Source organism: Brevundimonas abyssalis TAR-001 (assembly GCF_000466985.1).
Lineage (GTDB): Bacteria > Pseudomonadota > Alphaproteobacteria > Caulobacterales > Caulobacteraceae > Brevundimonas > Brevundimonas abyssalis.
Window position 1 is genome coordinate 1 of the sequence record NZ_BATC01000018.1, and the last position, 43188, is coordinate 43188.

Here is a 43188-nt window from a genome sequence, read left to right on the forward strand (position 1 = left end):
CACTGATCACTCGCCACTCCTCATCCAGGGCTACGCCTCGTTGTGGGGCGTGGCGGACCTGAACGGGGATGTGGTGGCGCGCGGGGCGTTCGCCGAGAGCCTCGCGCGTAGCGGGGCGGCGGGGGTGAAGATGCTGCACCAGCACGAGGCGCGGGCGCTGGTGGGGGTGTGGGACGAACTGCTTGAAGACGCGCGCGGGCTGTTCGTGGCCGGGCGCATCCTGGACTGGTCGCCCGAGGCGCGCTTCGCCGGGGCCCTGGCCCGGGCCGGGGCGCTGGATGGGCTGTCCATCGGGTTTCGGGCGGTGCGGGCTAGGAAGGACGGGCGGCTGCGGGTGCTCAGCGAAGTGGACCTGTGGGAGGTGTCGCTGGTGACGTTCCCGATGCTGCCGGGGGCGCGGTTTGGCTGTAGAACCGGCTGGGACCCCGAGGCATTGGAGAGACCATGACCATGACCAGGATCACGAGAAGCGGCGACTGCCGGAATTCGCCCAAGAACGCCTTCATGCAGGAGGTGGCGATCGGGCTTCTGACGGGTGCGGAAACGCTCGAAGCGAGCCTGGCCGAGACGGTGGTTCTGCGCCGCAACGGCCACGCGGACGTTACGGGTGCGGAGGCCGTCCGGACCTTGGCGGCGGACATGTTCCGCGATCACCATGACGTCCTGATCGTCCATCACGCCATCAGCCACGGCAAGGTGGGCGCGGCCAATTGCGTGGCTGTGAAGGGTGACGCGCGCACCGCCTTCGCGGTGGTGGTCGAGTTCGCCACGGCCAAGGCGGACCGTGTCGCCGTCATCGATCTTTACGGGGTCTAGACGCCGCCGGGGTGACCGCGCGTCTCAGGTTCCCTGATCTTCCTCGGGCGGCAGGGTGGTGGGCTCGGCCACGCCGGTTTCGCCGGCGTCGGGCGCCACGCCGTCCGCGTCGGCGACCGGGGCGCTGGTGTCCGGCATCATCTCGGCGACGTCCCGGCCGGCCGGGACAGGCTCTTCATTGCAGGCGGCGATCGCAAGGGCCGCGCCGGCGGCCAGGGCGATGGAAGCGAAACGAACGCGATTGGTCATGCTGATCCTCCGGTTACGGGAATTGAACCGGTGGGCGGGGGATGGGTTCCGGCTCAGGCCGCTCTATCTGTCTGAGCGTCCGGGCGGCCCACTGGCGCAGTTGGAGGGCCGCGAAGACCCCGCCGAGGACGGGAATGGCCGACCAGAGGGTCACGCCGGTGACGGCGAAGGCGGCGTTCCATGTGGTCTCGGCGAAGGCCGGCGCGAAGGTCGCGGTCGCCAGGATCGCGAACGCCAGAAGCACGAAGGGGAGGAAGGCATCGCTGATCCGGTCTTCGCCGCGTGCTCCGAGCGGGCGCCGATCAGGCGCATGAGCCGGTCGACGACGGTTCCGCGCCAGAGGGGGTAGTCCTCAACACCGGGCGGCTCGAGGAAATCCACTTCGTCGACGGATTCGACCCAGCCGTGGAGACGGTGAAGGGGGCTGTCGGACAGCCGACGCCGGGCGCGGATGCGCCGCAGGACGAACCGGAGCAGCCACAGGCCGACCAGGGCCGCGACAAGGACGATGACGGCCACCGGGACCCAGGAATCCAGGTCGGCCCGGGGGTGAATGGCGGGCAGGAAGAAGAACGGCCAGACGCGATGGCTATTGTGATCAACAGGCGGGTCAGGGCGAAGGCGTGGGGGTAGGATCGGGCGTCAGCCATCGGCGTGGGCCTTCGTGAGGCGAAGCAGCAGCCAGCGCAGCACGGTGAGGCCGATTACGGCGGGCACGAAGATGGCGAAGGCGGTATCGACGCCGAGGCCCGCCAGGCCCGGAATTCGCTCATTCAGGCCGAGGAAAAAGACGACGATGAAACCGACCACGGCGAAATCGAGGGCCATGAACAGGATGTTCAGCGGGAAGGGCAGGCGGGCGCTCTGAAGGCCTCCGGCCCGCTCAGGCGAATGGCGCTGTCCCCCCTTGAGGGCGAAGAGATCCTGCAGGTTGACCGGCGGCGGATCGGAGGTCGGCAAGGGGCCGGCGGGCTGCTGGATGGGATGCAGCGGGTTCGGCGTCGGCACGACGGGCGCAGGGGACGTGACCGCGACGGACTCCCCCTCCGGCGTGATGCGGAACAGGCCGCCGAAGGGGGCGGTGGCGAAGTCGATGGCGGAGGCGTCCTGACCGTAGGTCTCGGTTTCGAGCGCGGTCAGACGGCCATGCTCGATGACGGCGCGGAAGCGACGGGATCGGCGAGGCCGGCGATGTCGGCGTGGATGGTGCCGAGCCGGGCGTGGCCGGAGTCTATGGGCGCGGTGCGGGCGGGATCGACCTGGATGTGGGTGATGAAGCCCGCGCGGGTCTGGATGCGGTCCACCACGCGGGCGTCGGCGATCTGGCCCAGCAGCTCGGGCGCCTGCTCGACCGTCTCGTCGGCGATGGCGTCGAGGACGGCCAGTTCGAGGTCGGTGAAGTTAGGCATGGGCAGCTTGTGAGGTTGCAGGAAAGGCGCGAAGCGCTCACTCCGGACTCGTTTCCGTAGCAGCTTGTCGGCGGTTTCGGGTGCGCTCGTAGCCGAGCCGAACGATGGCGTTGACGAGCGCCAGGACCAAGGTCGCCAACAGCAGCCTTTCGGCGCCGACGGCGGCTCCCCAGGAGCCGATGACCGGAACGCTGGCCGCGAAACCGAACCATGTGCTCAGCCAGAGCAATCCGACCACAACCGTGACGAAGGCCATTGTGCGCAGGACCCAAAGGAAAGGGCCTGGCAGAGGCGGAGGCTCCGGGTCGCCGGGCTTTTGCTTTCCGAAAAGCAGATCGAGAAAGCGATCCCAAGGGGCGTCGGCTTTCATCTGAAGGCGCCTTCACGCGCGGCGCCGGAGCGGCGGAAGACTGAGTTTCGAAAATCCGACACGGGCGCCCCCAAAGCGTCTGAACGGACCGGCGGCGAGCCGGGTGACGAGGGTGCGGCTTGTCCCGCCCGTTTTCAACTGGAGACATGATGAAAGAGACCAAACAGGCCGCCGCCTCGCCCGAGGCGCGGGCGGCGATGCATGAGCTGATGGCGGCGTTCGAGGCGTTCAAGGCGGGTGCTTAACCCTTCTCAGTCCATCCCGCCCCTTTGCGCTTGCGCCCGCATGGCTTAACTGACGGCTTTGGCTTTATGGAGCAGGGTCGGACGTGGCGGGTGATCCCTACAAGGAACTGGGCGTGGCGCGGGGCGCCAGTCAGGACGATATCCGCAAGGCGTTCCGGAAGCTGGCCAAGGAATTCCATCCGGACAAGAACCCCGGCGACACGGCGGCCGAGGATCGGTTCAAGCGCATCACCGCCGCCTTCGACATTCTGGGCGACGAGGAGAAGCGCAAGAAATTTGACCGGGGCGAGATCGACGCGGACGGGCGCGAGCAGTTTCGCGGCTTCGGCGGCGGCGGCGGCGCGCGTCCGGGCGGCGGCTTCGGGCAGGGGGGCTTTGGTCAGGGGCCGGGCGCGGGCGGCGCCAGGGCCGGGTTCGAGGGCATCGATCTGGACGAACTGTTCGGCATGTTCGGCGGCGGCGCGGGCGCACGGCCGGGCGGCGGCCGCGGCGCGGCGCGCGGGCAGGACCTGAAGGCGACGCTGGACATCAGTCTTGAAGACGCGATCACCGGGGCGACCCGGCGCATCCAGTTCTCGGACGGGCGCACCCTGGACGTGACCATTCCCAAGGGCGCCGGCGACGGCCAGACCATCCGCCTGCGCGGACAGGGCATGCCGGGGCGTGGCGGCGAGGCCGGCGACGCCCTGATCGAGCTGAAGGTCCAGCCACACCCCCTTTATCGCCGCGAAGGCGCGGACCTGCACATGGACCTGCCGGTGTCGGTGCCCGACGCCGTGCTGGGCGGCAAGGTGACGGTGAAGACGCCGGACGGGGCGGTCAGCATGACCATTCCCAAGGCGTCCAACTCGGGCCAGGTGCTGCGGCTGAAGGGCAAGGGCGCGTTCGCGGGCGGCAAGCGCGGCGACCTGCTGGCGAAGCTGATGGTGACCTTGCCGGAGTATCAGGACCACAATCTGGTGAAATTCGCCGAGAAATGGCGGGCGGACCGGCCCTATGCGCCGGGCAAGGCATGATGACGGCGGGATCGAAGCCTTCCGTGAAGCCGGCGCGGCCGTGGTTCTCCGCCGGGCCGACCGCCAAGCGGCCGGGCTGGTCGCTGGCGGGCCTGCCCACCGATCTGCTGGGCCGGGGCATCCGGGCGCCCGAGGTGGTGGAGCGGTTCGCCTATGCCCTGCGGTTGACGCGCGAGGTGCTGCAGGTCCCGGATGACTATGTGGCCTGTTACCTGCCGGCGTCGGATACGGGGGCGGTGGAGGCGGCGCTGTGGGCCATGCTAGGGCAGCGGCCGGTGCAGGTGGTGGCCTTTGAGAATTTCGGCCTGACGTGGGCCGCGGACGTGCGCGACCACCTGAAGCTGGACCCGGAGGTCATCGAGGCGCCGTGGGGCGAGCTGCCGGACCTGTCGCGGGTCGATCCGGCGAAGGATGTGGTGTTTCCGTGGAACGGGACCACCTCGGGCGTGCGGGTTCCCAATGCCGACTTCATCAGCAATGAGCGCGAGGGGCTGAGCATCTGCGACGCCACCTCGGCGGCGTTCGCCATGCCGCTGGACTGGCCGAAGCTGGATGTGACGACCTTCTCGTTCCAGAAGGCGCTGGGCGGCGAGGCCGGGATCGGGGTGGCGGTGCTGTCGCCGCGGGCCGTGGCGCGGCTGGACACTTACCGGGCGCCCTGGCCCATCCCCAAGGTGCTGAGGCTGCAGGACGGCAAGGGGTTCGACCGGGCGCTGGCGACCGGGACCATGATCAACACCTTCTCGGTGATGACCATCGAGGACTGGATCGACGCCCTGGAGTGGGCGCAGGGCATCGGCGGGCTGGAGACGCTGATCGCACGGACGGACGCGAATTTCGCGGCGCTGAGCGACTGGGTGGAGCGGACCGACTGGATCGACTTCCTGGCCGTGCGGCCGGAAATCCGGTCGACGACGTCTGTGTGTCTGAAGTTCACGGACCCGCGGGTGACGGGCCTGCCGGCGGAGGACCAGCGCGCCTTCGTGAAGCGGTTCAAGGACCTGCTGGAAGACGAGGGCGCGGTGTTCGACATGGAGCCGCACCGCAATGCGCCGCCGGGGCTGAGGCTGTGGTGCGGGTGCACGGTGGAGAGGGCTGACGTGGAAGCCGCGACGCCGTGGCTGGATTGGGCGTTCGGGGAAGCGCTGCGCTGAGCCTGCGTCGAGGGTTCGGCTGCCTGCCACGAAATGGGCAGGAGAGGGGGACACGGAGCGATTCCCCCGGTATAGCGTGCTCCCGCAATTCCAGCGGAGTGTAATGTCTTGGCGAACGTCGCGGTGGTCGGCGCCCAGTGGGGTGACGAGGGCAAGGGCAAGATCGTCGACTGGCTGTCGAACCGGGCCGATGTGGTGGTGCGGTTCCAGGGCGGTCACAACGCCGGCCATACGCTGGTGGTGGGCGACAAGGTCTACAAGCTGAGCCTGCTGCCCTCGGGCGTGGTGCAGCAGAAGCCGTCGGTGATCGGCAACGGCGTGGTGGTGGACCCCTGGGCCCTGCTGGACGAGATCGGCCGCATCGAGGCGCAGGGGGTGTCGATCACCCCGGAGATCCTGAGCCTGGCGGACAACGCCTGCCTGATCCTGCCGCTGCACAAGGACCTGGACCAGGCGCGCGAGGCGCAGGCGGGCAAGACCAAGATCGGCACCACCGGGCGGGGCATCGGCCCGGCCTATGAGGACAAGGCCGGGCGGCGCGCGATCCGCGTGGGGGACCTGTCGGACCCCGAGGCGCTGGACGCCAAGATCGAGCGTTTGCTGGCCCACCATAACGCCCTGAGGAAAGGGCTGGACCTGCCGGAAGTGGACGTGGCCGGGCTGAAGGCCGCCCTGCTGGAGGTGGCGCCCAAGGTGCTGATCTATGCGGGGCAGCCGGTGTGGCGGACGCTGGATCGGTTCTACCGCGAGGGCAAACGCATCCTGTTCGAGGGCGCCCAGGGCACCCTGCTGGACGTGGATCACGGCACCTATCCCTATGTGACCTCGTCGAACACGGTGGCGGGACAGGCGGCGGCGGGCTCGGGCCTGGGGCCGCGTTCGGTGGGCTATGTGCTGGGCATCGTGAAGGCCTACACCACCCGGGTGGGCGAGGGGCCGTTCCCGACCGAGCTGTTCGACCCGGTGGGCGAGCGCATCGCCGACCGGGGCCGTGAGTTCGGCACGGTGACGGGCCGGGCGCGGCGCTGCGGCTGGTTCGACGCGGTGCTGGTGCGGCAGTCCATCGCCGTGAACGGCATCCACGGCATCGCCCTCACCAAATTGGATGTTCTGGACGGATTTGATGAGCTGAAGATCTGCACCGGCTACCGGATCGGCGACCGGGAGCTGGATTACCTGCGGCCGGCATGAAGGATCAGGCGGGCGTGCAGCCGGTCTACGAGACGCTGGAAGGCTGGAGCGAGAGCACCCAGGCGCCCGGTCGTGGAAGGACCTGCCCGCCGCGGCGATCAAATATGTGCGCCGGATCGAAGAGCTGATCGAGGCGCCGGTGGCCCTGCTGTCCACCAGCCCCGAGCGGGACGACACGATTTTGATGCGGGACCCGTTCGAGGGTTAGGTTCCAGGCGCCAGGCGCCAGGTGCTAGGCGCTAGGTTTTAGGGGCGAGCTTGCTGCGGAGGGCGGTGAGCATTCGGCCAACTTCCTCAGCGCTGTTCAGCACGGCTTCGCACTTGTCACGAGGCGCGAGGTCCAGGTTGCGGGCCAGGAGCAAGAAGGTCTCCAACTCGGCCAGCGAGCCTTTCGCGATACTGATGAAGTGAGCGTAGTCCTTACGCGTGCCGCGTCCGTGACCTTCGGCGATGTTGGCCGGGACGGATGTCGCAGCGCGGATCAATTGGGCGGTGATCCGATACTCTTCCTGTTTCGGCAGCAGACGTGTCAGACGATAGACGTCGGCCGCCAACTCCATGCCCTTTTGCCAGACGATGAGGTCGCGATAGGATCGCACCTGCATGATGCCGTCCTCCCTAAGCCCTGGCCCCTGGAACCTAACACCTCGCTTCAGCGTCAAGGCGATCTTTACCCAAAGTGGGTAACCAAGATCGTTCGCCGGAGTCGCCCGTGTTCACCACTGACGCAAAAAGCCTGGCCAGGATGGCCCCCACGCTGAAACGTGTGCTGATCGTCGATCCCAATGCGACGGCGGCGAAGCTGCTGGTCGAGAGTCTGAAGGGGCTGGGCGTGGGCGTGGTGGTGCACCGGGGCGAGGGCCGGGCGGCCCTGGATGTGTGCCGCGAATTCGAGCCCACCCTGATCTTCACCGAGTACAAGGGCCCGAATCTGGACGGGGAGGCCTTCGCCAAGGCGGTGCGGCGCTCCAATCTGGTCTGCCGCAAGGTTCCGATCATCATGATCACGGCCGAGGCCACGGCCGCCAGCATTCTGGGCGCGCGGGACTCCGGCGTGCACGAGTTCCTGAGAAAGCCCTTCACCTCCGGCGACCTGACCAAGCGGGTCGAGGTGGTGTCCCTGAAGCCGCGCAACTGGATCGAGGCGGTGGGCTATGTGGGCCCCGACCGTCGGCGCTTCAACTCGGGCGAATATTCCGGGCCGAGAAAGCGCAAGGCGGACGCGCCGAAGGGCGCCGGAGCCGAGGCGGCGGCCAAGGACCAGGCCATGCGGATTCTGGCGTCGGCCCACAAACAGTTCGACAGCGACCCCATGCAGGCCCTGCGCGCCATCCGCGAACAGGCCTCGATCCTGAAGGCCATCGCCATGAAGGCGTCGGATACGCCGCTGGTGATCGCGACATCGGGCCTGGAGCGGGCGCTGGCGGCGAGCCAGCCGACCCGGGAGCTCCTGGCCGAGCCGGTTCAGGCGGTGGTCGCCCTGGCGGCGCCCGAGACGCGCGCCGAACTGGCCGCCTGACCTGGACGCCGTGACGCGCCCGCAGGCGCTGTCCGTGCGGCCGTAGCGGCCTTTCGCTCCAGCATCATCCCGGAAATGGAAAACCCCCCGCCGGGTTTCGGCGAGGGGTTTATGGTGGAGCTAAGCGGAGTCGAACCGCTGACCTCTTGAATGCCATTCAAGCGCTCTACCAACTGAGCTATAGCCCCGAAACTTTCGGGTCGGTCCTCGCCGCCGCCATCGGGATGGGGTCGGTGAAGGCGGCGGAACCTATGTCAGGCCGATAGGGCGATCAAGCCCTTCAGCCGCCTATTTTTTCATCCCGATTCAGTCGTCGTCCTTCTTGGCGCTTTTCGTGATTTCCTCGTCGATGGAATCGTCGTCCTCGTCCTCGATGAAGGGCACGGAATCATCGTCGTCGTCGGAGATGTCGTCATCGTCGTCGCCGTCACTGACCTTGAGGCCGGCGTCGTCGCTGGTGTCGTCGTCATCGTCGTCCGGCGTCAGGATGGGCTCGTCGCCGCCCTGGTCGATCTCGGGGGCGGTGACTTCCTCCTCCTCGTCCTCATCGGCGTCGGCGGGCTTGGCCTTGACCTGATCCTCTTCGGTCTCGTCGGCGAAGGGCGCACGGCCCTTGCCGCGTCGAGCCTTGACGGCTTCCTCCGGGTCGAACTCGGTGTCGCATTTGGGACAGTGGGCCGGGCGGCGGTTCAGGTCGTAGAACTTCGCCTGGCAGTTCGGGCAGAGTTGCTTCGCGCCCAGTTCGGGATTGGCCAAGGTTCGAGCCTTACGGTTGGTCGATTTGAATTCGGGCGGCTCCCTTGCCACCACCGGAGGCCGCTGTCAAAAGCGGATTCCGCGCCAGGCGCATCTGATTGCAATTCGACCCACGGAATCGCGGGTGACATTCTCTGAAATTCTGACCGCGCGCCGCTCGCGCGCGCTGACCGGCGCCGTGCGTGCGCCGGGCGACAAGTCCATGTCCCACAGGGCCCTGATGCTGGGCGGCCTGGCGATGGGCGACACCACCATCGAGGGCCTGCTGGAAGGCGACGACATCCTGGCCACTGCCCGGGCGGTCGAAGCGTTCGGCGCACTTGTGCAGCGAACCGGCGACGGCGCCTGGCGGGTCGAAGGGCGGGGCGGCTACCAGACGCCGTCCGGCGTCATCGACTGCGGCAACGCCGGAACCGGGGTGCGCCTGTTGATGGGCGTGGCGGCCGGGTTCGATCTGTCCGTCACCTTCGATGGCGACGCCTCGCTGAGAAAGCGGCCCATGAAGCGGGTCACCGGCCCGCTGTCGGACATGGGCGCTCGTTTTGACTGGGGCGGGGCGGAGGACCGGCTGCCCCTGACGCTGCACGGCGGCGGTCTGAAGGGCATGGTCTATCGCCAGACCGTGGCCTCGGCCCAGGTGAAGTCGGCCATCCTGCTGGCGGGGCTGAATGCGGCGGGTGAGACGGCGGTGATCGAGCCGGAGCCCAGCCGCGACCACACCGAGCGCATGCTGCGGGCCTTTGGAGCGGTGGTTTACGTGTCCGAGACCGGGGAGGGGCGCGTGGCGCGACTGCAGGGTGGGCAGCGACTGACGGGGACCCATGTGGCGGTGCCGGGCGATCCGTCCTCGGCCGCCTTTCCGCTGGCGGCGGGGCTGATCGTTCCGGGCTCGGTGGTGACGGTCGAGGGGGTGATGCTGAATCCCCTGCGCACCGGCCTGTTCCAGACCTGGATCGAGATGGGCGCGGATCTGACCATCGCCAACCGGCGCATGGCGGGCGGCGAGGAGGTCGGCGACGTCACCGCGCGGCATTCGGCTTTGAAGGGGATCACGGTCCCGACCGAGCGGGCGGCCTCCATGATCGACGAATATCCGATCCTGTCGGCCACGGCGGCCTATGCGGAAGGCGCGACCGTGATGCGTGGCATCGGCGAGATGCGGGTCAAGGAAAGCGACCGGATTTCGCTCATGGCCGCCGGATTGGCCGCGTGCGGGGTCAAGGTTGAGGAAGAGCCGGAGGGCTTCATCGTCACCGGCAGTCCGTGCGTGCAGGGCGGCGCCACCGTGCGCACGGCCCACGACCACCGCATCGCCATGAGCCATCTGGTGCTGGGGCTGAACAGCGAAGAGCCGGTCGCGGTGGATGATCCCGGCATGATCGCCACCAGCTTTCCGGGGTTCGTGGAGTTGATGCAGGGACTGGGGGCCTCTATCGAGCCCCGATGACCCCCTCCCTCATCATCGCCGTCGACGGCCCGGCCGCCTCGGGCAAGGGCTCCATCGCCTCGCGCCTGGCGGCCCATTACGGCCTGCCGCACCTGGATACAGGGCTGCTATACCGCGCCACCGGGCTGAAGGTCCTGGCGGCGGGGGATGATCTGGCGACGCCGAGGCCGCGACGCGGGCGGCCGGGAGCGTCACGCCGGGCGACCTGATCGACGAAGCGGCCCTGACCAGCCGGGGGGCGGGCGAGGCGGCCAGCCGCGTGGCGTCCCACCCCGGGGTGCGTGCGGCGCTGCTGAAGCTGCAGCAGGATTTCGCCAGGCAGGCGGGCGGGGCGGTTCTGGACGGACGCGACATTGGCACGGTGATCGCGCCGGACGCGCCGGTGAAGCTGTTCGTGACGGCCAGACCCGAGACGCGGGCGCACCGCCGCTGGCTGCAGCTGACGGGGCGGGGCGAGGCCATCGCCTTCGACGACATGCTGGCCGACATCATCCGGCGGGACGAGCGCGACGCCGGACGCGGCGCGGCCCCCATGGTCATGGCCGACGACGCGGTCTTGCTGGACACCACCGAAATGGATATAGAGGCCGCCTTCGATGCGGCCCGCCGCGTCGTCGAGGCGGCGCGCGTCCGGCACGGGTTCTAGAACCCCGCGGACAAATCCAACGCACCGGTCCCTCGACGAGCCGCGGGCGTTCAGGCCGGTTTTTCATGCCGCCCGCATCGCCACTGCCTGACATCTCCTTTCAACCGCCGCGCGGATTCCGTTCGCGCGCCAAACTCTTTTTCAGAAACAACACCAACCTCATGACCGACACACTCACCCCCACCCGCGACGATTTCGCCGCCCTTCTGGACGAACAGCTTTCCGGCCGTGATCTCGGCGAAGGCCAGGTCGTCCATGGCCGCGTCGTCGGCATCGAAAAGGACATCGTCATCGTCGATGTCGGCCTGAAGACCGAAGGCCGCATCGCCATGCGCGAGTTCGGCCAGGGCGACGGCGCCGACCTGCCCAAGGTGGGCGACAACGTCGAGGTCTATCTGGAGCGCGTCGAGAACGCGCTGGGCGAAGCGGTCATCAGCCGCGACAAGGCCCGCCGCGAGGAAGCCTGGACCCGTCTGGAAGGCGTGTTCGCCGATGAGCAGCCGGTCATGGGCGCCATCGTCGGCCGCGTGAAGGGCGGCTTCACCGTCGATCTGGGCGGCGCCTCGGCGTTCCTGCCCGGTTCGCAGGTGGACATCCGTCCCGTGCGCGACGTCGGCCCGCTGATGGGCAAGGAGCAGCCCTTCGCGATCCTGAAGATGGACCGTCCGCGCGGCAACATCGTCGTCTCGCGTCGCGCCATCCTGGAAGAAGCCCGCGCCGAGCAGCGCACCGAGCTGGTCGGCCAGCTGGCCGAGGGCGAAGTCCGCGACGGCGTGGTCAAGAACATCACCGACTACGGCGCGTTCGTGGATCTGGGCGGCATCGACGGCCTGCTGCACGTCACCGACATGAGCTGGAAGCGCGTGTCCCACCCGTCGCAGGTCCTGGCCGTGGGCGACACGGTCAAGGTGCAGATCATCAAGATCAACCCGGACACCCAGCGCATCAGCCTCGGCATGAAGCAGCTGCAGGCCGACCCGTGGGAAGGCGTCGAGGCCAAGTACCCGGCCGGCGCCAAGATGACGGGCCGCATCACCAACATCACCGACTACGGAGCCTTCGTGGAGCTGGAGGCCGGCGTCGAGGGCCTGGTGCACGTCTCGGAAATGTCCTGGACCAAGAAGAACGTCCATCCGGGCAAGATCGTCTCCACCTCGCAGGAAGTGGATGTGGTCGTCCTGGACGTGGACAGCGCCAAGCGCCGCATCTCGCTGGGCCTGAAGCAGGCCCAGAACAACCCGTGGGAAGCCTTCGTCGAAGCCCACCCGATCGGCTCGACCGTCGAGGGCGAAGTCAAGAACGCCACCGAGTTCGGCCTGTTCGTGGGCCTGGACAACGACATCGACGGCATGGTGCACCTGTCCGATCTGGACTGGAACGTCTCCGGCGAGGAAGCCATCCAGCGCTACCACAAGGGCGAGACCATCAAGGCCAAGGTGCTGGACGTGGACATCGAGAAGGAGCGCGTCTCCCTGGGCGTCAAGCAACTGGGCGGCGACCCCATGGAAGGCGACACCTACCGCAAGGGTCAGCAGATCACCGTCACCGTGACGGCGATCGAGAGCGGCGGCATCGAGGTCAAGTTCGGCGAGGATGACACCCCGGTTTCGGCCTTCATCCGGAAGTCCGACCTGTCGCGCGACCGCGCCGAGCAGCGCCCCGAGCGCTACGCCGTGGGTGACCGCGCCGACGCCATGATCACCTCCGTGGACAAGGCCACCCGCCGCGTCTCGGTGTCGATCAAGGCGCTGGAGATGAAGGACGAGAAGGAAGCCATCGATCAGTTCGGGTCCTCGGACTCCGGCGCGTCGCTGGGTGACATCCTGGGCGCGGCCCTGCGCGAGAAGGCCGGCTCCAAGGAGTAGGCCTTCGCCCCATCGAAGACGGATCAGGCGGCCGGGGCGACCCGGCCGCCTTTTTCACATCCATTGAAGATTAAGGACGAATTCGCGTCTGAATCGCGTGTGGGGCTTTATTCGCAGGGCCAAGGATGGCTAAGGTCGGGGCTTAGATGTCGCCCGGACGCGCGCCGGGGGCCGGGAACATCACATGGCGGGGGCCGATCACCGATGATCAAGTCGCAGCTCATCGAAAAGCTGGCCGCGGAAAACACCCACCTCACCCAGGCGGAGGTTGAGCGGGTGGTGAACATCGTGCTGGACCGGATGATCGACGCCATGAGCGGCGGAGGCCGGGTTGAGCTGCGCGGTTTCGGCGCTTTTTCGGTGCGTTCGCGGCCGGCCCGGGCGGGCCGCAACCCGCGCACGGGCGAGGCGGTGGAGGTGCCGGCCAAGTCTGTGCCCTTCTTCAAGAGCGGCAAGGAGCTTCGCGAGCGGCTCAACGCCTCGGGCGACGCCTGAATACGTCATGGACAGCCGCTGGCGCATCGCCCCGGCCGATTTCGAAGATCTCCGCCTGCTGGATCTGCTGCGGCTTCACCTGGAGGCCATGCGGCGGTGGTCGCCGCCTGACAGCGTGCATGCGCTGGACCTGTCGGGGCTCCAGGCGCCGGGGGTCACCCTGTTCGCCCTGTGGGAGGGCGAGACCCTGCTGGCCATGGGCGCGCTCAAGACCAGCCGTGACGGCGTCGGCGAGATCAAGTCCATGCGCACCCATCCGGATCATCTCGGGCGCGGCGCCGGGCGCGCCATGCTGGAGCATCTGATCGCCGAGGCCGCGCAGCTGGAATGCAGGTGCGTGAGCCTGGAAACCGGATCGGGCGAGGCGTTCGAACCGGCGCTGAACCTGTACCGCCGGCGCGGGTTCAGGAACGGACCGGCCTTCGGCGACTATGAAGCGACCGATTTCAACCAGTTTCTCCATCTCGACCTGACGCCCGGCTGAGGCGTCGCAAGCAGGAGCAAGGCATGGGCCTCATCAAGGAATTCCGCGAGTTCGCCGTTCGCGGCAATGTGGTGGATCTGGCCGTCGGCATCATCATCGGGGCGGCCTTCAGTGGCATCGTCCAGGCCCTGGTCAACGGGGTGATCATGCCGCCGGTCGGCCTTCTGTTCGGCGGCGTCGATTTCGCCGAGTTGAAGTGGGTGCTGGTCCCGGAGAACCCGGCCACCGAGGCGGTGGAGGAGGTGGCGATCCAGTACGGGGCCTTCGTCAACACCGTGGTTCAGTTCGTGATCGTGGCCTTCGCGGTCTTCCTGCTGGTGAAGGGGATCAACGGCATGCGGCGCAAGCAGGCGGCCGAGCCGACGCCCGAGACGCCCCCGGCGCCCACGCCCACCGAGGCGCTGCTGGCCGAGATTCGCGACGAACTGAAGGCGCGGCCCAGAGTCTGATCCGGATTCAGGCCGCAGGGACCGGGCGCAGGCAGAAGCTGTAGTCGCCGTCGAAGGGAGTCGGCGACCAGCCCGCCCGCATCCGCGCGGCATGTTCGGGGGCGAAGCGGGCGTGGCCATGGCCCCAGCCGCCCTCGCGACGGGCGCGGCGCGCCAACGGCCCGAGGGCCTCCAGCATGTCCGGCGAGACCACCTGGAGCCGCACCTTGGCCGCGCCCAGACGCCGCGCATTGGCGATCAGTGCGCCGGTCAGGACGCCGGCCGCATCAGGCTCGTCCTTCAGGGTGACAAGGTCGATGATGTCCAGGACCGGCGGCTCCAGGCGGCTCATCTTGGCCATCTGCGCCAACAGCCAGCCGGTGACAGCGCCGTCCCGGCGGTAGGCCAGCAGGATGGGCGGCAGGGTTCCGTCCGGCTCGCCCAATCTCCAGCGCAGGGTTTCGGCGCTGCGGTCGGCGAGCACGCGGCCTTCGGATCTGAGTCGGGACCAGAACAGACTCCAGTCGTCATCGAACCCGTCCAGGGGGGTCACCTGCGGGGGCAATCTCAGCGCCGGGTTTCGGCCGAGACGGCGGTTCATCAGACGTTCGGGACCGGGCCTGCCGCTGAGATCCGGCGCCAGCCTGCGGATGACCCCGGCGCCGGCGGCGGCCATCGGATCGATCATCCATGTCAGCTTCAACGCATGGGCGCCCTCCGGCCAGGGGGACAGACCATGCCGACGGTAGAGCGGCGCCGACAGGGCGTTGGCGTTCAGGGTGTAGAACAGCGCCACGTCCGTCCGGTTCATGATCCTGCGGATGAGACGTCCCGCCACGCCCTTCAGTTCCGGCGGCACGATGATGGAATAGCCGGAGACGCCCAGGACCGGCTGGTCGCCGATCCAGAACCGCTGTGGAAACTGGCCCACGAAGGCGGCGCGTCCCGCCTCGTCCTCCGCCAGCCAGCCGATGGGAAAGTCGGCAGGGCGCGCCGGGTTGGCGGCCAGCCAGCGCCAGCCCTCGGCAGAGCGCGCGGGCCAGTCCACCGCGCTGTGCAGGGCGTCGACGACGGGGGCGTCGGCGGGCGTGAAGGGGCGGAGATGCAGTGACATGACAGGCCGGCAAGTTCCAGGACCCCAGCATCGCGACCAAAACTTTTGATATGATGACCGCCGAAGCGGAGCCTGGGCCCGTCCGTGCACGCATGACTGTCATGATCCCGGACTAGGTTCCGGCCATGTTCGCCCTGCCCCTGTTTCGTCGACCCGTCAGCCGGGCTCAAGCCGCGACCGAGGTCGTTCTGGCCGTGCTTCTGGCGTTGCAGCCGGTGCTCTGGGCCTGGACGCTCGGCGGAGCAGGGCGAGGGCAGACGGAGGCGGCGGCCCTGACGATCGGGCCGGCGCCTGCGGCGCATGCGCACCCCGGGGACGACCCCTTCTTCGGAACTGTGGGCGATGCCGCCCCCCTGACGCCGCACACTCTCTACGCCGTGCGCGCGGGCGCACGGGCCGGCGCGATCATTGCCGGGCCGGACGGCGTGCAGAAGGCCGTCCGCGTCGGCGAGACGGTCAGCGAGGGCGTCGTACTGGCCGCCGTGGCCACGGATCATGTGGTGCTGGGCCATGGCCGGACCCGGACACGGCTCGACTTCCCGGCGGCGCCGCCCGCAGCGAACCCCGGCCCGGCGCAACCCGTCATGGCCGCGACGGGTCAGGCCGCGGCGGGCCAGGCCACAGCGGGTCCGGGCGCTGCCGATCCCGCCACCTACGCCACGGCCCTGCGGCCGGTCTCCGCCAACGGCGCCGACGGCTATGTGTGGAGGCCGGGAACCGACGGCGGCGTTCTGGCGGCCGCGCGGCTGAGACCGGGTGATGTGATCCTGCGCATCAACGGCACGCCCTTTGATCGTTCCGAACGGCTGGAGGAGCTGGCGGCGGACATCGCCGCCGGACACGCGGTCGATCTTGAATACCGACGGAATGGCTCGGTGTTTTCAATTCGATACACGCCGGAATAAGTACAGCAGAAATATAAATAATGATCCGGGTTCTGATCATGACAAGATATGGCGAAATTACTGTCATCTGATCATTGCAAACCTTCACTAATCCCATGCTCCGAGTTGCGGGGGCGTCGGCATGGTGCGCGGCGGGCCTGCTTTCACGCGCAACGAGGGGACTCCCATGTCACGTACCTACAAGATCCTTATGGCCGGCGCCGCTGCGCTCGCCCTGGCGTCCTGCGGCTCGGCCGAGGTGGCCTCGCCCGGTGAGGGCGGCTTCGGCGGCGGTGGAACCGGCGGCGGCGGCGGCGGCGGCGGTGGCGGTGGCGGCGGAACCGGAGCCGCGGCGGACTGCCGACCGGCTTCGACAACGTCGGCGTCATCAACAATCTGCGCAACTGCCAGCTGCCCGCGAAGGTCGTCGGGAACCTGGTGGTGCCGCTGCGCGCCGGCACCATCTATTCGCTGGGCGGCCGTACGGACGTGGGCGACGACCAGGGCGCCAACCCCGCCGCCCCGATCGCCGGCGCCCAGGACGGCACCCTGACCATCGAGGCGGGCGTGACGATCTTCGGCTCCAGCGGCGCTGACTTCATCGTCGTTAATCGCGGCTCGCAGATCTTCGCCGAAGGCACCGCCACGGCGCCGATCATCTTCACCAGCCGCCAGAACATCGAAGGCACCTCCGGTCCGGACTCCATCGGACAGTGGGGCGGCCTGGTCATCCTGGGCCGCGCGCCCATCGCCGCCTGTCCCGGGGGCGTGACCCCGCCGAACCTGGCCTGTGAAGCCCAAGTGGAAGGCACCAGCGCCTTCTACGGCGGCAACACCGTGGCCGACAACTCGGGCCGCCTGCGCTATGTGCGCGTCCAGTTCCCGGGCTTCGAAGTGCTGCCCGGCAACGAGCTGAACGGCATCACCCTGGCCGGCGTCGGCAACGGCACCGTGATGGAGTACATCCAGGTCCACAACTCGTCCGACGACGGCATCGAGCCGTTCGGCGGCACGGTGAACCTGCGCTACGTCGTCCTGACCGGCAACGACGATGACAGCTTCGACACCGACACCGGCTATCGCGGTTCGGCCCAGTTCATGATCATCCGCCAGCGGGCTTCGGGCGGCGACCGCATGTTCGAATCGTCCTCGGCCGGCAACCAGGCCCTGTTCACCCGTCCGCGCATCTCGAACGTGACCGCCATCGGCCGCCCCAATGGCGGCGACGCGATCATCCTGAACAGCGGCCATTCCATGCAGATGTACAACTCGGTCCTGACCGGGTCGGCCGCCTGCCTGGACATCGACGACGCCGCCACGGTGGCCAATGGCCCGACTTTCAACTCGATCCACTTCAGCTGCCCGATCGCCTTCCGCGACGACACCAACGTCACGGCCGCCGAGGCCGCGGCCATCTTCAACGCCGGGTCGAACAACACCGCCAACGGAACCTCGACCCTGAACGGTTTCGTCAACGGCACGAACGAGAACGCCGTGACCGCCACGCCGGTCAACTCGGTCAGCGCCTTCCTGCAGAACGTCGATTACATCGGCGCCGTCCGCGACAGCAACGACAACTGGTGGCGGGGCTGGACCTGCGGCCTGGAGAGCGGCTCGACCTGCTGATCCGAGCCCAAGGAGACGAGCGGCGGCCTTTCGCGGGCCGCCGCTCATTCCCGTTTCGTCGACATCTCAAAGGCGCAAGAAGACCATGACCCGCATCATCCACACCCTGAGCGGGCTTCTGCTCGCCACAACGGCCCTGGCCGCGCCGCATGTCGCGCTGGCCCAGGTCGCCGAAACCGAACAGCCCGAAGTCACCTCGGTCGAGGAGATCGTCGTGCTGGGCCGCTATATCCCCGAGCCCATGAGGGCGACCTCCGAAATCTCGGCCTTCGTCACGGCCGAGGATCTGGAGCGCACGGGTGACTCCAACGCCGCCGACGCCCTGGTTCGCGTCGCTGGCCTGACCGTGGCCGAAAACCGCTTCGTCTACGTCCGCGGCCTGGGCGAGCGCTATTCGGCGGCGCGCCTGAACGGCTCGCCCCTGCCCAGCCCCGAGCCGCTGCAGCGGGTCGTGCCGCTGGATCTGTTTCCGGCCTCTATCCTGCGCAGCGTCGCCGTGCAGAAAACCTATTCGCCCAACTATCCCGGCGAGTTCGGCGGCGGCATCATCGACCTGTACACCGTCGCCACCCCTGACGTGCCGTTCTTCAACTTCGGCGTCAGCATGGGCGGCAACACCGAGACCACCCTCCAGGACGGCCTGATCTATTACGGTTCGCGCAGCGACTTCACCGGCTTCGACGACGGCACCCGCGACCTGCCGGGCCGTCTTCGCGCCGCCATGGCCACGGGCAACCGGGTGGTCCAGGGCGCCAATTTCACGGCCGAAGAGATCCAGCGCATCGGCTGGGATTTCGTCAACGCGCCGCTGAACCTGCTGCAGATGGAAGACAACATCCAGCCGGACTTCGGCTTCGACGTCTCGGCCGGCCGCTCCTTCGACATGGACTCCGGCGCCCGCTTCGGCGTCATCGGCGTGCTGGGCTACAGCAACGAGTGGCGCACCCAGAACGGCGTTCAGGGCGAAGGCCGCGTGGACGTCGACACCTTGTCGGCCACCCGCCAGTACGACTTCATGTCCACCGACAACAACATCGGCTGGGACGGCCTGCTGGGGCTCAGCTTCGAGACCGCGGATCACCTGATCCAGTGGACGAACCTGTATGTGCGCCGCACCACCAAGGAGACCCGCTCGCGCGAGGCTTCGACTTCGACGCGCCGGGCAACAATCTGGTTCGCGATGACTACACCGCCTGGTACGTGCGCACCCTGCTGAACACCCAGCTGGCCGGTGAGCACACCTTCGGCGACCTGGGCGTGAACTGGCGCGGCGCCTGGGCCCGTTCGACCCGGGATGCGCCCTACGAGAAGACCATCCGTTACTCCATCGGTGATGACGGCGTGGCCTTCCACGAAGGCCAGCGCAACTCGACGTCCTTCAGCGAATTGACCGACGACGTGGTCAGCGGCGGCATCGATCTGAGCTACGATGTGGCCCTGTCCAACTTGCGCGACATGACCTTTACGGTCGGTGCGGAAACCTACGAGAACACCCGCGAGGCGGAGCAGCGCATCTTCTCGTTCCAGGGCTCGGGCCTGTCGCCCGAGTTCCAGCGCCAGCGGGTCGATTTCTTCTTCGCCGACTTCAACCAGGGCCCCGGCTTGATCCGGCTCGTGGAGACCACCGGCGGCGGCGGCGCGGCGGCCTATGACGCCGAGCTGACCGTCAACGCGGCCTACGCCCAGGTCGAGGCGGACATCCTGCCGCTGGTCAGCGGCTCGGTGGGCGTGCGCTACGAGGAAGCCGAGCAGACCGTCGTCTCGCGCGACCTGTTCGGCGGCGTCACGCCGTTCCAGCCGACCGTGCTGGAGAACGAATACTGGCTGCCGGCCGCGACTCTCACCTGGAACTTCGCCGAGGACATGCAGTTCCGTTTCGGCGCCTCCCAGACCATCGGCCGGCCCCAGTTCCGTGAGCTGGCGCCGCAGCAGTACCTGGACCCGGACAGCGATCGCCTGTTCATCGGCAACCCGTTCCTGACAGACAGCGAGCTGCTGAACCTGGACCTTCGCTATGAATGGTACTTCCAGCGCGACCAGTATGTGACCGCCGGCCTGTTCTACAAGGACATCGACCGTCCGGTGGAATCGGTCATCAACGACACCGGTTCCGTGACCCAGCAGACCTATCTGAACGCTCCCGGCGCCGAGCTCTGGGGCATCGAGCTGGACGTGAAGAAGTACTTCGACAGCCCCATGACCGGCGCCTTCTGGGACGGCAAGCGCTGGCTGGTCCAGGCCAACTACACCTATGTCCAGTCCGAACTGCGGGTCGGGGCGGATGACGAGGTCTTCCCCCTGTCCGGCAACGGCACGTCTCAACCGGCGACGAACTTCTTCACTGACGGGGCGCGTCTGCAGGGTCAGTCCGAGCACCTGGCCAACCTGCAGTTCGGTTGGGAGGACGACATCGTCGGCTCCCAGGCGACCATCCTGGTCAACTACGCCTCGGAACGGTCGTCCGCACGCGGCCGCCCCGGCGAGCCGGACCTGATCCAGGAGCCGGGCGTCATGCTGGACTTCGTCTATCGCCGCGACTTCGGGGCGTTCGGACGGGATTTCAGCTTTGGACTGGAACTGCGCAATCTATTGAACACCGAGTTCCAGGAGTACCAGGAACTGGGCCAGCGCGTGGACATCAACCGTTACGACCTGGGCGCCTCCGGCTCGATCAGCCTGAGCACCAGTTTCTGATGAAGGCCGGCGGGGTGGTTCGCCGCCCCGCTGGATCGTCCGTGAACCCGGCGATCGTCACACGATTGTCGCCATTGCGTCATCGTCCCGAGCGGGCTTCGCGCCCCTTCGCCGCGCTAATCAAGCGGCCGAAGCGACCCGGGGGCGACCGTCCGTGTTCCAACTGATTGACAGACTCAACGCGGCGCGGCTCCCCACGGGGGCCGCGTTCGCAGTTCCGGGCGGCGCCCGGGGTCTGACCGAGGCCGTGCTGGCGGGCCTGCTGGCTCTTCCGGCCGCCGCCCTTCTGTGGATGGTGGTCACCCCCGCCGGCCCATTCGGCGCCGCGCCTTCCCGCGCGTCCGCCACGCCGGACGTCTCCGTCCTGGCCCGCATCGACGGCTTCTTCCGCACCGGCGCCCCGTCCAGCCTGGCCGAGGCCACGGCGGCCAACAGCGGCTCGCTGCGCCTGTTCGGCGTGCGCGCGGGCGGGGCAGGGGGCGGCTCGGCCATCATCGGCCTGTCCGACGGCCGTCAGGTCTCGGTCGCCGTGGGCGAGGAGATCGAGCCGGGTCTCAGGCTGGAGAGCGTTGCGTCCGACCATGCCGTGGTGGCGCGCGGCGCCTCGCGCACCCGCCTGGCCTTCAGCGAGGCCCCGGCCGGCGCTGCGCCGCCGCCGCCGCCGCCTTCGAGTCAGCAGGTCATCGCGCCGACGACCCCGGCCGCGTCTGGCGACCCCATGCAGCTCCTGAGTTCCGGCGTCCTCGCCCCCCATGTGGTGGACGAGCGCATCACCGGCTTCGTCGTCACCCCGGCGGGCGCCGGACCGGCCGCCGAGGCGGGCCTGCTACCCGGCGACGTCATCCAGGCCGTCAACGGCCAGGCGCTGGACAGCGTTTCCAGCCTGCCGCGCATCGCCGCCGGGCTGGCGGGGGCCGAGTCTCTCCACATCCGCTACGAACGCGGCGGCGAAGTCCGCGCCGCCACCCTGAGGATCGCTCAATGACCGCTGGCGCCAACCGCATCCTGGCCATGGTGGCCGCCGCCGTGATCGGCGCCTCGGGCCCGCTGGGCGCCGTCGCGCCCGCACTCGCGCAATCCAGCCCGCGCCAGACCCTGAACGTTCAGGCGCGGACATCCGCGCCTTTATCCAGGACATCGCCCGCACCACCGGGCACACCTTCATCGTCGATCCCCGCGTGACCGGGACCGTGACGGTGACCAGCGACCGGGCGCTGAGCCGCTCCGAACTGTTCGAGGTCTTCCTGTCCACCCTGCGGGCCAACGGTCTGGTGGTGTCGCCCACCGGGTCGGGAGCCTATCGCGTGTCCCCGGCCGAGGCGCCGCACAGGGGCCATCCACCGTGGGCTCCGAACGCTTCGCCACGGAGGTGTTCCAGATCGCCAACATCGACGCGGCCTCGGCCGCCGAGGTGGTGCGTCCGCTGGTGGGCGCGCAGGGCCAGGTGCTGACCAATCCGCGCGGCAACACCCTGGTGGTGGCGGACTTCGTCGACAACCTGCGCCGCATCCGCAGCTTGATCAGCCAGATCGACGTGGACCGCTCCGCCTATGAGGTGGTCACCCTGAGGAACTCCTCGGCCCGCGAGATCGCCCGGGTGGTGAACGAGGTGCTGACGCCCCCCGGCGGCGGTTCGCCCGGCATGGTCAGCGTCGTCCCGGTGGAGAGCTCCAACTCCATCGTGCTGCGCGGCGACCCGGCGGCCGTGGCCCGCATCCGCCCGCTGGTGGATGATCTGGACCGCCGCGCCGAGTCCGCCGACGACGTGCGGGTGGTGTTCCTGGAGCACGCCGACGCGGAACAGCTCCTTCCCGTCCTGCAACAGATGACCGGCCAGATCTCGCGGCCTCTGGACGGGGCGGCCAGCGCGCCTGCCGAGGGCGACAACGCCGCTCCGGCCTCAGCCGCCACGCCCGGCGCCCGCGCCAACATCGCCCGCTTCCCCGGGGCCAACGCCCTGGTCATCGCCGCCGCGCCGGAAACCCAGCGCATGCTGTCCGAGGTGATCCGTCAGTTGGACACCCGTCGTCAGCAGGTGCTGGTGGAAGCCATCGTGGTGGAGGTCTCCGATGACGCCGCCCGGGCGCTGGGCGTGCAATGGGCGCTGGCCGGCCGGGACGGCAACCCCCTGCTCGCCACCAACTACTCCAACACCTCACCCAACATCCTTCCCATTCTGGGCGGCATCGCCGGCGAGCGCGAACTGGACGAGGACGATCCGCTGCTGGAGGACCTGCGCGGGGCGGCGCTGAACTCCCTGCTGGGCGCCAACGGCGTCATCGGCATGGGCGGCGGGACCATCGGCTCGGACGGGTTGTTCGGCGCCATCATCAACGCCGTGCGCAGCGACGAGGGCTCGAACCTGCTGTCGACCCCGTCGCTGATGACTCTCGACAACGAGGAAGCCACCATCCTGGTGGGTCAGGAAGTCCCGGTGGTGGTCGGAGAAGTGCTGGGCTCCAACAACACCAATCCGTTCCGCACGACCCAGCGTCAGGACATCGGCGTCAAGCTGGAGGTGCGGCCCCAGATCAATGCGGGCGGCGCCATCACCCTGTTCCTGCGTCAGGAGGTGTCCAGCATCAACGGGGTGCTGACCGCCGGGGCCAGCGATCTTGTTCTGAACAAGCGCGAGATCGAGACCACCGTGCTGGTGGACGACGGCCAGATCGCCGTGCTGGGCGGCCTGCTGGACCAGAACGAGCGGCTGTCGGTCCAGAGCGTGCCGGGCCTGGGCGACATTCCGGTGATCGGCGCCCTGTTCCGCTCCACGGCCCGCGAGCGCGGCCAGACGAATCTGATGGTCTTCATCCGGCCCACCATCATCCGCAGCCCCGGCGACGCCGCCCGCGTGGGCGCCGAGCGCTGGGACTACATGCGGGGGCGCCAGATCGACCGCGATCCGACCGTGGAGCCGTCGCTGGACATGCTGATCCGCGACTACATGGGCGGCTATCGCCCCGCCGCACCGGTTGCGGGCGGCGAGGTGATCTCGCCCGCCGGCATGGCTCCCGGCCCGGTTGAAGGCGCGCCCCTGCCGCCGCCCGAGGGTTGATCCATGATCACCCTGATCAATCCGACCCTGCCCTACGCCTTCGCCAAGCGGCATGGGGTGGTGCTGCTGGATGCGGGCGAGACGGCGCTGGTCGGGGTGCGGGACGGCGCCGATCCGCTGGCGCTTGTGGAGGCGCGCCGCGCGCTGGGCCGGCCCCTGCGCATCGAGCGGCTGACCGCCTCGGGCTTTGACCGCCGCCTGTCGGAAATCTACGCCGACGACCCGTTCTCGGGCGGCGAGCCGGGCGAGTTCGACATGCCCTCGGGGCTGGACGGGCTGATCGACGACATGCCCGCCGCCGCCGACCTGCTGGACGTCACCGACGACGCCCCGGTGATCCGCCTGATCAACGGCGTGATCGCCGAGGCCGTGCGCTCCGGGGCCTCGGACATCCACATCGAGCCCTATGAGCAGGCCCTGCTGATCCGCATGCGGGTGGACGGGGTGCTGCATGAGGCCCTGCGCCTGAACAGCCGCATCACCCCGCTGCTGGTGTCGCGCATCAAGGTCATGGCGCGGCTGGACATCGCCGAAAAGCGCGTGCCCCAGGACGGGCGGATCCCCCTGGCCCTGGGCGGCAAGACGCTTGACGTGCGGGTCTCGACCCTGCCGTCGCGGGCCGGCGAACGGGTGGTGCTGCGCATCCTGGACAAGGATCAGGCGGGGCTGAGTCTGATCGAGCTCGGCATGGATGAGCACACGCTGGAGGCCTTCAGCCAGGCCCTGGCCGAGCCCAACGGCGTGATTCTGGTCACCGGCCCAACCGGTTCGGGCAAGACCACCAGCCTGTACGCTGGGCTGTCGGTGCTGAACGACGCCAGCCGCAACATCCTCACCGTCGAGGACCCGGTGGAATACGCCATCGACGGCGTCGGACAGACCCAGGTCAACACCAAGGTCGGCATGACCTTCGCGGCGGGCCTGCGCGCCATCCTGCGTCAGGACCCGGACGTGGTCATGGTCGGCGAAATCCGCGACGTGGAGACCGCCCAGATCGCGGTGCAGGCCGCCCTGACCGGGCACCTGGTGCTGTCCACCGTCCACACCAACGATGCGGCGGGCGCCGTGACCCGCCTGCGCGACATGGGCATCGAGCCGTTCCTGCTGGCTTCCACACTGCGCCTGATCGTGGCCCAGCGGCTGGTGCGCCGCCTGTGCCCCGACTGCCGCCGCCCCGAGCCGGCCGACAAGGCCACCGCCAAATTGGCGGGGATCAAGGAAGGCAAGACCATCTGGCGCGCCGCCGGCTGCGCCCACTGCAACCAGACCGGCTATCAGGGCCGCGTCGGCATCTATGAGACCATCCGCGTCACCGACGCCGTGCGCCGCCTGATCGCCGAGGAAGCGGGTGAGGAGGCCATCACCACCGCAGCCCTCGGCAAGAAGTCCAGCCTCTCGGGCCGCGCTCGGACCCTGGTGCTCGAGGGCGTGACCACGGTGGAGGAATCGGTCCGCGTCACCCGCCAGTCGGTCGAGGACCCCGACTGATGGCCGCGTTTGACTATGTGGCGGTAGACCCGAAAGGCCGGACCCTGAAGGGCGTGGTCAGCGCGCCGGACGAGGCGGCCGCGCGCAATGTGCTGGATCGCCGCCGCCTGATGCCGCTGGAGCTGTCTGTTTCATCGGCCCGGCCCAACCGTGAAACCAAAGCGGGCGGGGGTCGTCTGGGCTCCAAGACCCTGGCCCTGACCACCCGCCAGCTGGCGACCTTGGTCGCCGTCTCGCCGGTGGAGGAGGCGGTGCGCACCATCGCCCTGCAGAGCGAGCGGCCCGCCGTGCGCCGGGTGCTGATGGGCGTGCACACCGGGGTGCTGGAAGGCTTCCGCCTGTCCGAGGCCATGCAGCGTCAGGGCCCGGCCTTCCCGCCCCTGTACCGGGCCATGGTGTCGGCGGGCGAAAGCTCGGGCGCCCTGGGTCCGATCCTCGAACGCATGGCCGATCTGCTGGAGCGCGAACAACAGGTGCGCGGCAAGGTCATCACCGCCCTGGTCTATCCCATCGTGCTGGCGGTGGTGGCCATCGGCGTCATCGCCGCCCTGATGGCCTTCGTGGTGCCCCGGGTGGTGGAGCAGTTCACCAGCATGAACCAGACCCTGCCCCTGCTGACGCGGGTGGTGATCGCGATCTCCAGCCTGATCACCGACTGGGGCTGGCTGGTGCTGATCCTTCTGGTGGCGGGAGGCGTGCTGTTCGCGGCGGGCCTGCGCCAGCCCGCCTTCCGCCTGAAGGTGGACGGGCTGATGCTGAAGCTGCCGGTGATCGGGCGGCTGATGCGCGACCTGCACGGGGCGCGCATGGCCCGGACCCTGTCCACCATGATCGCGGCCGGCCTGCCGGTTCTGGAGGGCCTGACCATCACCGCGCGCACCGTCTCCAACCGTGTGCTGCGCGCCGCCACCGAGTCCATGGCCGAGTCCGTGCGCGAGGGCGGCGGGCTGTCGGCCGCCATGCGCCGGGCCGAGGTCTTTCCGCCCATCCTCGTCTACATGACCGCCTCGGGCGAAAGCAGCGGGCGGCTGGAGCCCATGCTGGAACGCGCCGCTGATTACCTTGAGCGCGAGTTCGCCACCTTCACCGCCGTGATGCTGAGCCTGCTGGAGCCGGCCATCATCGTGGTCATGGGCGGGATCGTCGCCGTGATCGTGCTGTCGATCCTGCTGCCCATTCTTCAGATCAACACCCTGGCCCTCGGATAAGCGAGCGTATCATGTCCAAGCCCGAACAAGCCCAAACCGCCCGTCGCCGCAAGCGCGCCGGCTTCACCCTGGTCGAGGTCATGGTGGTTGTGGTCATCATCGGCCTGCTGGCCACGGTGGTGGTCATCAACGTCCTGCCCGCCCAGGACCGCGCCCTGGTCGAGAAGGCCGGGGCCGACATCGCCGTGCTGGAGCAGGCGGTGGAGACCTATCGCCTGGACAACCTGACCTTCCCCCGCACCGAGGACGGCCTTCAGGCCCTGGTCGCACCGCCCGCCAGCCTGACCCGTCCCGAGCGCTATCGCCAAGGCGGCTATGTGCGCCGCCTGCCCGACGATCCGTGGGGCAATCCCTATCAATATCGCCAGCCGGGCCGCGACAACCGGCCCTTCGAGATCATCTCCCTGGGCGCCGATGGCCAGGAAGGGGGCGAGGGCAATGACGCCGACATCTCCAACTGGCGCTGACCGGGACCGCCGACCGGGCTTCACCCTGGTCGAGGTGATGGTGGTCACGGCCCTGATCGGCCTGGCTGCAGGGGCCGTGGTCATGACCCTGCCCGATCCCCGCCCGCCGGTGGGCCAGCAGGCCGAGGTCTTCGCCGCCCGTCTGGTGCGGGCGCGGGAAGAGGCGATCCTGACCGGCCGCCCGGTGGCAGTGACGGCCGACGCGCGCGGCTACGCCTTCGAGATGTTCGCGGGCGGAGAATGGGGGCCGCTGGAAGACGGTCTGTTCCGCCGCGCCGACTGGGGCGAGGACGTGCATGTCACCCTGCCGCGTGAGACGGCCCGCACGGCCTTCGACCCTACCGGCATGGCCGACCCCCTGACCGTCGCCCTGTCGCGCGGCGAAGGCGCTGTGAGCGTGACCGTCGACGGATCCGGCGAGGTGCGCGTGAATGACTGAGCGGCCGGGGTTCAGCCTGATCGAGATGGTGGTGGCCCTGGGCGTGTTCAGCCTGGCGGCCCTGGCCTTGCTGAACCTCATGGGCGAGGGCGTGCGCTCGGCCGTGCGCGCCGAGACCCGCACCTTCGGCGCCGTGGTGGCCGAGAACGTGGCGGTGGAGGCCGTGATCGCCCGTGATCCGCCGTCGCAGGGAATGCAGGACGGGCAGGTGCAGCTGGCCGGGCGCGACTGGCGCTGGACCCGCACCGTCACCGCCACCCAGGACCCCGGCATCCTGCGCATCGACGTGTCGGTCACCGATGGCGGCGAGCACGCCGCCGACCTGGCCGTGTTCCGGAGCGTGCAATGACCCGACGCGCGGGCTTCACCCTGGTCGAGGTTCTGGTCGCCCTGGCCATCTTCGCCATGATCGCCTCGGCGGGGGTGGGACTGCTGTCCTTCGCCATCGACAACCGTCTGGCCGTGCGGGACGCCAGCGAGCGCACCGCCGCCTTCCAGCGCACCCGCGCCCTGATGCGGGCCGACCTGGGTCAGGCGGCGCCCCGGCGGGTGCGCGGCGCTGACGGGGCGCCCCAGGCGGCGTTCGAGCTGGGCGGTGAGGCCTTGTTCGCCGTCACCCGCCGCGGCTGGATCAATCCCGGCGAGGCGCAGCGAGCCTCCATGCAGCGGGTGGACTACCGGCTGATCGACGGACGGCTCGAGCGCCGGGTGCGCGAGCGGCTGGACGGCGCCCGGCCGGCCGAGCCGCAGGTGCTGCTGGAGAATGTGGAGACCGCCCAGGTCACGGCCATCCTCGACGGCGACCCCATCGCCGATTGGCGTCCGACCCGGAACCGACCCCTGCCGGACGCGGTGCGCATCGACCTCACACTGGACGGCTACGGACCGGTCAGCCAGCTGTTTCTGGTGGCGGGGGCGGATGCATGAAGCCCTCCCGTCGCGAGCGCGAGGGCATGGCCCTTCTGACCGTCCTGCTGCTGGTGGCGGTGATGGCGGCCTTGTCCGTGGTCATGCTGGACGACATCCGCTTCTCCGTGCGCCGCGCCACCAACGCGTCGGCCATGGATCAGGCCCAGTGGTACGGCCTGGGCGCCGAAACCCTGGCGCGGAGCCAGGTGCGGCGGCTGATGGACCAGAACAGCAGCCGCACGCCGCTGGAGCCCGAATGGAACGGCCGCACCTTCGACTTCCCGGTCGATGAGGGCGGGGCGATCCGTGTGACCGTGCGTGACGGGCAGGCGTGCTTCAACCTGAACAGCGTCGTGACCGGTCAGGACGAGGCGCTGGCCCGCAATGACGACGGCGTCCGCCAGTTCCTGGCTCTGTCCCGCGCGGTCGGCGTGGCCGAGGCGCGGGCGCGGGCCATGGCCGACGGGCTGGTGGACTGGATCGACACCGACAGCCGGTCCGAGCCGCTGGGCGGCGAGGACGGCGCCTACGCCGGTCAGGCGACCCCCTACCGCACCGGCGGGACCTTGCTGTCCGAAGTCAGCGAACTGCGCGCCGTGCGGGGGGTGTCGGCGGAGGACTACGCCCGCCTCCGCCCCCATCTGTGCGCCCTGCCGGTGACGGGCGTCACCGCCATCAATGTGAACACCCTGACGCCGGATCAGGCCGTGCTGCTGGTCATGATGACCGACGGGCGGCTTTCGGACTGCGCCGCCCGGCGCGTGATCGCGGCGCGCCCCCCCGGCGGCTGGAGCGACACCGCCGCCTTCTGGGACCAGCCGGCCCTGGCCGGACTCACTCCCTCCAACGCCGCCTATGATCAGGCCGGCGTCTTCACCCGCTTCTTCGCCCTCGACGCCCGGGTCGCCCACGGCGGCGCCGAGGCGGTCATGAGCGCCCTGATCGAGGCCGTCCCCGGCGGGGCGGTCCGCACCGTGGCGCGCCGATGGACAACCGACGAATGACCCTGACCCGACTTCTTCTGCTGGCGCCCTCGGCGGACCAGCCCTCGCCCTGGCTGGCGGTGGACCGCGACGGCCGCGTGCTGCAGCGGGGTCTGCTGACCCCCGACCGCGCCGGCGCTCCGCCTCCCGCCATGCGCACCGTGGTGGTGGCGCCCGGCGCCGATGTCATGGTGCGCTGGCTTGAGCTGCCCGGACGCAACGAGGCGCAGGGCCGGGCCGCCGCCCTGTGGGCCCTGCGCGACGATCTGGCCGCCCCGCCGGACCGGCTGCGCGTGTCGCTGGGCCCGCGGCGCGAGACGGACGGAAAGCGTCTCGTGGCCGTGGCCAATGCTGCGCTGGTGGACGCCTGGATCGCCTATGCCGAGTCGCTGGGCGTGACCCCGGACGTGATCGTGCCGGATCACCTGACCGTCGCGCCGCCGCAGCAGGGCGAGAACCTGACCTCCGTGGGCTTCGGTCCCATGACCGCCCTGCGGGGCATCGACCTGTCGGTGACGGTGGAGCCGGATCTGGCGCCCCTGATCGCGGGCGACCGCCTCGTGATCCCGGTGGAGCGGGCCGAGGACGTGGAGGCCATGCTGGTTCAGGCCGCCCTGAACCCGCCGGTCAATCTGATCGGCCGCACCCGCACCGCCGCCGAGGGCCCTGGCGCCTGGCGCCGCGCGGCGGTGATGGCTGGCCTGCTGGTCCTCTCGCCCCTGCTGCTGCTGGGCGTGGCGGCGGCGCGGGACGATCTGGCGGCGTGGGCGCTGAACAGCGAGAGCACGGCCATGCTGCGCGCGGCTTTCCCCGACATGGCGCCGGACGCCGATCCGGCGGCGGAGGCGCAACGGCGGCTGAACGCTACGGCCGCGTCCGGCGGCGTCTCGGGCGTGACCGCCGCCCTGTTCGCCGCCGTTGAGCAGGTCCAGGGGACCGAGCTGGACGCCCTGTCGGTCTATGACGACGGCCAGGTGCGGGCCACCGTCTCCTACGGCGCCTATGGCGATCTGGAGGCGCTGGACGCCGCCCTCGCCGCCTCGGGTCTCGGCCTGACAGACGAGACCACCCTTGAGGAGGACGGCCGCATGGTCAGCGACGTGATCATCGGAGCCGCCGCATGACCGCCTTCAACGACCATGTGAAAGCCGCCCGGGCCTGGTGGGACGGTCGCACCGCCCGCGAGCATGTGATGCTGGGCGTTCTGGGCGGCGTGCTGGTGCTGGTGCTGGCGTGGTTCCTGATCCTGGCGCCCCTGCTGGCCTGGAAGGCGGGCGCCGCTGACCGGCTGGACACCGCCGTTCAGACCCACGCCCTGGCCTCGGCGGCGGCGGGGATCGATCCATCCGGCGCCGTCGCGCGGATTCCCGCGGACATCGAAGCCCTGCTGACCAATAGCGCGGCCGATGCTGGCGTCGCGGTTCAGGTGACCGCCGAGGGCGGGGGCGTCAGCTTCGCCGTGGAGTCCGCCGAGACCGCCCGCCTGTTCGGCTGGGTCGCCGCTCTGGAGCGGGCCGGGCTGACCATCGCCAGTCTCAGCGTGCTGGAAAACGCTGACGCCACCCTGCAGGCGCAGGGGACGGTCGCGCCGTGAGCCGGCTGACCCTGATCCTCGTCTTCGCCGTGTCGCTGGCGCTCATGCTGGCGGTGCTGACGCCGCTGCGTCTGGTGCTGGGCACGGCGGGGGCAGACGATCTGGGCCTGTCCGCCGAGCGGGTCGAGGGGCCGTTCTGGGCCGGCCGGGTGATCGGGGCGCGGGCGGGCGTCATGCCGCTGGGGGACCTGAGCGTTTCGGTCAATCCGCTCGCCCTGATGCTGGCGGGCGACGACGCGGCGCGGCTGCGCGCGGTGACGGTGCGCGACGCCTCGGGCGAGCGCATCCCGCTGGACGGCTTCGCCGCCTACAGGCCCAGCGGCCCGTAGAGCCAGGTCATCCAGATCCCCAGCGCCAGGAAGACGCCGAAGGGCAGGCGGTCCTCGGCCGACACCGGCTGTTTCAGCACCAGACGCGCCAGAACCAGACTGAGGCCGGCCACGGACGCCCACAGCAGCACGCTGGGCAGGCCCATCCATCCGGTCCAGGCCCCCGCCGCCGCCAGCAGGCGGAAATCGCCGCCGCCCAGTCCCTCCCGCCCTCGCGTCCGGCGGTACAGCGCCGCAATCCCCCACAGCACGGCGAAGCGGCCGCCGCGCCGATCAGGTGGTCGATCAGGGCGGGCCGGTCGAACAGCGCCGTCGCCGCCAGACCGCCCGCCAGCAGCGGCAGGGTCAGCCAGTCCGGCAGCCAGAAATGCCGCGCATCCACGGCCGCGATCAGCAGCAGGCTCCAGCCCAGCAGGGCGGTGACGACGATGGGGGCCGGGCCAAGGAGGGACCACACGCCGACCGCCGCGCCGAGAACCGCGAGGCCGGTCATGAGGATGGGCGAAGCGCGCCCCGGTCCGGTTTCGTCCAGGCGGGCGGTCAGAACAGCCGCGCCGAGGCCCGCCGCCAGTCCGGCCCCTGTGAGCGGCAGAACCAGCATCAGTCCCGCCGTGCCCGGCTCCATAGGTCTTCAGCCCTGGTTGTGACGAGCAAAGACCCGCGTGGCGCCCCCGTTCAGCACCAGCAGAGTTTCATAGGGTTGCCCCGGCCGGCCGGGAACCTCCATGCCCGGAGAGCCCAGGGGCATGCCGGGAACGGCCAGTCCCACCGCGCGGGGACGCTCGGCCAGCAGACGGATGACGTCGGCCGCCGGGATATGACCCTCGAAAATATAGCCGTCCGCCACACCCGAATGGCACGACATCAGCCGGTCCGGCAGGCCGTGACGGCGGCGGACGGGGGACAGGTCATCCAGGGTCTCGACGGTGGTTTCAAAGCCCGCGCGCCGAAGGTGTTCAACCCAGCCGTCGCAACAACCGCACGTCGGCGTCTTGTAGACGGTGATGGTCCGTGTTCGGGCCAGGGCGGCGCCGGGCGCCAGCAGAACGGCGGCGGCCAGCAGGGTGCGTCGGTTCAGAGACATGGAGCTCTTCCTCCTCGGACGGTGGAGCGGCCTCCTAAGGCCGGTTCAGTTCGGCCAGGGCGCGTGACAGATCCAGCCGGATCAGGCGCGCGGCCTCGGCCACGGCGCGTTGTTCGCCGTCGCGCTGGGCGGCGATGGCGGCGTAGGCCTGATCGGCGGCGGCGTAGGTGACGGTTGCCGTCACCGCGTCGGTGATGACTTCTCCGCCGGAGACAGGGGTCAGCTGGTAACGCACGACCATAACCAGTTCATAACGCGAGACCGTGTCGTCCACCCGGCGGCCCAGGGCGCCGCGGCGCTGCTCCACGTCGGTCTGCAGCCGCCACAGGGGCGTCTGGCCGCGATCCCAGGCCAGTTCGTCCTCCAGCGCCTGACGCAGTTCGTAGCCCGCCCGGGTGTCGGGAACCGAGACCGAGATGCGCGACAAGGTCGGCGATACGCCGGGCTCGGCATACAGGGGCGTGAAGCCGCAGGCGGCCAGCATCATCAGGCGCCGACGGCGGCGCCGATGCGGGCCAGACGAATCATCCGGCCACCAGATTGATGATGCGGTCGGGCACAACGATGACCTTTCGGACGGACTGGCTGACCGAGACAAGGTAGGCCTGAACCGCCGGGTTCGCCAGAGCCGCCTCGCGCACCTGATCCTCGGGCGCGCCGCGGGGCATGACCACTTCGCCGCGACGCTTGCCGTTGATCTGGATGGGCAGGGTCAGTTCGTCGTCCGTAACCAGCGCCGGATCGTAGTCCGGCCAGGGCGCGTCCAGAACCATGCCGTCCTGACCCAGACGGGCCCAGCATTCCTCGGCCAGGTGCGGGGTGAAGGGCGCGATCAGCCGTGCGAGCGCCGACAGGGCCTCGCGCCGGGCCTCGCCGCCCGCCTCCGCATGGGCGCGGATGACGGCCACGAAGGCGTACAGCTTGGCGATGGCGGCGTTGAAGCGGAAGCCCTCGACCCCCTCGCTGACCGCCTTGATGGCCTTGTGGGTCTCGCGGCGCAGGGCCTCGTCCAGCCTGGCGTCGCCCGTCTTCGCGGGGTCGAAGCCGTCAAACTCGGTCCAGACCCGCTGCACGAAGCGGCTGGCGCCCTCGACGCCGCCGGTGGTCCACTGAACGTCGCGCTCGGGCGGGCTGTCGGACAGCACGAACAGACGCCCGGCATCCACGCCGTAGGCCTCCAGAATCTCCTCGGGGGCGACCACGTTCTTCTTGGACTTGGACATCTTCTCGATGTCGCCGATGGTCAGGGTTTCGCCGGTGGAGCGGCGGGTGGCGGTGCGTCGGTCGCCATCGGCGACGATCTCCACGTCGGTGGGTTCGACCCACTTGCCGTCGGCCGCCTTGTAGGTCTCGTGGACCACCATGCCCTGGGTGAACAGTCCGGCGAACGGCTCCTTCACCTCCATCAGGCCTGCATCCGACAGGGCCCGGGTGATGAAGCGGGCGTACAGCAGGTGCAGGATCGCGTGCTCGACCCCGCCGATGTACTGGTCCACCGGCAGCCAGCGATTCGCCGCCGCCTTGTCGATGGGCGCGTCGGCCGTGGGATCGGTGAAGCGCGCGAAATACCACGAGCTGTCCACGAAGGTGTCCAGGGTGTCTGTCTCGCGCCGGGCGTCCGCGCCGCACGAGGGGCATTTGACGTGCTTCCACGTGGGGTGGCGATCCAGCGGATTGCCCGGCACGTCGAAGGTCACGTCCTTCGGCAGCTCGACCGGCAACTGGTCGGCCGGAACCGGGACCGGTCCACACGCCTCGCAGTGAATGATGGGGATGGGACAGCCCCAGTAGCGCTGGCGCGACACGCCCCAGTCCCGCAGGCGGTAGACCGTGGCGCCTTCGCCCAGCCCGGCCGCCTCGATGCGCGCCACCGCCGCCTTTTTGGCGGCCTCCACGTCCAGCCCGTCCAGATCGGCCGAGTTGAAGATGCGGCCCGGGCCCACATAGGCCTCGTCCGCCACGGCGAAGTCCTCGCCGGCGCCGTCGGGGCGCACCACCGGGATGACCGGCAGATCGTATTTGCGGGCGAAATCCAGATCCCGCTGGTCGTGGGCCGGGCAGGCGAAAATGGCGCCGGTGCCGTACTCCGACAGGATGAAATTGGCGATCCACACCGGGACCGTGCGCGTGGGATCCAGCGGATGGATGGCGGTCAGGCCGGTGTCGAAGCCGATCTTCTCGGCCTGATCGATCTCGGCCTGGCTGGCGCCGCCCTTCTTGCACTCGGCGATGAAGGCGGCGGCCTCGGAGCTACGCTGGGCTATGGCGGCCGACAGCGGATGATCGGGGGCCAGGCCCACGAAGGACGCGCCGTACAGGGTGTCGGGCCGGGTGGTGAACACCTCGACGCTCTCGAAGCCGGACGGGACATCGCCCTTCAGGGGCCAGGTCACCCGGGCGCCGGTGGAGCGGCCGATCCAGTTGGCCTGCATCAGCCTGACCTTCTCGGGCCAGCGGTCCAGCGAGGCGAGCCCTTCCACCAGATCATCGGCGTAGTCGGTGATCCGCAGGAACCACTGGGTCAGCTTCTTCTTCTCGACCTCGGCGCCAGAACGCCAGCCGCGGCCGTCGATCACCTGCTCGTTGGCCAGCACGGTGTTGTCCACCGGATCCCAGTTGACGACGCCTTCCTTGCGATAGACCAGGCCGCGCTTCAGCAGCTCGATGAACCACGCCTGCTGCTTGCCGTAATAGGCCGGGTCGCAGGTGGCGAACTCGCGGCTCCAGTCCAGCGACAGGCCCAGCAGCTTCAGCTGGTCGCGCATGGCGGCGATGTTGGACCACGTCCAGTCGCCCGGATGCACGCCGCGCTCCATAGCCGCGTTCTCGGCCGGCATGCCGAAGGCGTCCCAGCCCATGGGGTGCAGCACGTCGAACCCCTGGGCCCGCTTGTGACGGGCCACCACGTCGCCCATCACATAGTTACGGGCGTGGCCCATGTGGATGTTCCCGCTGGGGTAGGGGAACATCTCCAGCACGTAGTATTTCGGCCGCCCGGTCTCGCCGGTCGGGGTTACAAAGGCTTTCGCCGCCTCCCAGCGCGCACGCTGGCGGGGTTCGGCCGTCCGGGGATCGTATCGCGTCATGGGGTCAGTCTGACTCCGGCGATCAGCCGGCGTAGGCGAGGTTCAGCTGTCGCGCCCGCGTCAGGATGGCGTTCTCCAGGTCCGTTTCGGTCTGGGGATTCACCGGCTGGGCGATCCACTGGCCTGCCTCGTTGCGAATCTCGCGGGTCACGGTGACGTTCAGGGCGTCGGCGCGCAGGCGCGTGTCCAGGATGAACACCGTGGCCTTGAAGCGCTCGTTCGGCGATGCGGCCGGGGTGTGCCAGTCATAGTTGATCACACCGCCCCACGGGTCGGCGGTGATCAGCGGCATGAAGGACAGGGTGTCCAGTGAGGCGCGCCAGAGGAAGCTGTTCACCCCGATGCCCTGTTCCGTCCCTGCCGAGGCCGCGTTGTCGCCGCGCGAAAGGGGGTTCAGGCTGCCGCAGCTCGCCAGGGCGACGCTGCAGGCGATCAGGGCGATCGACGCGCCACGAGTGATGGCCATGGGAAACTCCGTCAAATGATTGCCGTCCCGCCCGGGCGCGCACGACCGGACGACCGGCGCCGCGCCCCCACGGACCGCCAAACCGTCTATAGCATGGCGAACCGCCGCGCTGACAAGCGGCCCTGCGCATTCTGATGCGGGAACTCCCGTGTTGCGCGAGCCACAGGCCGCGGGGAACCCGTCACGGAACCTTGTCCAAGCCATCGCATTGCGTTGACCGGGCTGTGAGACCATGTCTAATCGATGCTGCCGGTATCGGTCACACCGACCGGTCGGCGAAGGACGAACAACGGTCCAGGCTGGGTTGAAGGCGGAAACGAGTGATGCGGGTCCAGGGACTCATTCTTGCGATGGCTGCTGTTGCAGCCCTGGCGACGACGGCGTCCACCGCCTCGGCGCAGACTCGCGAGTCCGCCCGCGCCGCCGTTCAGGCTTCCCCCACCGTCCGCAATGATCTGGTTTCCGGACAGGAAGCGCCCCGGCGCGGCCTGCGCTGGAACGAGGACGGCCGCTGGGGCCTCGACCTGAACCTCAGCCAGCCGGTCGGCCGCGAGGCGGACTGGAGCGACGTGCAGGCGGGCGCCTATTACCGCCTGAACCCGCGTCTTCGGGTCGGCGCCGCCGCCTCCCTGTCCGATCCCCAGACCGATCCGGCCCGTCCGGTGGAGACGGATCGCCGTTCGCTGCCGCGCGTGCGGCTGGAGACGATCTTCAAGTTCTAGGTTTCCGCCTTCGAGGCGAGCCGCTATCGAGGCGCTGGAGCCAGCGCCTCGATATTATTTGCGCGTTGCGCTCTAGACGGCTTCCAGATTTCGCTCTGTAGCCGCAGCGCGCATGGCTTTCTGCAGCTTTTCGAAGGCGCGCACCTCGATCTGGCGCACGCGCTCGCGGCTGACGCCGTACTGGCCGGCGAGCTCCTCGAGGGTGACGGGGTCATCCTTGAGTCGGCGTTCGGTCAGGATGTGCTTCTCGCGATCCGTCAGCTCCTCCATGGCCTCCTGAAGCAGACCCATGCGCAGGGAGTGCTCCTCGGTGTCGGCCAGGCGGGTTTCCTGGGACACCTGGGTGTCGTCGGTCAGCCAGTCCTGCCACTCGCTTTCGCTGTCGGAGCGCAGGGGCGAGTTCAGGGACGCATCGCCCGTCAGGCGCCGGTTCATGTTGATCACGTCTTCTTCGGGCACGCCGAGATCGGTGGCGATCTTGGTGACGTGCTCGGGACGCAGGTCGCCTTCCTCGAAGGCGGAGATCTGGCTCTTGGCCTTGCGCAGGTTGAAGAACAGCTTCTTCTGGGCGGCGGTGGTGCCCATCTTCACCAGCGACCAGGAGCGCAGGATGTATTCCTGGATCGAGGCGCGGATCCACCACATGGCGTAGGTGGCCAGGCGGAAGCCCTTGTCGGGATCGAATTTCTTGACCGCCTGCATCAGGCCGACATTGCCTCGGAGATCACTTCGCCGATGGGCAGGCCATAGCCGCGATAGCCCATGGCGATCTTGGCCACCAGGCGCAGGTGTGAGGTCACAAGGCGGTGCGCCGCTTCGGGATCTTCGTGCTCGGACCAGCGCTTGGCGAGCATGAATTCCTCGTCCTTGGTCAGCATCGGAAACTTGCGGATTTCCGTCAGATAGCGGGACAGTCCCTGTTCAGGCGACATGACCGCAAGTGATTTCAAAGCCATATGGCTACCCTCCAACGCATCAAGAGCAGGCGTTGCTCGGTCCGACCACCGGATGTGCACCGGACCTTTCGCCCCTCAACCAGCCAGATAGGAATGGGTTTCGTCCTTTGTCAGGGGTGAATCGACGCAGACGTGAACAATTGTGTTCTTTACGCATCGCCATCCGGCACAAACAGTATAGCAGGAAGTCAGTCCTTTTTCAAGACGGACTAGTCTCGGCCCGGCAAACGGCACCGCTCGGCGGGCAGGGCGGCGGCGGGAGAGTCGGGATCATAGTCCGGGCGGAAGAAGACTTCGGCCACGGTCCAGCACCTGCGCGCGGCGGCCGAGCCTTCCGGCGTGCAGGCTGCGGTCAGGGCCAGGGTGGCCGGATCACGTTCCGGTCGATCGAGACGCCAGAAACGGGTTTCGTCCCGCGCGGCCAGCGGGGTCGTCCTGGCCTCCGTATGTGCGAAAGCGGCGATCAGGTCAGGCATGCCTTCGCCGCCGTACCCGCCGTCGACGTGGGCCGCCAGCTTCAGGACGCGCTGATCATCGCCGCAAACCGCCACGGCGATCTGACGGCCGCCGGACTCGATCCAGCCTGTGCGGCGGGTGACCCCGTGCTCCAGATCGTGCGTGGACCAGGGATTGGGCGGCGCCAGATGCCAGCGCGTGTTGCGTGAGCGGGTCCCGAAGGCGTCCCATCTCAGGCTCCAGTCCCAGCGGGTGACAGCCATGAAGCTGGCGATGTCCTGCGCCAGAGCCTCATGGGCGGCCGGTGACCCGGGTTCCGGCTGTCGTGCCTGGCCGGGTGCGGCAAGGGCGGCGGCGACAAGGATTGCAAGCAAGCGCAGCGTCATGGTCCGTCTCCTGTCTGGAGGGCGGACCGAATCGTGCCCCCATGGCGAGGGCCATGCTGCACACGGAAGCTGACAGAGTCAGATGCCGATGATCTGGCGATAGGTGGGGTGGACCGTTTCGGCGTGTTCGGGATGCCGTTTCAGCCAGCCGGCGAAGAAGGGGCAGACGGGCAGGATCTTGAGCCTCGCGCCTCGATGTCCGCCAGGACGTGACGGGCCAGGGCGCTGGCGTGGCCTTTGCCTTCAAGTGGAACTGGGGTGATCGTTTCGGTGATCATCACGCCGCCGTCCACCAGATTGTAGGTGGCGACGATGATCCCGCCGTCGACGGCCAGTTCATACCGTTTGGCCTCGGTGTTGTCGGTGAAGGCGCCCTGTTCCGTCATGTCAGTTTTCCCTGTCGTATTCACCGGAGCCTAGCGGGCGTGGAAAACCGGGCAAGCGGACTTTGCGGTAACCGGTTTCCACGGCATGGTTTCTCCATAAGCAACGGGGAAACGTAATGCAGGGGTTTCACAGGCGGGATGTGATGGGATTGGGGCTGGCGGCGGCCGCCGCCGCGCTGACGGCCGGCCCGGCCCGGGCCCAGGGGGCGCCGGATAGCGTGGAACGCTGGGGCCTCTTCGAGGCGGCCCTGAGCGGGCGGGCGCCGGGCAACCCGTTCGATGTCACCGTGACGGGCGTGTTCACCCACGGCGGTCGAACAATCGAAGCGCCCGGGTTCTATGACGGCGAGGGCGTCTGGCGCGTGCGGTTCAGCCCACCTGAAGAGGGCTCCTGGACATGGACGATCCGGAGCGACCTGGCGGACCTGGACGGCCGTAGCGGCGCCTTACGCGCGACGGCGCCGGGGCAAGGCAATCATGGGCCGGTCGCCGTGGCCGACACCTTCCACTTCGCCCATGCGGACGGCACGCCCTATCGTCCGCTGGGCACCACCAGCTACGGCTGGACTCACCAGGGCGAGGCGCAACGGTTGCGGACGTTGGAGACCCTCGCCGCTTCGCCGTTCAACAAGATCCGCATGCTGGTCTTCCCAAACGGCTCCATTCCGCATGAACCGCTGTTCCCGTTCGAGAAAAGCGGGCCGGGCGAGGCGGACTGGGATTTCACCCGGTTCAATCCGGCCTATTTCCAGCGGCTGGACCAGCAGGTGGCCGCCCTGATGGCGCTGGGCGTGCAGGCCGATGTGATCCTGTTCCACCCCTATGACGAGGATCGCTGGGGCTTTGACCGCATGCCGGCCGAGGTGGATGACCGGGTCATCCGCCATGTGGTCGCGCGGCTGTCGGCCTACCGGAATGTCTGGTGGTCCATGGCCAACGAGTTCGACATTCTGGAGCACAAGACAGACGCCGACTGGGACCGCATGTTCCAGCTGGTGCGCGATGTGGACCCACACGGGCGGTTGCGGTCGATCCACAACTGGCGGCGCATCTATGACAACTCGCACCCATGGGTGACCCACGCCTCGATCCAGAACGGCTCGGCCGTGGTGGATGACGCGCGGGCGGTGATCTACCGCGACGTTTGGTACAAGCCGGTGGTGTTCGACGAGGTCCGCTACGAGGGGACCATGGAGGACCGCTGGGGCAATCTGACCGGTCAGGAGATGACCCGCGCCTTCTGGGAGGGGCTGATCGCCGGAACCTACGTGGGCCACAGCGAAACCACGCCGAATTCCGACGCGGGCTTCTGGCTCGGCATCGGCGGCACGCTGGTGGGCGAAAGCCCGGCGCGGCTGGCCTTCTTCAAGGGCGTGATGGATGCGGCGCCGGCCCCCGGCTACGAACCCATCGACAAGTGGTGGGAGCAGCATCTGGGCGGCAAGCTGGGCCGGCTCTATCTGCGCTACTTCGGCGAGGACGCGCCCACCGAATGGACCGTCGATCTTCCGCGAGACGAGCTGGAGGGCGGCGAGCGGTTCGAGGTGGACGTCATCGACACCTGGGCCATGACCATCGACACCCTGCCGGGCGTCTTCACCATGGCGCGCAAGGACCGCTACTTCTTCCACGATCCGGCGAGGCTCACGGTCAGCCTGCCGGGACGCCCGTGGATGGCGGTGAGGGTGCGGCGAGTCTAGAGGTCGGCCAGCAGGATCTCCAGCATCCGCATGTCTTCCGGGGGATCGGTTTCGAAGCGCAGGGCTTCGCCGGTGATCGGGTGGACGAAGCCCAGGACGGCGGCGTGCAGGGCCTGGCGCTTCAGGCTGGCGGCGGCGATGGCGTCCTTCACCGGCTGGACCGGGCTGCCGGAGCCATAAGTGGGATCGCCCAGGATCGGCGCCCCTTTCGACGCCAGGTGCACGCGGATCTGGTGCGTGCGGCCGGTGTGCAGGGTGCAGGCGACGCGGGCGGCCATGGGGGCGCCGCCGGGCTTTTTCGGTGCGCCGAACACCTGCTGGACCCGGTAGTCGGTGATGGCCAGCCGTCCGCCGGATTTCAGCACCGCCATCTTCTTGCGGTCGGCGTTGGAGCGGCCGATCTGCGTCTCGATGCGGCCCCGCGCCGGGTCGGGTCCGCCCCGCGTCAGGGCGATGTAGGTGCGCTCGATGTCGTGGGTCGCGAACAGGGCCGACAGGCCCGCGTGGGCCGCATCGGACTTGGCGGCGACCATGACGCCGGAGGTGTCCTTGTCCAGCCGGTGGACGATGCCGGGCCGGGCCACCCCGCCGACGCCTGACAGCGAGCCCGCGCAGTGATGCAGCAGGGCGTTGACCAGGGTGCCGGTCTCGTTGCCGGGCGCCGGATGGGCAGCCATGCCCGCGGGCTTGTCCACCACGATCAGGTGGGCGTCCTCGAACAGCACTGGCAGGGGCAGGGCCTCCGGAGCCGGATCCGCCGGGGCGAGCGCCGGGATCAGGATGTCGTAGAGCCCCGGCGCGGCCTTGCCCGCGCGGGATACGGGCGCGCCGTCCAGGGTGACGCGGCCCTGTTCGATCAGGGCCTGGAGCCGGGCGCGGGACAGGTCGGGCATCTCGTCGGCCAGAGCCTTGTCCAGCCGCTGGCCGGCGTGGGATTCGGTCAGGCGCACGGTCCGGGCGGCCCCGCCGGTTTCCTCAACATCTTCGTCAGCATCCATTCAGCCTGTGTGGGGTGAACTGGACCGGAAATCCAGCGGTGGAACCGTCAAGCTCTGGCCAAACCGGGTTCCTTGAGGCATCTAGCCGCCGGGCGAAGAGGTTAACGGGGAGCAGGATCATGCGCATTGTTCTGACGCTGGCGGCGGGGGCGGTCCTGATGGGCTTGGGCAGCTGCGCCACCATGAGCGAGGACCAGTGTCTTGCGGGTGACTGGGTCGGCCAGGGCCGCGCAGACGGCGTGGCGGGCTACGGCGCCGGGCGGCTGTCTGACCACGCCGAGGCCTGCGCCCGGCACGGGGTGACGCCGGACCCGAGCGCCTATTACCGGGGTCATGAGCAGGGCGTGCGCCAGTATTGCGTGCCGGGCCGCGCCTTCCGGGTCGCGGTGTCGGGCGGCGGGTATGCCAACGGATTCTGTCCTGCCGATCTGGAGCAGGATTTTCTATACGCCTATGCCGATGGCAGACTGATCTGGGACGCCATGCAGCGCGCCGACACCCTGCGCGCGCGCGCCGATGAGCTCCGCGCCCAGGCCGCCGAATACGAGCAGGACATCCGCGACGAGGAATACCGCCTCGCCAACGAGGAAGGGCTGACCGACGAGAACCGCCGCACGATCCGCGAGCGCATCCGCCGCCTGCGTCGTGACCGCGACACGGCAAACGACCAGGCTAACGCCCTGTCCTATGACGTGACGGACGCGGACCGCGAGGTCAGCCGCCTGCGCAGCCGGTTCATCCCCGTCTACGGAAACTGGTGAGGGCCTCTCCCGCGAAAGGGAGATGATCGTGCCTTGCTTGCCCTTTTCCGCGCCTCGCTCCAGTTAGGTGGGACACCCACCTGAACCGGAGCGAGGATGCCGCACGCCGACAGCCTGATCATCACCCTTGTGGGCGGTTTCGTGCTGGCGTTCGTGTTCGGCATGATCGCCAACCGGCTGAGGCTGTCGCCGCTGGTGGGCTATCTGCTGGCGGGGGTTCTGATCGGGCCGTTCACCCCGGGCTATGTGGCGGACATGGAGCTGGCGCCGCAACTGGCCGAGATCGGGGTCATCCTGCTGATGTTCGGGGTGGGGCTGCATTTCTCGCCCCGCGACCTGATGAAGGTGCGCAAGGTCGCCGTGCCGGGCGCCTGGCCCAGATTTCGGCGGCTACGCTGCTGGGCTGGGCGCTGGGACGATTGCTGGGCATGGGCGACGGCGAGGCCCTGTTGCTGGGCTTCTCCCTGTCGGTGGCCTCCACCGTGGTGCTCTTGCGGGCGCTGGAGGAGCGCCAGCAGATCAAGACCGAGGTCGGGCGCGTGGCCATCGGCTGGCTGATCGTCGAGGATCTGGTCATCGTCATCGCCCTGGTCATGCTGCCCCTGCTGGTGCTGCCGGGCGGGCAGGCAGCGGACCCCGCGACCCTGGGTCTGTCCATCGGCTGGACCCTGCTGAAGGTGGCTGTCTTCGTGGGACTGATGTTCGTGGTCGGCGGGCGGGTGCTGCCCTGGGTTCTGGTGCGCATCGCCCACACCAAGTCGCGTGAGCTGTTCACCCTTGGCGTGCTGGCCATCGCCCTGGGTATCGCCTGGCTGGCCTATGCGGTGTTCGGCGCCTCGTTCGCCCTGGGGGCGTTCGTCGCGGGAGTGGTGCTGAACGGCACGCCGCTGGGGCACAATGCGGCGGAGCGGGCGCTGCCCCTGCGCGACGCCTTCGCGGTGCTGTTCTTCGTCTCGGTGGGGATGCTGTTCGACCCGACCATCGTGATCCGCGAGCCCCTGGCGGTGTTCGGCGTGCTGATGATCGTGCTGGTGGGCAAGTCCATGGCGGCGCTGGCCATCACCAGCCTGTTCCGGGTCAACCGCCACGTCAGCTTCACGGTCGCCGCCAGCCTGGCCCAGGTGGGCGAGTTCACCTTCATCCTGGCGTCGCTGAGCGTCTATCTGGGCGCAATGAGCCGCGAGACCCAGGACCTGATCCTGGCCGGGGCCCTGATCTCCATCGCCATCAATCCGTTCATGTTCAGGCTGGCGGACTGGCTGGATGCGCGCAAAAATCCTCCCTCATCGGGGGAGGGGGACCATGCG

Annotated in this window: 49 protein-coding genes, 1 tRNA gene and 6 pseudogenes; 37 read left to right on the forward strand and 19 right to left on the reverse strand. The window is 69.0% G+C overall.

Annotated features, from left to right (window positions below):
- The first annotated feature begins 22 nt into the window (after positions 1-22).
- Complete coding sequence (locus MBEBAB_RS06575) at positions 23-448, forward strand: HK97 family phage prohead protease (protein ID WP_045318984.1); 426 nt, start codon at positions 23-25, stop codon at positions 446-448.
- Positions 445-816, forward strand: a complete 372-nt coding sequence (locus tag MBEBAB_RS06580; RefSeq protein WP_021697164.1) for a hypothetical protein — start codon at positions 445-447, stop codon at positions 814-816. Before MBEBAB_RS06575 ends, MBEBAB_RS06580 begins: the two co-directional genes overlap by 4 nt.
- A gap of 24 nt (positions 817-840) precedes the next feature.
- On the opposite strand, the gene MBEBAB_RS06585 is transcribed toward MBEBAB_RS06580, so the two are convergent.
- Positions 841-1065: a hypothetical protein gene (locus MBEBAB_RS06585; protein WP_021697165.1), complete on the reverse strand. Its 225-nt coding sequence runs from the start codon at positions 1063-1065 to the stop codon at positions 841-843.
- 13 nt (positions 1066-1078) lie between these two features.
- A complete protein-coding gene (locus MBEBAB_RS06590; RefSeq protein ID WP_021697166.1) occupies positions 1079-1309 on the reverse strand; it encodes a hypothetical protein in 231 nt (76 codons plus the stop codon).
- 38 nt (positions 1310-1347) lie between these two features.
- Here MBEBAB_RS06590 and MBEBAB_RS06595 point away from each other — a divergent pair, with 38 nt between their 5' ends.
- The gene (locus MBEBAB_RS06595; protein WP_045318977.1) at positions 1348-1698 is read left to right on the forward strand and encodes a hypothetical protein; all 351 of its coding nucleotides are present in this window, start codon (positions 1348-1350) and stop codon (positions 1696-1698) included.
- A 9-nt stretch (positions 1699-1707) separates the two neighbouring features.
- Here MBEBAB_RS06595 and MBEBAB_RS06600 read toward each other — a convergent pair whose 3' ends face one another.
- From MBEBAB_RS06600 to MBEBAB_RS06610, 3 genes are all read right to left on the reverse strand, one after another.
- Positions 1708-2073 carry a hypothetical protein gene (locus tag MBEBAB_RS06600; protein WP_021697167.1) on the reverse strand — a complete coding sequence of 122 codons (366 nt, stop codon included), beginning with the start codon at positions 2071-2073 and terminating at the stop codon, positions 1708-1710.
- A gap of 128 nt (positions 2074-2201) precedes the next feature.
- Positions 2202-2474: a hypothetical protein gene (locus MBEBAB_RS06605; protein ID WP_021697168.1), complete on the reverse strand. Its 273-nt coding sequence runs from the start codon at positions 2472-2474 to the stop codon at positions 2202-2204.
- A gap of 37 nt (positions 2475-2511) precedes the next feature.
- On the reverse strand, positions 2512-2844 hold the full coding sequence (locus MBEBAB_RS06610) for a hypothetical protein (protein ID WP_148291457.1): 333 nt from the start codon (positions 2842-2844) through the stop codon (positions 2512-2514).
- A 149-nt stretch (positions 2845-2993) separates the two neighbouring features.
- On the opposite strand from MBEBAB_RS06610, the pseudogene MBEBAB_RS18620 reads away from it, so the two are divergent.
- The 4 genes and pseudogenes from MBEBAB_RS18620 to MBEBAB_RS06625 all read left to right on the forward strand — a co-directional run.
- Positions 2994-3080: pseudogene (locus tag MBEBAB_RS18620) on the forward strand (hypothetical protein); the annotation flags it as partial.
- Between the two features lie 92 nt (positions 3081-3172).
- Positions 3173-4105, forward strand: a complete 933-nt coding sequence (locus MBEBAB_RS06615) for a DnaJ C-terminal domain-containing protein (protein ID WP_021697171.1) — start codon at positions 3173-3175, stop codon at positions 4103-4105.
- The gene (locus tag MBEBAB_RS06620; RefSeq protein WP_045318985.1) at positions 4102-5259 is read left to right on the forward strand and encodes a phosphoserine transaminase; all 1158 of its coding nucleotides are present in this window, start codon (positions 4102-4104) and stop codon (positions 5257-5259) included. Before MBEBAB_RS06615 ends, MBEBAB_RS06620 begins: the two co-directional genes overlap by 4 nt.
- Before the next feature lie 108 nt (positions 5260-5367).
- Positions 5368-6658 (forward strand): annotated as a pseudogene (locus tag MBEBAB_RS06625) (adenylosuccinate synthase).
- 31 nt (positions 6659-6689) lie between these two features.
- Here MBEBAB_RS06625 and MBEBAB_RS06630 read toward each other — a convergent pair.
- On the reverse strand, positions 6690-7055 hold the full coding sequence (locus MBEBAB_RS06630; RefSeq protein WP_021697174.1) for a four helix bundle protein: 366 nt from the start codon (positions 7053-7055) through the stop codon (positions 6690-6692).
- 107 nt (positions 7056-7162) lie between these two features.
- Between MBEBAB_RS06630 and MBEBAB_RS06635 the strand changes: the two genes are divergently transcribed.
- Entirely contained in the window at positions 7163-7969 is an 807-nt protein-coding gene (locus MBEBAB_RS06635) for a response regulator (protein WP_021697175.1), read from the forward strand.
- A 112-nt stretch (positions 7970-8081) separates the two neighbouring features.
- On the opposite strand, the gene MBEBAB_RS06640 is transcribed toward MBEBAB_RS06635, so the two are convergent.
- Positions 8082-8157 (reverse strand) — tRNA-Ala (locus MBEBAB_RS06640).
- Positions 8158-8275: 118 nt separating this feature from the next.
- A complete protein-coding gene (locus tag MBEBAB_RS06645; RefSeq protein WP_021697176.1) occupies positions 8276-8725 on the reverse strand; it encodes a TIGR02300 family protein in 450 nt (149 codons plus the stop codon).
- A 142-nt stretch (positions 8726-8867) separates the two neighbouring features.
- Between MBEBAB_RS06645 and aroA the strand changes: the two genes are divergently transcribed.
- From aroA to mscL, 6 genes and pseudogenes are all read left to right on the forward strand, one after another.
- Complete coding sequence (aroA, locus tag MBEBAB_RS06650; RefSeq protein ID WP_162471532.1) at positions 8868-10172, forward strand: 3-phosphoshikimate 1-carboxyvinyltransferase; 1305 nt, start codon at positions 8868-8870, stop codon at positions 10170-10172.
- Positions 10169-10818 (forward strand): annotated as a pseudogene (locus MBEBAB_RS06655) ((d)CMP kinase). The gene aroA and the pseudogene MBEBAB_RS06655 overlap by 4 nt, the downstream one beginning before the upstream one ends.
- A 161-nt stretch (positions 10819-10979) precedes the next feature.
- Entirely contained in the window at positions 10980-12683 is a 1704-nt protein-coding gene (rpsA, locus tag MBEBAB_RS06660; protein ID WP_045318979.1) for a 30S ribosomal protein S1, read from the forward strand.
- A gap of 204 nt (positions 12684-12887) precedes the next feature.
- The gene (locus MBEBAB_RS06665; RefSeq protein ID WP_021697180.1) at positions 12888-13178 is read left to right on the forward strand and encodes an integration host factor subunit beta; all 291 of its coding nucleotides are present in this window, start codon (positions 12888-12890) and stop codon (positions 13176-13178) included.
- 7 nt (positions 13179-13185) lie between these two features.
- Positions 13186-13662, forward strand: coding sequence for a GNAT family N-acetyltransferase (locus MBEBAB_RS06670; RefSeq protein ID WP_021697181.1), 477 nt, complete (start codon positions 13186-13188; stop codon positions 13660-13662).
- Between the two features lie 23 nt (positions 13663-13685).
- The gene (mscL, locus tag MBEBAB_RS06675) at positions 13686-14111 is read left to right on the forward strand and encodes a large-conductance mechanosensitive channel protein MscL (protein ID WP_021697182.1); all 426 of its coding nucleotides are present in this window, start codon (positions 13686-13688) and stop codon (positions 14109-14111) included.
- A 7-nt stretch (positions 14112-14118) separates the two neighbouring features.
- Here the strand turns inward: mscL and MBEBAB_RS06680 are convergent, their stop codons facing one another.
- Positions 14119-15204 (reverse strand): GNAT family N-acetyltransferase, encoded by a 1086-nt coding sequence (locus tag MBEBAB_RS06680; protein WP_021697183.1) that lies wholly within the window; start codon positions 15202-15204, stop codon positions 14119-14121.
- Positions 15205-15329: 125 nt separating this feature from the next.
- On the opposite strand from MBEBAB_RS06680, the gene MBEBAB_RS06685 reads away from it, so the two are divergent.
- The 18 genes from MBEBAB_RS06685 to MBEBAB_RS06755 all read left to right on the forward strand — a co-directional run bounded on the left by MBEBAB_RS06685 (position 15330) and on the right by MBEBAB_RS06755 (position 30880).
- On the forward strand, positions 15330-16109 hold the full coding sequence (locus tag MBEBAB_RS06685; protein ID WP_021697184.1) for a type II secretion system protein N: 780 nt from the start codon (positions 15330-15332) through the stop codon (positions 16107-16109).
- A gap of 420 nt (positions 16110-16529) precedes the next feature.
- Complete coding sequence (locus tag MBEBAB_RS16130; protein WP_021697185.1) at positions 16530-17714, forward strand: beta-helix domain-containing protein; 1185 nt, start codon at positions 16530-16532, stop codon at positions 17712-17714.
- An 85-nt stretch (positions 17715-17799) separates the two neighbouring features.
- Positions 17800-18930, forward strand: a complete 1131-nt coding sequence (locus tag MBEBAB_RS17425) for a TonB-dependent receptor plug domain-containing protein (RefSeq protein ID WP_242397112.1) — start codon at positions 17800-17802, stop codon at positions 18928-18930.
- Between the two features lie 41 nt (positions 18931-18971).
- A complete protein-coding gene (locus tag MBEBAB_RS17430; RefSeq protein WP_242397113.1) occupies positions 18972-20408 on the forward strand; it encodes a TonB-dependent receptor domain-containing protein in 1437 nt (478 codons plus the stop codon).
- Between the two features lie 154 nt (positions 20409-20562).
- Positions 20563-21393 carry a type II secretion system protein N gene (locus MBEBAB_RS06700; RefSeq protein WP_052516759.1) on the forward strand — a complete coding sequence of 277 codons (831 nt, stop codon included), beginning with the start codon at positions 20563-20565 and terminating at the stop codon, positions 21391-21393.
- A complete protein-coding gene (locus MBEBAB_RS17435; protein WP_021697188.1) occupies positions 21390-21590 on the forward strand; it encodes a hypothetical protein in 201 nt (66 codons plus the stop codon). The genes MBEBAB_RS06700 and MBEBAB_RS17435 overlap by 4 nt, the downstream gene beginning before the upstream one ends.
- On the forward strand, positions 21572-21859 hold the full coding sequence (locus MBEBAB_RS18625) for a hypothetical protein (RefSeq protein WP_373852884.1): 288 nt from the start codon (positions 21572-21574) through the stop codon (positions 21857-21859). Before MBEBAB_RS17435 ends, MBEBAB_RS18625 begins: the two co-directional genes overlap by 19 nt.
- Positions 21751-23463 carry a type II secretion system secretin GspD gene (gene gspD / locus MBEBAB_RS06705; RefSeq protein WP_021697189.1) on the forward strand — a complete coding sequence of 571 codons (1713 nt, stop codon included), beginning with the start codon at positions 21751-21753 and terminating at the stop codon, positions 23461-23463. The genes MBEBAB_RS18625 and gspD overlap by 109 nt, the downstream gene beginning before the upstream one ends.
- 3 nt (positions 23464-23466) lie before the next feature.
- Positions 23467-24951 carry a type II secretion system ATPase GspE gene (gene gspE, locus MBEBAB_RS06710; protein ID WP_021697190.1) on the forward strand — a complete coding sequence of 495 codons (1485 nt, stop codon included), beginning with the start codon at positions 23467-23469 and terminating at the stop codon, positions 24949-24951.
- Positions 24951-26159, forward strand: a complete 1209-nt coding sequence (gene gspF, locus MBEBAB_RS06715) for a type II secretion system inner membrane protein GspF (RefSeq protein ID WP_021697191.1) — start codon at positions 24951-24953, stop codon at positions 26157-26159. The genes gspE and gspF overlap by 1 nt, the downstream gene beginning before the upstream one ends.
- Positions 26160-26170: 11 nt before the next feature.
- Positions 26171-26626, forward strand: coding sequence for a type II secretion system major pseudopilin GspG (gene gspG / locus MBEBAB_RS06720; protein ID WP_021697192.1), 456 nt, complete (start codon positions 26171-26173; stop codon positions 26624-26626).
- Complete coding sequence (locus MBEBAB_RS06725; protein WP_045318981.1) at positions 26598-27065, forward strand: GspH/FimT family pseudopilin; 468 nt, start codon at positions 26598-26600, stop codon at positions 27063-27065. Before gspG ends, MBEBAB_RS06725 begins: the two co-directional genes overlap by 29 nt.
- Positions 27058-27414 (forward strand): type II secretion system minor pseudopilin GspI, encoded by a 357-nt coding sequence (gspI, locus tag MBEBAB_RS06730; protein WP_021697194.1) that lies wholly within the window; start codon positions 27058-27060, stop codon positions 27412-27414. Before MBEBAB_RS06725 ends, gspI begins: the two co-directional genes overlap by 8 nt.
- Positions 27411-27992: a type II secretion system minor pseudopilin GspJ gene (gene gspJ, locus MBEBAB_RS06735; protein WP_021697195.1), complete on the forward strand. Its 582-nt coding sequence runs from the start codon at positions 27411-27413 to the stop codon at positions 27990-27992. The genes gspI and gspJ overlap by 4 nt, the downstream gene beginning before the upstream one ends.
- Complete coding sequence (gspK, locus tag MBEBAB_RS06740) at positions 27989-28978, forward strand: type II secretion system minor pseudopilin GspK (RefSeq protein ID WP_021697196.1); 990 nt, start codon at positions 27989-27991, stop codon at positions 28976-28978. The genes gspJ and gspK overlap by 4 nt, the downstream gene beginning before the upstream one ends.
- Positions 28975-30081 (forward strand): type II secretion system protein GspL, encoded by a 1107-nt coding sequence (gspL, locus tag MBEBAB_RS06745; protein WP_021697197.1) that lies wholly within the window; start codon positions 28975-28977, stop codon positions 30079-30081. Before gspK ends, gspL begins: the two co-directional genes overlap by 4 nt.
- Positions 30078-30551 (forward strand): type II secretion system protein M, encoded by a 474-nt coding sequence (locus tag MBEBAB_RS06750; RefSeq protein WP_021697198.1) that lies wholly within the window; start codon positions 30078-30080, stop codon positions 30549-30551. The genes gspL and MBEBAB_RS06750 overlap by 4 nt, the downstream gene beginning before the upstream one ends.
- The gene (locus MBEBAB_RS06755; RefSeq protein WP_021697199.1) at positions 30548-30880 is read left to right on the forward strand and encodes a hypothetical protein; all 333 of its coding nucleotides are present in this window, start codon (positions 30548-30550) and stop codon (positions 30878-30880) included. Before MBEBAB_RS06750 ends, MBEBAB_RS06755 begins: the two co-directional genes overlap by 4 nt.
- A gap of 152 nt (positions 30881-31032) precedes the next feature.
- On the opposite strand, the pseudogene MBEBAB_RS17440 reads toward MBEBAB_RS06755, so the two are convergent.
- The 6 genes and pseudogenes from MBEBAB_RS17440 to MBEBAB_RS06780 form a co-directional block, all read right to left on the reverse strand.
- A pseudogene (locus MBEBAB_RS17440) lies at positions 31033-31131 on the reverse strand (prepilin peptidase); the annotation flags it as partial.
- Between the two features lie 65 nt (positions 31132-31196).
- Positions 31197-31505, reverse strand: a pseudogene (locus MBEBAB_RS18325) (hypothetical protein); the annotation flags it as partial.
- Positions 31506-31511: 6 nt separating this feature from the next.
- Positions 31512-31964, reverse strand: coding sequence for a DUF411 domain-containing protein (locus tag MBEBAB_RS06765; RefSeq protein WP_021697202.1), 453 nt, complete (start codon positions 31962-31964; stop codon positions 31512-31514).
- A gap of 34 nt (positions 31965-31998) precedes the next feature.
- Positions 31999-32451, reverse strand: a complete 453-nt coding sequence (lptE, locus tag MBEBAB_RS06770) for an LPS assembly lipoprotein LptE (RefSeq protein WP_045318982.1) — start codon at positions 32449-32451, stop codon at positions 31999-32001.
- A gap of 37 nt (positions 32452-32488) precedes the next feature.
- Complete coding sequence (leuS, locus tag MBEBAB_RS06775) at positions 32489-35050, reverse strand: leucine--tRNA ligase (protein WP_021697204.1); 2562 nt, start codon at positions 35048-35050, stop codon at positions 32489-32491.
- Between the two features lie 22 nt (positions 35051-35072).
- The gene (locus MBEBAB_RS06780) at positions 35073-35516 is read right to left on the reverse strand and encodes a DUF3576 domain-containing protein (protein ID WP_021697205.1); all 444 of its coding nucleotides are present in this window, start codon (positions 35514-35516) and stop codon (positions 35073-35075) included.
- Positions 35517-35866: 350 nt separating this feature from the next.
- Between MBEBAB_RS06780 and MBEBAB_RS06785 the strand changes: the two genes are divergently transcribed.
- Positions 35867-36238: an NtrZ family periplasmic regulatory protein gene (locus MBEBAB_RS06785; protein WP_021697206.1), complete on the forward strand. Its 372-nt coding sequence runs from the start codon at positions 35867-35869 to the stop codon at positions 36236-36238.
- Positions 36239-36310: 72 nt separating this feature from the next.
- Here the strand turns inward: MBEBAB_RS06785 and rpoH are convergent.
- The 3 genes and pseudogenes from rpoH to MBEBAB_RS06800 form a co-directional block, all read right to left on the reverse strand.
- A pseudogene (gene rpoH / locus MBEBAB_RS06790) lies at positions 36311-37194 on the reverse strand (RNA polymerase sigma factor RpoH).
- A gap of 209 nt (positions 37195-37403) precedes the next feature.
- Positions 37404-38036: a hypothetical protein gene (locus MBEBAB_RS06795; protein ID WP_021697208.1), complete on the reverse strand. Its 633-nt coding sequence runs from the start codon at positions 38034-38036 to the stop codon at positions 37404-37406.
- A 140-nt stretch (positions 38037-38176) separates the two neighbouring features.
- Positions 38177-38422 (reverse strand): GNAT family N-acetyltransferase, encoded by a 246-nt coding sequence (locus MBEBAB_RS06800; protein ID WP_021697209.1) that lies wholly within the window; start codon positions 38420-38422, stop codon positions 38177-38179.
- Positions 38423-38565: 143 nt separating this feature from the next.
- Between MBEBAB_RS06800 and MBEBAB_RS06805 the strand changes: the two genes are divergently transcribed.
- A complete protein-coding gene (locus MBEBAB_RS06805; protein ID WP_196838996.1) occupies positions 38566-40122 on the forward strand; it encodes a DUF5605 domain-containing protein in 1557 nt (518 codons plus the stop codon).
- On the opposite strand, the gene MBEBAB_RS06810 is transcribed toward MBEBAB_RS06805, so the two are convergent.
- A complete protein-coding gene (locus tag MBEBAB_RS06810) occupies positions 40119-41120 on the reverse strand; it encodes an RluA family pseudouridine synthase (RefSeq protein ID WP_021697211.1) in 1002 nt (333 codons plus the stop codon). The two genes, MBEBAB_RS06805 and MBEBAB_RS06810, sit on opposite strands and share 4 nt — an antisense overlap.
- A gap of 119 nt (positions 41121-41239) precedes the next feature.
- Between MBEBAB_RS06810 and MBEBAB_RS06815 the strand changes: the two genes are divergently transcribed.
- From MBEBAB_RS06815 to MBEBAB_RS06820, 3 genes are all read left to right on the forward strand, one after another.
- A complete protein-coding gene (locus tag MBEBAB_RS06815) occupies positions 41240-41881 on the forward strand; it encodes a DUF2799 domain-containing protein (RefSeq protein ID WP_021697212.1) in 642 nt (213 codons plus the stop codon).
- A gap of 96 nt (positions 41882-41977) precedes the next feature.
- A complete protein-coding gene (locus MBEBAB_RS18630) occupies positions 41978-42439 on the forward strand; it encodes a cation:proton antiporter domain-containing protein (protein ID WP_021697213.1) in 462 nt (153 codons plus the stop codon).
- On the forward strand, positions 42331-43188 hold an 858-nt coding region (locus MBEBAB_RS06820; protein ID WP_373852885.1), incomplete at its 3' end, for a cation:proton antiporter domain-containing protein. The genes MBEBAB_RS18630 and MBEBAB_RS06820, both read left to right, overlap by 109 nt.

Coding starts and splice junctions, on each gene's coding strand:
- MBEBAB_RS06580 (WP_021697164.1), top strand. CDS start 445: ATGACCATGACCAGGATCACGAGAAGCGGCGACTGCCGGAATTCGCCC.
- MBEBAB_RS06585 (WP_021697165.1), bottom strand. CDS start 1,065: ATGACCAATCGCGTTCGTTTCGCTTCCATCGCCCTGGCCGCCGGCGCG.
- MBEBAB_RS06605 (WP_021697168.1), bottom strand. CDS start 2,474: ATGCCTAACTTCACCGACCTCGAACTGGCCGTCCTCGACGCCATCGCC.
- MBEBAB_RS06610 (WP_148291457.1), bottom strand. CDS start 2,844: ATGAAAGCCGACGCCCCTTGGGATCGCTTTCTCGATCTGCTTTTCGGA.
- MBEBAB_RS06620 (WP_045318985.1), top strand. CDS start 4,102: ATGATGACGGCGGGATCGAAGCCTTCCGTGAAGCCGGCGCGGCCGTGG.
- MBEBAB_RS06630 (WP_021697174.1), bottom strand. CDS start 7,055: ATGCAGGTGCGATCCTATCGCGACCTCATCGTCTGGCAAAAGGGCATG.
- rpsA (WP_045318979.1), top strand. CDS start 10,980: ATGACCGACACACTCACCCCCACCCGCGACGATTTCGCCGCCCTTCTG.
- MBEBAB_RS06665 (WP_021697180.1), top strand. CDS start 12,888: ATGATCAAGTCGCAGCTCATCGAAAAGCTGGCCGCGGAAAACACCCAC.
- MBEBAB_RS06670 (WP_021697181.1), top strand. CDS start 13,186: ATGGACAGCCGCTGGCGCATCGCCCCGGCCGATTTCGAAGATCTCCGC.
- mscL (WP_021697182.1), top strand. CDS start 13,686: ATGGGCCTCATCAAGGAATTCCGCGAGTTCGCCGTTCGCGGCAATGTG.
- MBEBAB_RS06680 (WP_021697183.1), bottom strand. CDS start 15,204: ATGTCACTGCATCTCCGCCCCTTCACGCCCGCCGACGCCCCCGTCGTC.
- MBEBAB_RS06685 (WP_021697184.1), top strand. CDS start 15,330: ATGTTCGCCCTGCCCCTGTTTCGTCGACCCGTCAGCCGGGCTCAAGCC.
- MBEBAB_RS17425 (WP_242397112.1), top strand. CDS start 17,800: ATGACCCGCATCATCCACACCCTGAGCGGGCTTCTGCTCGCCACAACG.
- MBEBAB_RS17435 (WP_021697188.1), top strand. CDS start 21,390: ATGACCGCTGGCGCCAACCGCATCCTGGCCATGGTGGCCGCCGCCGTG.
- gspE (WP_021697190.1), top strand. CDS start 23,467: ATGATCACCCTGATCAATCCGACCCTGCCCTACGCCTTCGCCAAGCGG.
- gspF (WP_021697191.1), top strand. CDS start 24,951: ATGGCCGCGTTTGACTATGTGGCGGTAGACCCGAAAGGCCGGACCCTG.
- gspG (WP_021697192.1), top strand. CDS start 26,171: ATGTCCAAGCCCGAACAAGCCCAAACCGCCCGTCGCCGCAAGCGCGCC.
- MBEBAB_RS06725 (WP_045318981.1), top strand. CDS start 26,598: ATGACGCCGACATCTCCAACTGGCGCTGACCGGGACCGCCGACCGGGC.
- gspI (WP_021697194.1), top strand. CDS start 27,058: ATGACTGAGCGGCCGGGGTTCAGCCTGATCGAGATGGTGGTGGCCCTG.
- gspJ (WP_021697195.1), top strand. CDS start 27,411: ATGACCCGACGCGCGGGCTTCACCCTGGTCGAGGTTCTGGTCGCCCTG.
- gspK (WP_021697196.1), top strand. CDS start 27,989: ATGAAGCCCTCCCGTCGCGAGCGCGAGGGCATGGCCCTTCTGACCGTC.
- gspL (WP_021697197.1), top strand. CDS start 28,975: ATGACCCTGACCCGACTTCTTCTGCTGGCGCCCTCGGCGGACCAGCCC.
- MBEBAB_RS06750 (WP_021697198.1), top strand. CDS start 30,078: ATGACCGCCTTCAACGACCATGTGAAAGCCGCCCGGGCCTGGTGGGAC.
- MBEBAB_RS06765 (WP_021697202.1), bottom strand. CDS start 31,964: ATGTCTCTGAACCGACGCACCCTGCTGGCCGCCGCCGTTCTGCTGGCG.
- lptE (WP_045318982.1), bottom strand. CDS start 32,451: ATGATGCTGGCCGCCTGCGGCTTCACGCCCCTGTATGCCGAGCCCGGC.
- leuS (WP_021697204.1), bottom strand. CDS start 35,050: ATGACGCGATACGATCCCCGGACGGCCGAACCCCGCCAGCGTGCGCGC.
- MBEBAB_RS06780 (WP_021697205.1), bottom strand. CDS start 35,516: ATGGCCATCACTCGTGGCGCGTCGATCGCCCTGATCGCCTGCAGCGTC.
- MBEBAB_RS06785 (WP_021697206.1), top strand. CDS start 35,867: ATGGCTGCTGTTGCAGCCCTGGCGACGACGGCGTCCACCGCCTCGGCG.
- MBEBAB_RS06795 (WP_021697208.1), bottom strand. CDS start 38,036: ATGACGCTGCGCTTGCTTGCAATCCTTGTCGCCGCCGCCCTTGCCGCA.
- MBEBAB_RS06800 (WP_021697209.1), bottom strand. CDS start 38,422: ATGACGGAACAGGGCGCCTTCACCGACAACACCGAGGCCAAACGGTAT.
- MBEBAB_RS06805 (WP_196838996.1), top strand. CDS start 38,566: ATGGGATTGGGGCTGGCGGCGGCCGCCGCCGCGCTGACGGCCGGCCCG.
- MBEBAB_RS06810 (WP_021697211.1), bottom strand. CDS start 41,120: ATGGATGCTGACGAAGATGTTGAGGAAACCGGCGGGGCCGCCCGGACC.
- MBEBAB_RS06815 (WP_021697212.1), top strand. CDS start 41,240: ATGCGCATTGTTCTGACGCTGGCGGCGGGGGCGGTCCTGATGGGCTTG.
- MBEBAB_RS18630 (WP_021697213.1), top strand. CDS start 41,978: ATGCCGCACGCCGACAGCCTGATCATCACCCTTGTGGGCGGTTTCGTG.